At 44.1% G+C, this 57671-nt stretch carries 53 protein-coding genes and 2 pseudogenes (1 of these 55 running past the window's edge); 23 read left to right on the top strand and 32 right to left on the bottom strand.

Annotation, left to right across the window (positions count from 1 at the left end; all coding sequences use genetic code 11):
- Window positions 1-28 precede the first annotated feature (28 nt).
- The 4 genes from F0261_RS14115 (at window position 29) to fldA (ending at window position 2183) form a co-directional block, all read left to right on the top strand.
- On the top strand, window positions 29-427 hold the full coding sequence (locus F0261_RS14115) for an H-NS family nucleoid-associated regulatory protein (protein ID WP_014949737.1): 399 nt from the start codon (window positions 29-31) through the stop codon (window positions 425-427).
- Window positions 428-509: 82 nt separating this feature from the next.
- Window positions 510-1289 carry an alpha/beta fold hydrolase gene (locus F0261_RS14120; protein WP_171338278.1) on the top strand — a complete coding sequence of 260 codons (780 nt, stop codon included), beginning with the start codon at window positions 510-512 and terminating at the stop codon, window positions 1287-1289.
- Window positions 1290-1413: 124 nt separating this feature from the next.
- The gene (locus F0261_RS14125; protein WP_012519093.1) at window positions 1414-1632 is read left to right on the top strand and encodes a DUF2788 domain-containing protein; all 219 of its coding nucleotides are present in this window, start codon (window positions 1414-1416) and stop codon (window positions 1630-1632) included.
- Between the two features lie 26 nt (window positions 1633-1658).
- A complete protein-coding gene (gene fldA / locus F0261_RS14130) occupies window positions 1659-2183 on the top strand; it encodes a flavodoxin FldA (RefSeq protein WP_014998614.1) in 525 nt (174 codons plus the stop codon).
- An 84-nt stretch (window positions 2184-2267) separates the two neighbouring features.
- Here fldA and F0261_RS14135 read toward each other — a convergent pair whose 3' ends face one another.
- The 4 genes from F0261_RS14135 to F0261_RS14150 form a co-directional block, all read right to left on the bottom strand.
- Window positions 2268-2903 (bottom strand): hypothetical protein, encoded by a 636-nt coding sequence (locus F0261_RS14135; RefSeq protein ID WP_171338279.1) that lies wholly within the window; start codon window positions 2901-2903, stop codon window positions 2268-2270.
- A gap of 19 nt (window positions 2904-2922) precedes the next feature.
- Window positions 2923-4737 carry a hypothetical protein gene (locus F0261_RS14140; RefSeq protein ID WP_171338280.1) on the bottom strand — a complete coding sequence of 605 codons (1815 nt, stop codon included), beginning with the start codon at window positions 4735-4737 and terminating at the stop codon, window positions 2923-2925.
- A 27-nt stretch (window positions 4738-4764) separates the two neighbouring features.
- Complete coding sequence (locus tag F0261_RS14145; RefSeq protein WP_171338281.1) at window positions 4765-5103, bottom strand: hypothetical protein; 339 nt, start codon at window positions 5101-5103, stop codon at window positions 4765-4767.
- A gap of 197 nt (window positions 5104-5300) precedes the next feature.
- The gene (locus F0261_RS14150) at window positions 5301-6323 is read right to left on the bottom strand and encodes a PD40 domain-containing protein (protein WP_171338282.1); all 1023 of its coding nucleotides are present in this window, start codon (window positions 6321-6323) and stop codon (window positions 5301-5303) included.
- A 120-nt stretch (window positions 6324-6443) separates the two neighbouring features.
- On the opposite strand from F0261_RS14150, the gene F0261_RS14155 reads away from it, so the two are divergent.
- Window positions 6444-8540, top strand: coding sequence for a TonB-dependent receptor (locus F0261_RS14155; RefSeq protein WP_171338283.1), 2097 nt, complete (start codon window positions 6444-6446; stop codon window positions 8538-8540).
- On the opposite strand, the gene F0261_RS14160 is transcribed toward F0261_RS14155, so the two are convergent.
- Window positions 8537-10543 carry a methyl-accepting chemotaxis protein gene (locus F0261_RS14160; RefSeq protein WP_171338284.1) on the bottom strand — a complete coding sequence of 669 codons (2007 nt, stop codon included), beginning with the start codon at window positions 10541-10543 and terminating at the stop codon, window positions 8537-8539. The two genes, F0261_RS14155 and F0261_RS14160, sit on opposite strands and share 4 nt — an antisense overlap.
- A gap of 315 nt (window positions 10544-10858) precedes the next feature.
- Here F0261_RS14160 and fur point away from each other — a divergent pair, with 315 nt between their 5' ends.
- The gene (gene fur, locus F0261_RS14165; protein ID WP_014949741.1) at window positions 10859-11287 is read left to right on the top strand and encodes a ferric iron uptake transcriptional regulator; all 429 of its coding nucleotides are present in this window, start codon (window positions 10859-10861) and stop codon (window positions 11285-11287) included.
- Window positions 11288-11337: 50 nt separating this feature from the next.
- On the opposite strand, the gene F0261_RS14170 is transcribed toward fur, so the two are convergent.
- The 4 genes from F0261_RS14170 to F0261_RS14185 all read right to left on the bottom strand — a co-directional run bounded on the left by F0261_RS14170 (window position 11338) and on the right by F0261_RS14185 (window position 14758).
- Window positions 11338-12204 carry a D-amino acid aminotransferase gene (locus F0261_RS14170; RefSeq protein WP_014949742.1) on the bottom strand — a complete coding sequence of 289 codons (867 nt, stop codon included), beginning with the start codon at window positions 12202-12204 and terminating at the stop codon, window positions 11338-11340.
- Window positions 12201-13148, bottom strand: coding sequence for a biotin-dependent carboxyltransferase family protein (locus F0261_RS14175; protein ID WP_171338285.1), 948 nt, complete (start codon window positions 13146-13148; stop codon window positions 12201-12203). Before F0261_RS14175 ends, F0261_RS14170 begins: the two co-directional genes overlap by 4 nt.
- Window positions 13145-13885, bottom strand: coding sequence for an allophanate hydrolase subunit 1 (locus tag F0261_RS14180; protein ID WP_171338286.1), 741 nt, complete (start codon window positions 13883-13885; stop codon window positions 13145-13147). Before F0261_RS14180 ends, F0261_RS14175 begins: the two co-directional genes overlap by 4 nt.
- 135 nt (window positions 13886-14020) lie before the next feature.
- Entirely contained in the window at window positions 14021-14758 is a 738-nt protein-coding gene (locus F0261_RS14185; protein ID WP_171338287.1) for a 5-oxoprolinase subunit PxpA, read from the bottom strand.
- Window positions 14759-14823: 65 nt separating this feature from the next.
- On the opposite strand from F0261_RS14185, the gene F0261_RS14190 reads away from it, so the two are divergent.
- The 5 genes from F0261_RS14190 (at window position 14824) to F0261_RS14210 (ending at window position 24117) form a co-directional block, all read left to right on the top strand.
- Window positions 14824-15708 carry a S1 RNA-binding domain-containing protein gene (locus F0261_RS14190; protein WP_041449852.1) on the top strand — a complete coding sequence of 295 codons (885 nt, stop codon included), beginning with the start codon at window positions 14824-14826 and terminating at the stop codon, window positions 15706-15708.
- Window positions 15709-15792: 84 nt separating this feature from the next.
- On the top strand, window positions 15793-16185 hold the full coding sequence (locus F0261_RS14195) for an OsmC family protein (RefSeq protein ID WP_014949747.1): 393 nt from the start codon (window positions 15793-15795) through the stop codon (window positions 16183-16185).
- 213 nt (window positions 16186-16398) lie between these two features.
- Window positions 16399-17532 (top strand): efflux RND transporter periplasmic adaptor subunit, encoded by a 1134-nt coding sequence (locus F0261_RS14200; protein ID WP_014979512.1) that lies wholly within the window; start codon window positions 16399-16401, stop codon window positions 17530-17532.
- Window positions 17533-17557: 25 nt separating this feature from the next.
- On the top strand, window positions 17558-20941 hold the full coding sequence (locus tag F0261_RS14205; protein WP_014979513.1) for an efflux RND transporter permease subunit: 3384 nt from the start codon (window positions 17558-17560) through the stop codon (window positions 20939-20941).
- Entirely contained in the window at window positions 20938-24117 is a 3180-nt protein-coding gene (locus F0261_RS14210; RefSeq protein WP_171338288.1) for an efflux RND transporter permease subunit, read from the top strand. Before F0261_RS14205 ends, F0261_RS14210 begins: the two co-directional genes overlap by 4 nt.
- A gap of 126 nt (window positions 24118-24243) precedes the next feature.
- Here F0261_RS14210 and F0261_RS14215 read toward each other — a convergent pair whose 3' ends face one another.
- Together F0261_RS14215 and F0261_RS14220 are read right to left on the bottom strand one after the other, a co-directional pair.
- Window positions 24244-24588, bottom strand: coding sequence for a DUF3718 domain-containing protein (locus F0261_RS14215; RefSeq protein WP_171338289.1), 345 nt, complete (start codon window positions 24586-24588; stop codon window positions 24244-24246).
- A gap of 417 nt (window positions 24589-25005) precedes the next feature.
- Entirely contained in the window at window positions 25006-25800 is a 795-nt protein-coding gene (locus F0261_RS14220; protein WP_014949751.1) for a DUF2189 domain-containing protein, read from the bottom strand.
- 272 nt (window positions 25801-26072) lie between these two features.
- Here F0261_RS14220 and F0261_RS14225 point away from each other — a divergent pair, with 272 nt between their 5' ends.
- From F0261_RS14225 to F0261_RS14245, 5 genes are all read left to right on the top strand, one after another.
- Window positions 26073-27293: a pyridoxal phosphate-dependent aminotransferase gene (locus F0261_RS14225; RefSeq protein WP_014976750.1), complete on the top strand. Its 1221-nt coding sequence runs from the start codon at window positions 26073-26075 to the stop codon at window positions 27291-27293.
- 1 nt (window position 27294) lies between these two features.
- Complete coding sequence (gene yfbR / locus F0261_RS14230; protein WP_012519109.1) at window positions 27295-27894, top strand: 5'-deoxynucleotidase; 600 nt, start codon at window positions 27295-27297, stop codon at window positions 27892-27894.
- A gap of 76 nt (window positions 27895-27970) precedes the next feature.
- Window positions 27971-29314 (top strand): anti-phage deoxyguanosine triphosphatase, encoded by a 1344-nt coding sequence (locus tag F0261_RS14235; protein WP_039236035.1) that lies wholly within the window; start codon window positions 27971-27973, stop codon window positions 29312-29314.
- Window positions 29315-29466: 152 nt separating this feature from the next.
- Entirely contained in the window at window positions 29467-30474 is a 1008-nt protein-coding gene (gene msrP, locus F0261_RS14240; RefSeq protein WP_049587267.1) for a protein-methionine-sulfoxide reductase catalytic subunit MsrP, read from the top strand.
- Between the two features lie 97 nt (window positions 30475-30571).
- Window positions 30572-31231, top strand: a complete 660-nt coding sequence (locus tag F0261_RS14245; protein ID WP_049587266.1) for a sulfite oxidase heme-binding subunit YedZ — start codon at window positions 30572-30574, stop codon at window positions 31229-31231.
- A gap of 22 nt (window positions 31232-31253) precedes the next feature.
- Here F0261_RS14245 and F0261_RS14250 read toward each other — a convergent pair whose 3' ends face one another.
- Window positions 31254-31652 (bottom strand): YqaA family protein, encoded by a 399-nt coding sequence (locus tag F0261_RS14250; RefSeq protein WP_039225474.1) that lies wholly within the window; start codon window positions 31650-31652, stop codon window positions 31254-31256.
- Between the two features lie 328 nt (window positions 31653-31980).
- On the opposite strand from F0261_RS14250, the gene F0261_RS14255 reads away from it, so the two are divergent.
- The 3 genes and pseudogenes from F0261_RS14255 to F0261_RS20240 all read left to right on the top strand — a co-directional run.
- Window positions 31981-32391 carry a deoxyguanosinetriphosphate triphosphohydrolase gene (locus tag F0261_RS14255; protein WP_171338290.1) on the top strand — a complete coding sequence of 137 codons (411 nt, stop codon included), beginning with the start codon at window positions 31981-31983 and terminating at the stop codon, window positions 32389-32391.
- A 252-nt stretch (window positions 32392-32643) separates the two neighbouring features.
- Window positions 32644-33273 carry a YchJ family protein gene (locus tag F0261_RS14260; RefSeq protein ID WP_171338291.1) on the top strand — a complete coding sequence of 210 codons (630 nt, stop codon included), beginning with the start codon at window positions 32644-32646 and terminating at the stop codon, window positions 33271-33273.
- Between the two features lie 346 nt (window positions 33274-33619).
- Window positions 33620-33862 (top strand): annotated as a pseudogene (locus F0261_RS20240) (alpha/beta fold hydrolase); the annotation flags it as partial.
- A 21-nt stretch (window positions 33863-33883) separates the two neighbouring features.
- Here F0261_RS20240 and F0261_RS14265 read toward each other — a convergent pair.
- The 4 genes from F0261_RS14265 to F0261_RS14280 all read right to left on the bottom strand — a co-directional run bounded on the left by F0261_RS14265 (window position 33884) and on the right by F0261_RS14280 (window position 37974).
- Window positions 33884-34858 (bottom strand): NADPH:quinone oxidoreductase family protein, encoded by a 975-nt coding sequence (locus tag F0261_RS14265; RefSeq protein WP_061486004.1) that lies wholly within the window; start codon window positions 34856-34858, stop codon window positions 33884-33886.
- 74 nt (window positions 34859-34932) lie between these two features.
- Window positions 34933-35991: a phosphotransferase gene (locus F0261_RS14270; RefSeq protein ID WP_171338292.1), complete on the bottom strand. Its 1059-nt coding sequence runs from the start codon at window positions 35989-35991 to the stop codon at window positions 34933-34935.
- Between the two features lie 49 nt (window positions 35992-36040).
- Complete coding sequence (locus F0261_RS14275) at window positions 36041-37276, bottom strand: acyl-CoA dehydrogenase family protein (protein WP_014976758.1); 1236 nt, start codon at window positions 37274-37276, stop codon at window positions 36041-36043.
- Between the two features lie 11 nt (window positions 37277-37287).
- Complete coding sequence (locus tag F0261_RS14280; RefSeq protein ID WP_171338293.1) at window positions 37288-37974, bottom strand: histidine phosphatase family protein; 687 nt, start codon at window positions 37972-37974, stop codon at window positions 37288-37290.
- Between the two features lie 338 nt (window positions 37975-38312).
- Here F0261_RS14280 and F0261_RS14285 point away from each other — a divergent pair, with 338 nt between their 5' ends.
- Window positions 38313-40943 (top strand): TonB-dependent receptor, encoded by a 2631-nt coding sequence (locus F0261_RS14285; RefSeq protein ID WP_171338294.1) that lies wholly within the window; start codon window positions 38313-38315, stop codon window positions 40941-40943.
- Here F0261_RS14285 and F0261_RS14290 read toward each other — a convergent pair.
- The 3 genes from F0261_RS14290 to F0261_RS14300 all read right to left on the bottom strand — a co-directional run bounded on the left by F0261_RS14290 (window position 40940) and on the right by F0261_RS14300 (window position 43535).
- Window positions 40940-41932, bottom strand: coding sequence for an XdhC family protein (locus F0261_RS14290; RefSeq protein WP_171338295.1), 993 nt, complete (start codon window positions 41930-41932; stop codon window positions 40940-40942). The genes F0261_RS14285 and F0261_RS14290 overlap by 4 nt on opposite strands.
- A 27-nt stretch (window positions 41933-41959) precedes the next feature.
- Window positions 41960-42637 carry a DsbA family oxidoreductase gene (locus tag F0261_RS14295; RefSeq protein WP_171338296.1) on the bottom strand — a complete coding sequence of 226 codons (678 nt, stop codon included), beginning with the start codon at window positions 42635-42637 and terminating at the stop codon, window positions 41960-41962.
- 82 nt (window positions 42638-42719) lie between these two features.
- Window positions 42720-43535: an SGNH/GDSL hydrolase family protein gene (locus tag F0261_RS14300; RefSeq protein WP_156086514.1), complete on the bottom strand. Its 816-nt coding sequence runs from the start codon at window positions 43533-43535 to the stop codon at window positions 42720-42722.
- 83 nt (window positions 43536-43618) lie between these two features.
- Between F0261_RS14300 and hemN the strand changes: the two genes are divergently transcribed.
- Complete coding sequence (hemN, locus tag F0261_RS14305) at window positions 43619-44992, top strand: oxygen-independent coproporphyrinogen III oxidase (RefSeq protein ID WP_171338297.1); 1374 nt, start codon at window positions 43619-43621, stop codon at window positions 44990-44992.
- 2 nt (window positions 44993-44994) lie between these two features.
- Here hemN and F0261_RS14310 read toward each other — a convergent pair whose 3' ends face one another.
- The 7 genes from F0261_RS14310 to moaB all read right to left on the bottom strand — a co-directional run bounded on the left by F0261_RS14310 (window position 44995) and on the right by moaB (window position 50011).
- On the bottom strand, window positions 44995-46236 hold the full coding sequence (locus tag F0261_RS14310) for an ATP-binding cassette domain-containing protein (protein ID WP_171338298.1): 1242 nt from the start codon (window positions 46234-46236) through the stop codon (window positions 44995-44997).
- A 1-nt stretch (window position 46237) separates the two neighbouring features.
- Window positions 46238-46933, bottom strand: a complete 696-nt coding sequence (gene modB, locus F0261_RS14315) for a molybdate ABC transporter permease subunit (RefSeq protein ID WP_171338299.1) — start codon at window positions 46931-46933, stop codon at window positions 46238-46240.
- A 2-nt stretch (window positions 46934-46935) separates the two neighbouring features.
- Complete coding sequence (gene modA / locus F0261_RS14320; RefSeq protein ID WP_171338300.1) at window positions 46936-48168, bottom strand: molybdate ABC transporter substrate-binding protein; 1233 nt, start codon at window positions 48166-48168, stop codon at window positions 46936-46938.
- Window positions 48150-48623, bottom strand: coding sequence for a molybdenum cofactor biosynthesis protein MoaE (locus F0261_RS14325; protein ID WP_171338301.1), 474 nt, complete (start codon window positions 48621-48623; stop codon window positions 48150-48152). Before F0261_RS14325 ends, modA begins: the two co-directional genes overlap by 19 nt.
- Before the next feature lie 2 nt (window positions 48624-48625).
- Window positions 48626-48874 (bottom strand): MoaD/ThiS family protein, encoded by a 249-nt coding sequence (locus F0261_RS14330; protein ID WP_061095255.1) that lies wholly within the window; start codon window positions 48872-48874, stop codon window positions 48626-48628.
- A gap of 154 nt (window positions 48875-49028) precedes the next feature.
- Complete coding sequence (gene moaC / locus F0261_RS14335; protein WP_014949774.1) at window positions 49029-49508, bottom strand: cyclic pyranopterin monophosphate synthase MoaC; 480 nt, start codon at window positions 49506-49508, stop codon at window positions 49029-49031.
- Complete coding sequence (gene moaB / locus F0261_RS14340; RefSeq protein WP_171338302.1) at window positions 49505-50011, bottom strand: molybdenum cofactor biosynthesis protein B; 507 nt, start codon at window positions 50009-50011, stop codon at window positions 49505-49507. Before moaB ends, moaC begins: the two co-directional genes overlap by 4 nt.
- Window positions 50012-50135: 124 nt before the next feature.
- On the opposite strand from moaB, the gene F0261_RS14345 reads away from it, so the two are divergent.
- Window positions 50136-50906, top strand: coding sequence for a HesA/MoeB/ThiF family protein (locus tag F0261_RS14345; RefSeq protein WP_168463345.1), 771 nt, complete (start codon window positions 50136-50138; stop codon window positions 50904-50906).
- Window positions 50907-50996: 90 nt separating this feature from the next.
- Complete coding sequence (locus F0261_RS14350; RefSeq protein ID WP_171338303.1) at window positions 50997-52115, top strand: succinylglutamate desuccinylase/aspartoacylase family protein; 1119 nt, start codon at window positions 50997-50999, stop codon at window positions 52113-52115.
- Window positions 52116-52413: 298 nt separating this feature from the next.
- Here F0261_RS14350 and F0261_RS14355 read toward each other — a convergent pair whose 3' ends face one another.
- The 6 genes and pseudogenes from F0261_RS14355 to F0261_RS14380 form a co-directional block, all read right to left on the bottom strand.
- The gene (locus F0261_RS14355; RefSeq protein WP_171338304.1) at window positions 52414-53931 is read right to left on the bottom strand and encodes a hypothetical protein; all 1518 of its coding nucleotides are present in this window, start codon (window positions 53929-53931) and stop codon (window positions 52414-52416) included.
- Between the two features lie 5 nt (window positions 53932-53936).
- Complete coding sequence (locus tag F0261_RS14360) at window positions 53937-54449, bottom strand: YdcF family protein (RefSeq protein WP_171338305.1); 513 nt, start codon at window positions 54447-54449, stop codon at window positions 53937-53939.
- 1117 nt (window positions 54450-55566) lie between these two features.
- A pseudogene (locus F0261_RS20245) lies at window positions 55567-55704 on the bottom strand (NADPH:quinone reductase); the annotation flags it as partial.
- 48 nt (window positions 55705-55752) lie between these two features.
- Window positions 55753-56193, bottom strand: a complete 441-nt coding sequence (locus F0261_RS14370) for a PaaI family thioesterase (protein WP_171338306.1) — start codon at window positions 56191-56193, stop codon at window positions 55753-55755.
- A 283-nt stretch (window positions 56194-56476) separates the two neighbouring features.
- Entirely contained in the window at window positions 56477-57484 is a 1008-nt protein-coding gene (locus tag F0261_RS14375) for a zinc-dependent alcohol dehydrogenase family protein (protein ID WP_171338307.1), read from the bottom strand.
- A gap of 46 nt (window positions 57485-57530) precedes the next feature.
- Window positions 57531-57671, bottom strand: the 3' portion of a protein-coding gene (locus tag F0261_RS14380) for a zinc-dependent alcohol dehydrogenase family protein (protein WP_171338308.1). The gene runs 867 nt beyond the window's last position; the window shows 141 of its 1008 coding nt (coding positions 868-1008); its start codon lies off the right edge, out of view; the stop codon is at window positions 57531-57533.

A 57671-nucleotide genomic window follows, 5' to 3' on the forward strand; every position in this document is an offset into this window, starting at 1 on the left:
ATTAAGTACAACGTATTAAGGTTAATTAATGAGCGATTTTTTAGATATTTTAACCCATGGAAGACGTTTACAAGGTGCTGTTAAGGAATTAAGCATTGAAGAACTTGAACAAGTTCAAGAAAAACTTAGCGGTATAATTGAGAAAAGAAAAGAAAAATTAGTAGAACAAGAAAAGCTTGAGAAAGAAAAATTAGAGAAGCTCGCTGCTATTAAAAAGCAAATGGAAGAAGCGGGTTTAAATGTTGAAGATCTACAGGCATTAAATGTAGAAACAAACAAAAAGGTTGGCAAAAAACGTCCGGTTAAATACAAGCTTGTTGATAGCAAGGGTGAAGAACACCTTTGGACAGGTATAGGACGCATGCCTCGCGTTTATAAAGAAGCGCTAGATAGCGGTAAGTCACTCGACGATTACGCCATTAATTAATTGATATTGTGAATTAAACAAGGCCTGTTTTTACAGGCCTTATTTTGTTTGAACAGCATGTTCAGAAACGGATAAGTATATTGTGAAGTTGAACTACAAACTTTCGGAATGCGCTTCTACCTCTCCTTGGCTGATTCTCATTCATGGATTATTTGGAAATGCCGATAATTTAGCCGGCATTAAGCGCCACTTTGAGTCTAATTACAATGTGATCAGCATTGATCTGCCTGACCACGGTGAATCCCCGTGGACATCTTCATTTTCTGTCGACGATGCTGCAAATGCGGTGTTCGAGATTATACAATCGCTTAATATTAGAGAATGCGCGGTTTTAGGCCACTCATTAGGCGGCAAAGTAGCCATGAGATTAGCCTTAAACCACGGCGACTTTGTTTCTCACCTCATTGTCGCCGATATTGCACCAGTATCTTACGACCATAGCCACCAATCCGTATTTGATGGACTCAAGGCCGTTCCTTTAGATGCAATTCAAAGTAGAAAAGATGCTGAAAAAGAAATGGCTAAACATGTGAAAGAGCCAGGCGTTCGACAATTCCTATTGAAGAGCCTATATCAAGATGAAAATGGCGATTGGAAATGGCGTTTTAATGTCGATGGATTAATTGCCAGTTATTCACACATTATTGATTGGGAACAAACAAATCAAACATTTGATGGCGTAACATTATTCATCAAGGGCAGTGAGTCTGATTATATTACGCCAGCCTATCGCGATGAAATAACGCGTTATTTTCCTAAGGCTAAAGCACATGTAATAGAAGGTACTGGCCACTGGTTACATGCAGAAAAGCCAGCGGTCTTTAACGCCGTTGTAGAAAGAACGCTCAATAAATCGTCTTAAAGAAGGGTTTTCATCATCATTTAAGATGAGAATGACTATTATTACCTATTTTTGAACGTTTTAGGCTCTTACAGGCGTATATACTGTGATATAGTTGCGCCAGATTTTTTTAAGTAACAACACTATGCTTGCAGAAAATTACGAACTCATTGAGTCCATCATGCTGTATGGCGGCTTATCTATCCTTTTTGGGTTGATGGGTTTTGCTGTACACGATGTACTGCGTAAGAACGATGTGCCACTTATTGGACGAGTGGTAACGTACGGTGTGCTAGGTTTAGGCGCATTAGGGTTTCTTGCGAAGGGCATTATTGAATGGTTTTGGCTAAGCACAGGCGTTTAATTAGTAACGATTAATAGAGGTTAGATATGGCAAGCGTTGGCCTATTTTTCGGAAGTGACACGGGTAATACCGAACATGTTGCGAAAATGATCCAGAAGGAATTGGGTAAACAGCTAATTGATGTTAAAGACATTGCCAAGAGCAGTAAAGAAGACATCGCTGAATTTGATTTGCTTATCTTTGGTATCCCTACGTGGTACTACGGTGAAGCGCAATGCGATTGGGATGATTTCTTTCCTGAACTAGAGCAAATTGACTTCAACGACAAGTTAGTTGCTATTTTTGGCTGCGGTGACCAAGAAGACTACGCGGAATACTTCTTAGACGCTATGGGTATGGTACGCGATATCGTAGAAGCCAAAGGCGCTATCTTAGTGGGTCAGTGGTCGACTGAAGGTTATGATTTTGAAGCGTCTAAAGGTATGGCTGACGACAATCATTTTGTTGGTCTTGGTATCGATGAAGACCGTCAACCAGAACTAACAGAATCTCGCGTTAAAGCGTGGTGTAAGCAAATTCACGATGAACTTTGCTTGGCCGAACTTGCATAAGCTTAAAAAAAGACCGCGTTTCTATCGATCTGCGGTCTTTTTCATTACTTCTCTTTTATCCGGTGCATGCTGAAGCAATCCCTCCTAGCGTTTAATCTGTCTTACGAAAGGTGCTGTAGCAATCATCATCATTAAAAAGATGATGCCAGATGACGGTGCGGAAACCTGTGTAGTTACTCTTGCACTCCTCGCGTCAACATTGGTAAGGTCATTTCCTTGGCCATCGCCCAATAACAAAACCGTCAAGTCAAGATCGGTAAACTCCCCCATTTCTAAATCAATCACGTTAAAAGTTAGAGAAGCAAGTGTAGTTACGGTTGATTGCAAAAACTCAAGGTCACTTGAAAATAGAAAACTGAATAAATTCAAGTTTATTGAGTTTCCTGCTGCGTTAAGCCCGCTCATGGTGTCATCGGTGTAAGCATCAGCAGTTAAATCAAAGAAATCATTTGTAATTATACTTCCTAGCGCGTCGCTGTAGTCAAAACTAACAAAGCTAAGCACCGTATTATCAAATGAAACGTCAACATCAAATACGCCTATCGTAGTATCGATTGGGTCGCCAAGATCACCTGCTATGAGGTCAACAGTAACCACTTGCCCTGTACCCGAAACCTGAATAGAGGGTGACAGTGCAATAAATACAGCGTGCACAGGTAACGAAGCCGTCGCAAATAAAGCAGTAATCGAAAACAGCATTGCTTTAATGATTTTTTTCATAACACTTTCCTTATAGTCTTTATTGCGGAGCAGTCACTGCACAGCGCGCATTGGTACAAGAATCTACACACGCTCTTGCATCGAGCCTGTTTATTACTCCATTGTTATCAATATCTAACGGATCATTCGCAGCTGCAGGTCCAGACGCCGAAATAATCAGGTTTAAATCAAATCTATCAACGAAGCCATCTTCATTAACATCACACGCACCAACCTCTGCCAGCGTAGCTAGCGCTAAGTCTGAAAAATGGGGGCTATCACCATCATCATTGGGACGAAGCTCTACCCTCATTTGCATGAATCGGCCCACTGCTCCCAAACCAGGATTGCCATTCGACGCATCTTGATAACTGATAAGCTCTAACTGGTTTTCAACATCTGACGCTCTGTAACGTACTCGAATGCTTGAACCTGGAGGGATATCGCCATCGGGTTCATTGTTCCAAGAAACCATATCCCATTCAGTACCGGGGCTACCACTATCTCTTGTCACTATCCAAATACCGCTTCTATCGGTTACATTTCGTGCAGCAAAGCCTGTAGAGTCACTGTAGGTGTAAGGGTTTGCACCGACGGGTTTAATGAGTAACTGATTACCTGTTGCTCCATCAAATTTCGCCACATTATTACTATTTAAGCCCATAACCCAAACATTTTGGTTACTGTCCACAGCTACCCCTACTGATGTTGAAGTTGGGTTCGGCGTAGACCAGACTCTTGTGCCGTCGGGCCGTGTTTTAATTACAGTGGATAATCCACCTATTAAGTTACCATCTCCATCTGAAGATATTCCGTATTGAGTATTAAAATTTGGAGCTAGCGTAAACTCACCAGTTAGAGGGTTTCCATCATTGGCAGGAGCGGCTCCCTCAGGTGCGTTAGGATCATATTCATTAAAATCTCGACCTGAGCGCCCGAAGTACACCTTATCGTTAGCCAACGCTATTCCATATCCACTGGCGCGAATAGACTTTGTCCCCAAGAAAGGATCACTTGCAGTGTTCACTAAGTTTGTATCAACTACAGCCATAACTGAAGAAAGCGTTGCGCTCCACAAGATTCCATCGCCGTCAATCAAGCAACCATAAGGCCTATGGCCGGGGGTTCCAATAGGTCCGTTCAGTACCGTACCATCGTCAGAATCGACTCGATAATATTCAGAAGCGTTATACATTCCCAACCAGATATTTCCATCTGGGGCAATACATAGTGAACGGCCTAACCCACGGTCCCCACCTATCTGTTTGACCCAAGCAATTCGTTCATCAACTATTTCATCTGCGTCATATATACCATTACCATTACTATCAACAGGCATTGGCATTTCGTTCGGATCGTTTCTATCAATAGAGCAATCTCCATTTACATCTCTTGACGTGTCAATGACCCCGTTGCCATTTCTGTCAATACCGCCCTCAGCCAAAATTTTCATAACACTAGGTGGCTTGTTGTCGAAATGACGGTTAGCAACGTACACGTTGCCTTCTATATCGACTGCTGTTCTTGAAGGAGCAGGTCCTGAGTAGGCTCCATGAAAGTTAGTAAAAAACCAAGTACTGTACCGTGCTTCTTCGCAATCAGTATCTGTGTTTATTTTTGATACCGAGTCCTCACCTGCATTTGCTACCCAAAGTACTGGAAAAGTAGAGCCTGTTTCACTAAGTACCAGCGATTCTGTAAGTGCATCGTATTCCAGCGAATTAAGGCTACCCTGCACAAAGTCGCTATCTATGGTGTAAACCACTTCCTGAGAAGAAACTGCACTTGAGGCAATTGCTAACGTCAAACCTAAAGAAACAAAAAGTGATGGTTTTGCTTTTCTAATCATTTTCATAATTACATCCTCTGTTTTCTCTATGCCTTATTGACGTGCACTAATTGATGACACTTCTTTTCCATCAATAACAGCTGTTATCCTCACTGTACTCGCGTCACTCAATGCTCTGAACGTTAATTCAAATTGGCCAGAGCTATCTGTATACACTGTCTCTTCAGATAAGAGTGCACCGGAAGAATCATCTAAGGCTTTGATATCAATGTAAGTGCTAGAAGGTGCACCTCCTCCACTGACTTGAATGTCTTCGTTCATGGATAATACGGATGGGGAATTTAGCCAGGCTGCCTCTGCAGCATACGCGTACAACGTTATCGAGTGTGCTGCGAAAACTATCCCCGAAAGGGCCAGTAATTTTCGCTTCATTGGAAAGTCCTTTATGCAATATTTAAGTAAGTCTTAACGCACTACTAAGACATTAGACCTAATGCATATACCAAGCCATATCGATAAACAGCTCATTTTTTAACCACTTACAGTTTTTCGGTAAACCTTTAATTAAAAAAATGCAAAAAAAGCTGACAGCATTAGGGTTAGGAAAACTTTGCAGGTATCTACAGTAGCTACTCTCTAGGAATTGGCCTTACTTTTGGCAATAAATGGAATCCGCTATCTGTAGGCGAAACTGGGGTGTGAGTATCTGTATTAATCTCAAATAAAACGCTCGTGAACCTTCCTTCTACATACTGCGTGTAGGTTACGATCTTTCCATCACTTGACCATGATGGATTCATTATTTCTATACCGGAAGGTGAAAGTTGTTCGGATAATTTGCTTTCTAAGTCTAATAAATACAGCTGTCTAGTTGTACCATCAAGCCTTGAGCTCAAGAATAACAAATTATTCGGAGGGAAAAACCGACCTTCAATATCGATGAAGGGACTTTCAACGATTAAATCTAATTGATTGTTAGAAATATCTAGGTGGTAGATGTTTATGTTTTTTTCATACCTAGCCGTTACGTACAGCGAAGAATCAGACTCGCCCCAATCAAAGTCTAATATTCTGTACTGAGTAGGTACTATTTCTGACTTTATACCTTGCTTGGTTAATATCGTTATATTGTCATTTTCAATAACTGCTATTCGGTTTCCGTCCCGTGAAAATTTAGGTGATATAAGTTCGGATTTCTCTGAGGTGTAAACTGTTTGGATATTGGACATTAAATCCACTGTTTTCACTGATTGTTTTTCGTCATCAGTACCAATGAATACTAAAAGATTCTCATTGGGAGAAAACTCTATCCAAGTTGGACTATGCACCGTGTCTACTAGTGTTTTTCGCTTTCTGCTAGCAACGTTATAAAGCTCAATAAATGTTGAATTAAGCGTTCTACCCAGAAACGCCAAGTGGTTTCCATCGAAACTCCATGTAGGATTGAGGTCGTCAAGCTCATTGTTTGTGACTTGGTTAACTTCCTGAGATTTTATGTTTTTGATATAAATATCTAAATTACCATCTGCATTAGACAAGTAGGCCACGCTTTGCTCACTGTCAGCCACTTTTGCTGAGCGCTCATCTGTCGCGCCACAACCGATTAAACCGCAAAGCGAAAAAAAAAGTAGTGTCAATTTACGCGTTGTCATTTCTCTCTCCCTGTAGATAAAAGTAAACTTGCCAACATTTCCATTTTGTTGTACAAAAAAAATACAATTTAGTAAAGAGTCGTTGCTTTATTGATATCATTTACAACAAAGGAAGTTACGATGAATACGAAACTACGCACCTCTAAAGTTAAATTTTACACGTTAATTTTAACCAGTTATTTAGGTATTTCCTCAAGCTCTTACGCAAACGTTTTGCTAGAAGATGACGTCGAAGTTATTGAAATTACTGGAAGTAAGACCTTTGACACTATTTCAACACTCCCCTATACCGCCTACGTGTTAGATAGACAGCCAATAGAAAAGGCAAATTTCAGAAATATCATTGACAACTTCAAGTTAGTACCTGGCGTTCTTGTACAAAAAACCTCTCACGGCCAAGGCTCTCCGTTCATTCGTGGTTTCACTGGATACCGAAATTTGATGCTGATAGACGGGATCAGACTGAATAACTCTACATTTCGCTCTGGCCCCAACCAATATTGGAGTACCATTGACATAGGTTCTGTGCAGCAGATTGAAATAATTAAAGGCCCGCAAGGCGTCGAATACGGATCTGATGGAATTGGCGCTATCGTTAATGCTTCAACAATAACACCAACGTTTAATAAAAACTCACTGCGCTTTATGACGCGACTCGCCGAAGGCGAAAATTCGAATATATTCGGGTCTCGATTAAATCTTTCAAGTTCAGCAGATAGCGCACTCACCATGGGGGTTACGAAAAAAGACTTTGGCGACTTCCAAATGGCTAGCGGTACGCTACAAAACAGCGGCTACGACGAACTAGCTTACGACATCAAGTGGCAAAAGCAATTGGCTAACAGCACAGTCACAATTGCGCACTACGCGGTTAAACAAGATGATGTTCCAAGAACGCATAAAACAATATTTGGCCATTCTTTCGCTGGTACGACAATTGGCAGCGAATTACAAAGAGATCACGACCAAACTCGAAACCTTACCTATGCTAAATTTAGTCATCAGCCATTATCAAACCCTTTTTATACCGACCTAGACCTTACTTTATCCTATCATCAGCAAGATGAAGAGCGCACGCGATTGAGAACAGGTGACAGGTTTGATCAACAAGAAACGAATGTAGCAACGACAGGCATAAGCGCTACACTCTCTAAACACATCAACGATGCTCTTCGTTTCAATTACGGACTTGATGCCTACCATGATGATATAGAAAGCTACGCCAGTAATAATCCCATTCAAGGGCCTGTTGCTGGGGATGCCGATTACCTAAATAGCGGTCTTTTTGCCAAAGTTGTCGGTAACCCAATGGAACAACTCACGTTAGCGCTAGGGGCAAGATATACCTACATTTCTGCAGAATCAGATAAAATTCAAAGCCCTATTACTTCAGATGTCATTTCGCTTGATAGAACGTGGAATAACGTTGCACTAGCATTAGAAGGTATCTACGCCTTGAGCCATAACGCGAGTGCATATCTCACAGTAGCCGAAGGTTTCAGAGCGCCAAATTTTTCTGATTTAAGTCGCTTTGACTCTGCAAGAAGCAACGAATTTGAAGTGCCATCCACCAATCTCGAGCCTGAACAATACTTGAGTACAGAACTTGGACTTCGCCTGGCTTATCAAAGCTGGAAGCTCAACACAGGTTTTTATTACACTGATATAGAAGACCAAATTGTTAGATTTCCAACAGGGACCGTAAACTTTGATGGGGAATTTGAGATTAGTAAAGCTAACGCCACTAGCGGAGAAGTCTATGGTTGGGAGTTTGATTTTCTAGCTCAGTTAAACGAACAGTGGTCATTTAGAATTTTTGGCTCTCTTAACTATGGAGAGACGTTCCAATTTCCAGAGTCACTGAGCGAGCCTAAGAAAGAGTACATTGGCCGGCTAATGCCACATAACGTAGGAGGTATCGTTAACTATGAGTCTAGTGATAAACGTTGGTATGCCCAAGCTGAAATTTTAGCTCAGCAGAGAGCCGATAGGCTTTCAACTCGCGATATCAGAGATACAGACAGAATCCCCCCTGAAGGTACGCCAGGCCATGTGATTGTGTCTTTACGGGCAGGCTACACAGTTTCAGATACGCTGAACTTAGCTGCAAGCATTGAAAATGTTGCCGACAAAGATTATCGCATCCATGGTTCTGGCCAAAATGAAGTAGGCAGGAACATCAGTGTAGCGCTTAACTGGGATGTCGAATTTGATTAAAGCTGAAAGCGCTCAACCGCTTTTCTCAAGCTTTCTGTCTGCGCATCCAAGAGCATCGTTGATTCGTTGGACTGGCGCGTGCTTTGCGCACTGGAGTCGGCTAAAGCAACTATGCGGTTCAAACTTTTCGCAACATCACCAAGTAAAACATCTTGTTGTTCGGTATCAGCGACAATGTGTTCATTAATATCGCTTAACCGCTCAATGATTTCTCTAATACTCTCTACTTGTTGAGATACTTGCTGGGTAATTTCCACCCCTTCTTGCGCTTGTTCGCGCCCTGCATTAATTGCTTTTACTGCCTGCGCAGCATCTTTTTGTAAGTTCCCAATCATCTGCTCAATTTCTTCCGTAGAGTCATGGGTGCGGTTGGCTAGCGTTCGCACTTCATCCGCAACAACCGCAAAGCCTCTACCTTGTTCACCAGCTCTTGCGGCTTCAATGGCTGCATTCAATGCTAACAAGTTGGTTTGCTCTGCAATCGTTTTAATCACGTCTAAGATACTGCCAATATTACGAGAGTTGTCGTCCAAACGATTAATTATCTGCGCCGAAGACTCCGCCTGTTTGGCTTGATTACCCACCTGCTGACTGCTTTTTTGTACCAATTGACCAATGTCTGTACTTTGCTTTGTTATATCGCGTAGGGCGTCCATTGCTTCATTAATTTGGGCGAGGTTGCTGCGGCTTTTTTCCTGTACATGTTTTGTATTCGTAGACGTTACCGTTACTTGTTCACGTTGCTTGTCTACCTCAGATAAGCTCTTATTACCCAGCTCTACGCTTTCTTTTGTAATGTCTATAAGGCGTTTTTCTTGCTCTAATATATTGCCCACTAGCTCTCGTAAACTATCGGTTAGGCTGTTCACTTTTGCGGAAAGGGCAGAAAACTCGTCATTGCCCTCTTGAGGCAATTTGGTGCTTAAATCCCCTTTACTTAGCTGACTTAAGCCTTTATTGATACGGCCAAGGGGTTTGGAAATACTACGTGTTACAATAACCGCTAAAAATATTGCAGCAACCAAGCCCAGTGCCGCGACAATGATATTGCGCACAAGGTTGGCCTGAACAGATTCAAGAATGGCGTTCTGTCCATCAAGAGATTGCTTCTGGACAGCGTCAAACAAAGTATTAATGTCGGCAAGTGCGGTTTCTAACGCTTCTTTTGCTTCCTTCTGAGCTTTCGCAGCTTTGTCTACTTCAGAAAGTTTTTGTCGCTGCAAAGCAATTAATCCATTTGTGCCGTTTACCGCTTCCATCAGTAAATCATACTGTTCGTTAAAAGATGCTATCGTACCGCCATCATCAACACCCGTGGCTAAACGGTTTACATAGTCTTTATCTACTTGCAAATTGCTTAACTGATACTCCAAATCCTCAATGATATTGGCGCTTTGTGTGGCACTGTCGGTTTCTGCAAGTTCTATGAACGAATCGTTCATGGTTAGCAATTTGTTGTCTATTGCAGTACCCGCACCAATAAGCGTTTCAATGCTGGGGTTATCCCCTTCTAAATAAGAAAGGTCTAGCATTAGGGCACTGGCTTCATCAGCGGTCATCAAAACTTTTTCTAGCTGTGTAGCAAGGGCCTTTTCGATATTCATTCGTTCGTTGATGGCGGTATACATGTCGTTACTACTATTAACGTAGGCTAGACTAACGTCGACAGCGTTACTGGCTACCGCGTTATTTGGCATAAGTGAGTTTAAACGAGACAAGTCGTCAGAGAATGCGGAAGATAAAGTATCAAACGTCTCTTTGTTTGCGACCAGCTCTTCTCTATTTTCGACATGATATCCGTTGGCAGTAATCACTGATAAAGAGAGGATCTCAGTCTTTACTTTTACCATGCTGGTCTGAACTGGCATCTTTTGCTCTACAACGTCTTGTGCAGAATCTTTTATTCCGCTAAGACCAAAATAGGAAAGAATACTGGTAAGTAATAATAAGCAGCCGAATAAGCCAAAGCCTAACGTGATTTTATTTATAATTGTTAACTGCATGGGCACTTCCACCAAAAAAACATGCCAAAAAATAAAAAGGGTTGTATCGCCTTTTTAAGTTTAGTTTAACAGGATGTTAATTCAATGCATCAAAAGTTTTATTTATTTTGCACATTTGTTAGATAAATCTTGCACTTACAATCTGGTCAGGCCAGACACCATGCGGGCTGTATCGAAGTAACAATTTTTATCGCACCAGTGCAATGGATAAATTTTCAGCGAGAAAACAAAGTTTCCACGGTTTTGCTTTTAAATTGTTTCAACTTACCTATAATAACCACCAAATACTTATTCACTCGTTCTTAGTAGGTTGTAATGGATCAAAATAAAGAATTGAAAAAAGCAGGGCTAAAAGTCACTCTGCCTCGCCTTAAAATTTTACAAATTCTGCAAGAGCCAGAAAACCAACACATCAGCGCTGAAGACGTTTACAAAATCCTTATCGAACAGGGTGAAGAAATTGGTCTTGCTACCGTGTACCGCGTGTTAAACCAATTTGATGATGCAGGCATTCTCAATCGCCACCATTTCGAAGGTGGAAAATCTGTATTTGAGATCAGTCACAAAGATCACCACGACCACCTTGTGTGTCTGAAGTGTGGCAAGGTCATTGAGTTTGAAGATGACATTATCGAAGAACGCCAAGAGATGATCGCAAAGCAACACAAGATGAAGCTAACGCATCACAGCCTATACTTATACGGTGAGTGTACAGACGGTAACTGCGACAACTTACCTGAATAAGTAACAGTTTTATTCTAGCAAAAGGCCCGCTTTAAGCGGGCCTTTTTTCGTTACGCTTTAAACTTATATGCGTGGTAAGCCTTAATTGCTTTCTCCCACACGTCACCCACTTCCCCTGTGCCAATAGGTTTTCCGTCTACTTCAACTACCGGGGCAACTTCTTTGCTTGAAGAGGTTAACCATACTTCATCTGCCTCCAGCAACTCATCTTTGCTAAACCAAGTTTCTGTAACAACCAGGCCTGCCTGTTTAAATGCTTCAATTGCAATGGCGCGAGTAATACCGGGAAGAAGTTCATGGTTTAAGGGGGGCGTAGATATACATCCGTCTTTCACCATAAACACGTTGCATGAACTTGCCTCTGTTATCATACCTTCGCTGTTGTACAAAATAGTTTCGTTAACGCCTGCGTCAACACCTGCTTGATAGTGCATTACATTGCCTAACAAGGATGTGGATTTGATATGGCAGCGTTGCCACCTTTTATCCTGTTGAAGCGCAACTTTGAAAGGCCTTGCTTCAGATTTTGCTGTGGGCTGTGGTGGCGCTATTTCAAAAGCAAACCCGAATACCGTAGGTGCTATATTCTTAGGGTATGCATGAAAACGTTTTGTATCGGTGCCACGGCTTACGTGAAAATAAACACCAATGTTTCCGCTTTCTATAAATGCTTTGTTTTTTTCGACCAAGCTGGTCAAAATGTCTTGCCATTCTTCTGCTGAATAAGGGTTAGCGATTTCAATAGCTTTAAGGCCTTGCGCCATACGCGATGTGTGCCCCTTGAAGCCTACTGCGCTACCAGAATACGTTGGAATGACTTCATAAATACCATCACCAAAAAGGAAGCCTCTGTCCATCGGAGAAATTTTAGCCTCAGAAAGAGGCATATACTCACCGTTTAAAAACGCAATCGTCACAATATTTCTCCTTGTAGTCGGCGACGCCTACTTGTCATCAGTAGCCAGTCTGCCCTTGCTTCTTCTTCATGTTGAAAAACAAAATTCACTTTTTCGCCTGGCACGGCTTGGGCCAAGCGACTTATATCACAGGGGCTTACACAGCCAAGTTTTGGATAACCCCCTAATGTTTGTCTGTCGCGCATCATTACAATAGGCTGCCCGTCGCCGGGAACTTGAATTGCACCTAAATGAATTGCCTCTGAGCGCATGTTTTCTATATCGGCTGTAACTAATTCACCGGTCAACCTAAAGCCCATGCGATCGATAGCCGATGAAACCGTATAGCTGCTTGTTTCAAACGTGCGTAAAGCAACAGCGCTAAAACTCGAAAACTGATACCCGGGAATAACCCGAATAGACTCTAAAAAACCATAGTTGTCTATGTGCTGCCGCGAGAGAGTGCGCATTCTAGCGGTGCTTTTAATTCTGCTGTTAGCTGAAATGTCGATGCAATCGCCATCTTTTAACGCGCATCCCTTACCATCCAACCCACCAAGTTGTTCGCGTACTACCGTACATGCACTCCCTACCGCTTTTGGCACATGCCAATTTCCACCTATTGCCAAATAGGCTTTGCTACCAAGTAGAGCGCTGCCAAACGTAATAGTTGCGCCTGCCGGTACATGTTGGCTCTGGTATGTTGCTTTAACGTTACCATCTACGTCGAGTGACGGTTCCCTGCCAGTCACAGCAATAATACAATCTTCATCAACCCGTAATCGCATTTCACCAATCGCTTCGAAGCATGGCGTACCGTCTAAATTGAAGGCTAGAAAATTGGCCCAATCATAGGCGTTACTATCCATAGGGCCTGATTCACAAAATCCATCCCGTTGCCGCCCTACTCGTCCGTTATCAATAATAAGGCTATACAGTCCCTTATTGAGTACTTCAATTTTCATCGTTCAACCTGCAATCCTGCTATATATTCCTGTTCAGTAACCGAAACGAACTTAACGACATCACCTGCTTTTAACCGCGCTTCACTTTGCTCTTCGCTGTGAATGAGCATGTCAAATGCCGTAAGTCCCAATAGGTTCCAGCCTCCTGGTGATTCACTGGGATAAACGGCAGTTTGCCTATCAGCGATTGCAACCGCACCTTTGGGTACCCGTTTGCGCGGTGTGCCTAGTCGCGCACATTTGAGCGCTTCCGGAGTATCGCCCATATAGGCAAATCCCGGAGAAAACCCCACTGCGTATACTTTATAAGTAGTGCCCGTGTGCAATTCGATAATTTCTTCAATGGACAGCGACGTTTTCTTACTCACTACGCTTAAATCACTTGCATTAGGCGCACCGTACCAAACAGGAATTTCAATCACGGCGCTACTTTCATTCTCTTTTGCTTGCAAAGAGAATGATTGCAGGCTCATGTCTTCAGCGCTTAGATTACTGATGGCACGGTATACACCGTGGCTATCAATTAATGCCATATCAAAAATAATCAACAGGCTGTCATAGGAAGGCACACACTCACGCAGCCAAGCCCACGAATCGCTTCCCTTTTTGCTATCTATCGCTGTCAGCATGTGATGACAGGCATTATTCGCGTCGTCCAGGTTTGCGCCATCAAAATACAAAATAATGGCGTCTGCACTTGCTGTAACTATTCGCTTAATGCGACCGAAAGCTTGCATCTACTGTCCTTGTTATTTAAACGGCTGTCATTGCTTGGTTCTGAGTACTTGGTTTTAGATATACCACTCTCAGCACAACAATGGATAACAGCCTCTTGTATTGTTCTTGTAAAATGTGTTTTTTATGAGGCAGGTTTATAGAAATGTTCTGATTTTCTTTGCAATATTCACCGCCCCTTTAGTATCACCATGAACACACAGAGAATCCGCTTCTATTGCAAGTGTTGCTCCCGAGGCTGTCGTTACTGTTCCCGATGATATAAGTTGTTTAGCTTGAAGCAATGCGTCGCTCTCGCTTAACACGGCACCTTCGATCAAGCGAGATTGCAGTAAACCTTCATCGGTATAACGCCTGTCTGAAAACGCTTCAAAATACAACGGCAGCCCCCACTCTTGCGCAGCTTCTTTAAGCGCCGTATTTTGCGACGTAGCCTGTACCATTAGCGCAAGGGGCGAATCTAACGACTGCATATTTATTTCAGCTATGCTTTGCATTACTGTGCGCATGACAGCTGTATCTTTCATCATGTCATTGTAAAGCGCACCATGAGGTTTCACATAGCTTACGTTGGCCCCGCAAGCCTTTGCCATTCCACTCAATGCACTCACTTGATATTGGATCATAGCGCTGAGTTCATCAGCAGCAATCGCCATACTTCTGCGACCAAATCCCTGTAAGTCTGGATAGGCTGGATGGGCACCTATGACCACGTCATGTTGTTTAGCTGACAGAACAGCCTGCTTCATGACTAACGGATCACCCGCATGAAAACCACATGCAATGTTGGCCTGATCAATTTCTGCCATAATGGCCGCTTCCACCGGCATAGACCATGCGCCAAAACTCTCACCTAAATCGCAATTTAACTTCATAATGGTTTAGCTCTTACGTTCATTCCAGTATCATGTTACCTGTTCTTTTTAAAAAGTCAGTGCTGATGATAAATATTGGAAAAATTAATACATTACGCGTGGTAGCCCAATACCCTTTTGGCTACGCTTTAGCGCCACTTGTCGAAAACAACGACGAAAACGACAGCGTAATAGAAATAGATGATGCTGAAGAGCTGCAAACTGTTACGCTTGCGATTGACGAAGTAGAAACTTCCCTCGCAGAAGGACAACAGATAGACGTATTTGTAGCCACAGATCAGCGCGGCGATCTCTATGCCACCATGAAGAAACCTTTGATTCAAGTTGGTGAAACTAAGGTACTTAAAGCGGTATCTGCCACTAACTTTGGTGCATTTTTCGACTGGGGTTTAGACAACGACCTTTTAATGCCCAACGACTACCAAGCCCAACCTGTTAATCCAGGTATGTACTATGTTGTTCACACCTTTTTTGATGATAAAACCCAGCGTATTTTAGGTGCTACCAAGCTCCACTATTTTCTAAAGGAAAGTAGTGCTTATCTCAACGAGGGCGACACAGTGCAATGCTTGGTTTATGCCAAAACTGATTTAGGTTTTAAGGTAGTTATCAATGAAAAAAGCTTAGGTCTTATTTTCCATAGCGATGCCTTTAAGCCACTTAAAGTCGGGCAAGCTACTGAAGGGGTAATTAAAACAATTCGTGAAGACGGCAAAGTAGACGTAGCCCTTCAGCGCGTAGACAAAGGTGGCCGTGATGCACTTCAACAAGCCATTTTGGATGACTTAGAAGCCCACGGTGGGATTTCTACGCTAACAGATAAGAGTGCGCCAGAAGCCATTTACTCTCATTTTAACGTGAGTAAAGCCGCGTATAAAAAAGCGTTAGGGGCGTTGTATAAGCAAAAGAAAATCACGCTTAGCCCAGATGCAGTTCGCCTTAACAAATAAACGCACATGTCACAGCTGCATTGAAGCGCTAAACAGGCCTGTCTTGCAGCTTCCTTTTTTATTTTTATGACATTAGGACAAACAATGAAAGCACGTGTTTCTTGGGATCAAGATTTAACTTTTACAGGAACTACAGACAGCGGTTACAAAACGGTGATGGACGGCAGCGGTAAGGCCGTATCTCCAATGGAGTCAGTGCTGTTGGCAGTTGGTGCATGTTCAAGTATTGACGTGGTAGATATTCTTAAAAAAGGGCGCTTTAACATTGAAGCCTGTAACTGTGAATTAGAAGCTGAACGCGCTGAAGAGCCGCCTCGTGTATTTACTAAAATTCATGCGCATTACACGGTGTCAGGTGAAGGCATTAGTGAAAAGGCCCTTGCTCGCGCTGTGCAGCTTTCTGCAGAAAAATACTGTTCCGTCATGCTAATGCTAACGGGTAATGTTGAGATCACTACAAGCTATACTTTGGTTTAATAAACAATAGTAGAACCAGCCTCTTTTTAGCGATTCTCGCTAAGCATTAGTAGAAAAGGCCAACCACTTGGGTTGGCTTTTTCATTGAAACTGTTTGTTACACTCGTAAATTATTGAAATTATTAGCAATTAACATTAGTTAACATCTTTGGCATATTAGCTGCTGTATATGGTCATTATTATATAACGACAATTACGTTAGGGTTATTGACCATGGAAACTACAACGCACAGCAACACCTCTTTGTCACCATCACATTCTTTATTACCGTTTTCGCCAACATCACTCAAATTACTTGTTGGAAGCGGTATTATTGCCCTCACTCTCTCGATGACAGCATGTTCTGATGCTGATGCCATTAACGACCAAGCCAACGCCACCGAAGTTGAAGAAACCGTTTTTGCTATTCCCGTTGAAACCCAAACCATTGTTACTGGCGACATTACGTCCACTTACGATACAACCGCTATTTTAGAAGCTCGTGAAGAAGCATTTGTGGTTGCGCGAGCGTCTGGAATTATCGAAGAAATCTTCGTAGAAGAAGGCGATTATGTTGAAAAAGGCCAGGTACTGGCACAGCTTGATAAACGCCGCTACGAGCTGAACTTATCAAAAGCTTTGGCTGATTTAGCTGGCATTGAAAGCGAACTAGAAAAGGTCAACAAAGTCTATTCCAAAAAGCTTATCAGCGATGACACTTACGACAAGCTCACTTCGCAATTTGAATCAGCAAAAGCATCTGTACGCTTGGCTGAACTTGATTTGAAAGAAGCCACTATCACAGCCCCAATTGATGGATACATTGCAGAAAGGAATGCCAAAGTAGGCAACCTGACTGAATCGTTCCAACGGGAGAGAATGTTCCATATCGTTCAGCAACGTAATCTTCAAGGCATTGTGTATCTGCCTGAAAATGAGCTACCTAACGTAGTGATTGGACAAGGTGCAATGCTTACCGTGGCGGCTTTAGGCGACAGGAGTATCACCGCGAGTGTTGAGCGTATAAGCCCGGTCATCGATGCGACCACCGGCACGTTCAAAGTAACCTTAAAAGTACCGAACGAAGACAACAAACTTAAAGCCGGCATGTTTACCGATGTGTCACTTGAGTACGCAACACATGCTAACGCCACGTTGTTGCCTCGTAGAGCGCTAGTTACCATCGATAATAATCATAGTGTATTCGTTGTCGATAACGGCAAAGTTAAAAAAGTTGATATTTCTACAGGTTTTGAAAACAACGAAGTCGTTGAAGTTATTAATGGTTTAAACGGTAATGAAGAAGTGGTTACTGCAGGCCACCAAAACTTGAAAGACAGCGCCCCTGTTGAAGTAGTTAACAGCTAATTCGGCCTAACAAGGAACTCACACAATGCGTATTGTAGATATTGCTGTAAAGCGCCCTGTTGCCGTTAGTATGTTCACTTTTGCGGTATTGCTATTTGGTATGGTGTCGTTAGGCAGACTGTCGGTTAACCTACTGCCTGACTTATCTTACCCTACTCTCACCATTCGTACTGACTACGACGGTGCAGCGCCAGGCGAAGTCGAACAACTGGTTTCAAAGCCCATTGAAGAAGCCATCGGCGTAGTAAAAGGCGTACGTAAAGTCACGTCCACATCGCGTGCAGGCCAGTCTGACGTAGTGCTTTCATTTGCATGGGGTACTGACATGGATTTCGCGAGCTTAGAAGTGCGCGAGAAACTTGATGTATTACAACTTCCACTTGATATAGAAAAACCAAGACTCCTTCGTTTTAACCCAAGTTTAGACCCGGTAATTAAACTGGGGCTGACGGCACAAAGCGATACGTCAAGTTTAAGCGTAGCGCAAATGAAGCGATTACGTTTATATGCCGAACAGCAGGTAAAACGAGCTTTAGAGTCGGTAGAAGGTGTGGCAGCCGTGCGCGTTGGCGGTGGTTTAGAAAACGAGATACACATTCTTATCGACCAGCAGAAAGCCAGTCAGCTGTCTATTCCCATTACCCGAATTATTGACCGGGTCAGTGCCGAAAACATTAACGCGGCCGGCGGTCGAATTGATAACGCAGCCCAGGCGTTTTTGGTCAGAACCCTGAATCAGTTTGAAACACTTAGCGATATCGAAAACCTTTTCATTGGGCGTTTTGAAGGCAGAAACATTCAACTTAAAGACGTGGCAACGGTTGAGAGTGCTTATAAAGATCGTGATGTGGTAACGCGCTTTAACGGCAATGAAGGCATTGAAATTGCCATATATAAAGAAGGCGATGCTAATGCGGTTAACGTTGCGCAAAAAGTGGCTAGCCGGTTAAATGAGGTCAACAACAACCTGCCTTCTAACTACACGCTTAGCGAAATATATGATCAAAGTGTGTTCATTAAGCAAGCTATAGACAACGTGAAGTCAGCGGCAGTGATGGGCGGTATTTTAGCCATGTTAGTGCTGTACCTTTTTCTTAAAGACTTCTGGGCTACCGTTATTATCTCGGTTTCTATCCCGGTATCAGTAATTGCTACCTTTAATTTAATGTATGCCAACGACATAAGCTTAAACATGATGAGCTTAGGTGGTATCGCGCTTGCTGTTGGATTATTGGTAGATAACAGTATTGTTGTGCTTGAAAATATCGATCGCCATAAGAAATTAAAAATGGCTGGAAGTGATAACGCTACAGCTAATGAAAAAACGACGGCAGAAGCCACAGACACTGAGGCATCTGCCGCTAGTGAAGGAACAAAAGAAGTCTCTGGCGCAATTGTGGCTTCGACACTGACCACTATGGCCGTGTTTGTGCCGCTAATATTTGTAGAAGGTATTGCAGGTCAGCTGTTTAAAGATCAAGCGTTAACCGTGTCGTTCGCTTTAGCTGCATCGCTTGTTGTTGCGCTCACACTTATCCCTGCGATGGCACATAAGAAGAAAAAGCAACAGCTAGATCACGAAGAGGTGTTCACTACACCAGCGCCTACCCCTCCTACGTCAACGTTTGGCAAAGTTATGTATTACGTTACCCTGCCAATTCGTTGGGTATTCAGACTTATCTTTGTTTTTTTACCTGCAGCCTTAGTAACTTTGGTGATTGGCGCATGGCATATCGTTAGCAAGTTATTAAGCGTTGCGTTTAAACCACTTATCTGGGTATTTAACAAAGGGTTTGACCTTCTTGCTTATGCTTATGAAAAGCTGCTGCGCGTAAGCCTTGAAGCCAAAGCGCTGGTGTTAGCTACTGCCTTTATTCTTGCTGCTGGCGCGATAATGCTGGTACCAAGACTAGGTATGGAACTTATCCCTACCCTGTCACAAGGAGAATTTTCGGTAGAAGTGACCCTTCCTGCGGGTTCGCCACTAGCGCGTACCGACGCTATTATCAGCGAGCTTGCTGCGGTTGCAGTAAATAACAATGATGGCGGCGAAACCAAGGTGCTTCGCACCTATGCCATGTCTGGTACTGGTAGCCTGATAAGCGCCGCGCCTAATCAGGGTGGCGATCATTGGGGACGCTTAAACATTGTCATGCAGCCTTCGGCGACAGCTGGCGATATGGACGCAGTAAAGCGTGCCCTTCGCGATCATTTAGCGTTTAAACCTCAGGTTCAGGCAACGTTTTCAGAGCCAGAGCTATTTAGCTTTGCCTCGCCTATTCAAATTGAAATTGCAGGTTATGACCTTAATCAACTACAACAGTATGGCGACGCTATTGCGACCAAACTAGCCAGTTTTAATAATTTTGCAGACGTAACGACCAGCATTCGTGATGGAAACCCAGAGCTTAAAATAGCTTTCCATCACGCAAAACTTGCTCGCCTTGAGCTTGATGCATCGACCGTCTCTCAGCTTATCGCAGCCAAAGTAGGTGGCCGTGTCGCTACACAGTACAGTGTTGAAGACAGAAAGGTAGATGTGCTAGTAAGAACGCAAGAAAACCAGCGAGATGACATCGCCAGCGTGCGCGCCATTGTTGTTAATCCAGGCTCTGCGCAACCTATTCCATTAAGTGCCGTGGCAGACGTGTACATGAGTGTAGGGCCTAGCGAAATCACCCGCGTTGGACAGCAACGTGTAGCGCTGGTATCGGCAAATTTAGCCAAGGGTAAGCTTGATGAAGCAGTTGCCGTTGCTAATAAAGTCATTGATGAAACCCAGCTTCCACTATCTTTAAGTGCAACAGTAACTGGACAAAGTGAAGACATGCAAAGCAGCTTCCGTTCACTACAGTTTGCCCTGGCACTTGCTGTGTTCATGGTGTATTTGGTTATGGCGTCTCAGTTTGAGTCGTTACTGCACCCACTGCTTATTTTATTCGCAGTGCCGCTTGCTGGCGCGGGTTCTGTGTATGGATTGTGGCTTACCAATACGCCGCTAAACGTGGTGGTGTTTATCGGTTTAATTATGCTATGCGGTATTGTAGTGAATAACGCTATTGTTTTAGTTGACCGTATAAACCAGTTACGCCGCCAAGGAGTAGATAAAGACACCGCTATTCTAGATGCTGCTAAAACCCGCCTGCGCCCTATTGTGATGACTACACTTACTACGGTGTTGGGTCTATTGCCTATGGCGTTTGGTTTTGGTGAAGGTGCTGAAATTCGCACGCCAATGGCCATCACCGTTATTTACGGCCTTCTGTTTGCAAGCTTGCTCACCCTCATTTTACTGCCAGTGCTTTACAGCCTGTTCGACGTGAAGAAAAACGTTGCGCAGAAAACGTCTGTTAATACTAATGCGGGCTTTGGTGACGAAGGAGCAATGTCGAAAGGAGGTGTACTATGAGTACACCTTCTCACAACGCTAATAACAGTTCTGAAACCCACACTGACAAGCGCCAAACACGTGACCCGAATCAACGCGAGACCGACATAGCTTCAAAGCCGCACCTTTCAAAAATTGCAGGAATAGGCGCCTCGCTTGCACGCTTTGCGTTAAATAAGCCTGTTACCATCGGAATGCTGTTTCTGTCTATGTTGCTGTTCGGCATTGTATCTGGCCGCTTATTACCCTTGGAAAAGTTCCCTGGGATTGATATTCCAGAAATGGTAGTGCAGATCCCCTATCCTGATGCAACGCCAGTTGAGATTGAAACCATGATCACCCGCCCGGTTGAAGAGGCCGTTGCTACCATGTCGGGGATAAAGCGCTTAAGGGCGCGGTCGTACGACAATATGGCTGAGGTCATTGTAGAGTTCGACTGGGATGAAAACCTTAAAGCCAAAAGTATTGAAGCGCGGGAAAAGATTGACGCTATTCGCCACGAGCTTCCTGACGATATAGAGCGGATCATGGTGTATAAATTTAACACCAACGATATGCCTATATTCCAGCTGCGCGTATCGAGCGACCGCGACTTATCGAATGCTTACGACTTGCTTGAGCGTAACCTTAAGCGTCCTCTAGAGCGCGTTCCGGGTGTATCGAAAGTTGAGCTATACGGCACCATGAAGCGTCAAATTACTATTCGCTTAGATCCTAAGAAAATGGCGGCCTACCAAATAGACGGTACACGCTTAGAGCAGCAGCTTCAAAACGCAAACTTCTCGCTAACCGCGGGCTACATGTACAATAACGGTGAAAAAATTCTGGTTAACCCAACTGGCGAATTTACCGATGTAAACGACTTTAAAAACATGTGGGTTACCCGCAGCGTTCGCTTGTCTGATATTGCCAGCGTGACTTACGAGCTTCCTCAACGCAATGAAGGACGTCATTTAGATCGCACCTTCGCGGTAGGCTTTAACGTATTTCGCGAATCGGGCAGCAATCTTGTAGAAGTTTCCGACGCGGTAATGAAGGTTATCGAAAAAGCCAAGGAAGACCCTGAGTTTACAGGCATTAGTTTATTTGTAATGGACGACACCGCGAAAAGCGTGACTTCGTCGCTAAGCGATTTGCTAAACGCAGGCCTTTTAGGAGCGTTACTTTCAGTTATTGTGCTGTACTTATTTTTGCGCCAGCTTACCACTACGTTAATCGTGGTGCTTTCAGTGCCGTTCTCAATTTGTATTACCTTAGGTGTGATGTATCTATTGGGCTATACCCTTAACATCTTATCGTTAATGGGCCTCATGCTAGCGGTAGGTATGCTAGTAGACAACGCCGTGGTGATCACTGAAAGCGTATTTCAAGAACGCCAACAAGAGGGAGACATTAAGCGAGCCACCCAGATTGGTGTAAACAAAGTCAGTCTTGCGGTCATTGCCGGAACTGCAACCACGGCAATAGTGTTTTTACCTAATATTATTGGGGTAAAAATAGACGTGACTATTTTCTTAGAGCACGTTGCTGTGGCTATCTGTATATCTCTGTTCGCGTCGCTTTTCATTGCTAAAACACTTATTCCCTTGCTGACAACTAAGGTAAAGATCCCTGTTGTAAAAACGCCTAAAACACCGTCCTACATAAAAGGCTATGGCCGTGCGCTTAACTGGATGTTGAAACACCAAGGAACAACTTGCCTCATTGCGTTACTCATTCTGGCGTCGACTTTTGTGCCTATGCAGGCAGTGACATCAGACGATGAAGGTAATAACAACCAAGAGCGTATTTGGCTTAATTATCACGTAACGCAAAACTTTACCCTAGAAGAGGTAGAAAAGACCGTAAATAAAATGGAAGCTTATCTTTATGAAAACCAAGAACGCTTTCACATTAAACAGGTATATACCTATTTTACTGCTGGCCATGCGGTAAGTGGTATCACGCTTAATGACGAATTACCCGTCAGTGTAGGTAAGATTAAAGAGGATATTCGTGAAACCATGCCTTCGTTTGTGCGTGCTCGCCCCTCTTTCCAATGGGATAGCGGCAATGGCGGTGGCGTAAGAGTAACCTTGTTGGGCGAGTCTTCAGAAACCTTGCTAAATATTTCAGAGCAAATCATTCCTATTCTTTCCACCATAAATGGGTTGGAAGATGTAAAAGCCGACACGGGATCTACCCGCGATGAGGTTCAAATACGCATAGACAGAGAGAAAGCAAATCGCTTCGGCATACAAGTAAACGATGTGGCTAAACTTATCTCTACGGCACTACGCGGAAGTAATTTACGTACATTCCGCTATGGTGACGCCGGAGAAGTGGCGGTGCAGCTTAAGTTTGGCAGCGATATTCAAGCCTCGCTAAGCGAACTTAAGAACATCAATATTGGGTTTACGCAGGGTCAATCGGTAACGCTGAACATGATTGCAGATTTCTCTGTGGTGCCACAGCTTTCGCAAATTAACCGCAACTATCGTCAAACAGCGTTAGCTATTGGTGCAAATCTAGAGGGTGAAACCACCACCGAACAAGCTCGTGAACGCATAGAAAAAGCATTAGCTAATATCGAATTGCCGACAGGCTACAAGTGGACGCTAGACGGCAGCTTCTCTCGCCAGGATGAAACCAATGCCGTAATGCAAATGAATATGCTATTAGCGCTTTGTATGATATACGTTGTGATGGCCGCGCTGTTTGAATCGCTAATTCTTCCAACATCTGTAATTACGTCACTACTGTTTTCCTTCACAGGTGCTTTTTGGGCATTCATGGTTACAGGCACATCTATGTCTATTATGGGGATGATTGGCATGCTGATTCTGATGGGTATTGTGGTTAACAATGGCATCGTATTGGTAGACAGAATTAATCAGCTAATTAATGAAGGTCTGTCGCTGTATGACGCAGTAATTGAAGGGTGTATGACACGTATCAGGCCTATTCTGATGACAGTAGCCACTACAGTTCTAGGGCTTATTCCACTTGCGATGGGGAGTACTCGAATTGGCGGCGACGGCCCTCCCTACTCGCCAATGGCGATTGCAATCATTGGTGGGCTGGTGTTCTCAACACTAACCAGCTTGTTCTTAGTACCACTTGCTTACGTGTTGTTACTAAAGCTTAGGTTTAAAACGCAACGTTTGTTTAAAACCAGTAAAGCGCGTGTAGCCACGTATATTAAGATCGCTAATTAAGGCGCATTTTAGAGCAAAAAGTAAGACAAAAAGCGGGTCTAGTTTTCACCATTTACGTCAACGTGATTGACGATGAGTGCAAGCTAGCCCGCTTTTTCTGAGTTTATCGTTACAACAACCAAAGCCTTAGCTACGCGACGTTAAGTATTCATGTACCGCATCTGCGTGACGCTCTTCAGAAAACTTAATAAGGCTACTTCCATTACATGTTAGGCCTTCTTCAGACGTTACCATGCGCAATACTTCACGCTGACTAGCACCAATTCGACCTACGTTACGTGAAAGACTAGAGCGAAGTACTCTAACATCATCATTTATCACAGCTTTACAAAACCCTGCAAATTGGGTTTCGCCTACAAAGCGTATGTCTTTTTGCGGTGCTGCGGCAGTTGCGTTTACGCTAAATGCTACGGTTGCAGTTACAGCTAGCACTTTTACCGCGTTGGCTAATTTCGATTTAACTGGTTTCATGTTTAATTCCTCAATGTGTAGATAAAGGCTTTAATCAAGTTTGTGGCAAACTCTTAGTTTTTGGTTGAACAAAGCTGAACAATCAACAATTCGCTCAACGCCCTTTATTTATGCATCAAGAATTAAAACTTTTCTGTTGAATGATTGTGTAATGGGGGTAAATGTGTGGTAAATCAATTTGTTACACCATTGTTACTAGGCTAAACCACTGTTTTATCGAGATTAATTTAGATTACATATTACTAATATATCTAGCGATGGAACTTGTAGGAAGAAAGAAATATAAGACTTAAGTATAAAAAGGCCCCTTTTGGGGCCTTAAAACTGTAATTTTAACAAAATATATAATGATAAAGCGCATCTAATGTACAGAAAACCTCACCATTTCCGTAATTAAATTACAGAAAGCGTGGGCGATTACTCATATTTGCGTTCGCGCTTAGTTTCAATGGCATCAATATAAGCATGCCATGACGCGTAGCCGATTATAGGCATTAACACGATAAAACCAATAAACCCGGTTACGTAACCAATCGCAACGGTGGTAAAGATGATCGCCCCCCAAATAAGCATGGGCACCTTATTAAGCCATACTGCGTTAACGCTGGTTAATACGGCGGTAGCAAGGTCAACTTTACGTTCCATCAAAATAGGTTGGGTAAACGCCGTAATGAAAAGCATAGCCAATGTAAAACCCGCACCAACAATTGTGCCTAGCGCTAAAAACGGTAACAAGCTTTCTAAGTCGTTTTCTATATAAGGCGGATAAAGCGCGTGGATTAGCGATGCGACACGTAACCAAAATATCATCATCACCATAAGCAGTATGGCAAAGCCCCACTCGTTAAATGCATTTCGGCGCATTGCACGCAAAGAATGGCGTAACGTGGGCTTATGGCCTTTCTCCATTTCCCAGCTCACATCATAAAGACCAGCAGCCAGGAAAGGCCCTACCAACATGAAACACACAATGGCCGGTAGAATGACCAAGTGCCAACCTGTCATTTCAACCAAGTACATAATGAACCACGGAATAACCGCGAAAAGAACGCCATAAAACAATGTGAGACCTGGTGCGCGCATAGCGTCTCGTAATGCCAATGACAACCATTTTATAGGGTCGCCAACGTCTAATTCTTTACAGGGAATAACGCGTGCTATACCACTTTGCGTGATTGCATTCTCTGGTGTTTCTTTGAAATGGTGCGACATATTCTTATCACCTCTGCTTGTTAGCCTGTTTGTTACTAACGCGTTTTTTATACACGCCTTACTACTACGATAGGCGCTGAATGAAAAGTTCACAAGCTATTAACATAAATTTTATACTTAAGTGACAAGCGGATCATTCATCTCGTTATGTGGTTAATAAATAGCCACTTGGTGAAAAAAGTAGTGCTTAAAGCAGAAATACTGCAAAAAGGCCATCGCATATGGCTTTGTATTGCGATAATCTCAGGGTATGTAAATCAACCAGATAGACCATGAAAACTGTATCTCGCTCACATAAATTAGATAACGTTTGTTACGACATTAGAGGCCCAATCGCTGCGCAAGCACGCAAAATGGAAGACGAAGGACACCGCATATTAAAGCTGAATATCGGTAACCCTGCCCCATTTGGATTTGAAGCCCCTGACGATATCGTAAAAGACGTTATTCATAACCTGCCTACGTCTCAAGGATATTCAGACTCGACAGGAATTTATGCTGCCCGTGTGGCCGTGATGCAGTACTACCAGCAGCGCAACATTAAAGACATCCGTGTAGACGACGTTTATATTGGTAACGGCGTATCTGAGTTAATTATGATGGCAATGCAGGCGCTACTTAATCATGGCGATGAAGTGCTTATTCCAAGCCCTGACTACCCGCTTTGGACAGCAGCAGTTAGCCTCTCGTCAGGTTCACCCGTTCATTATCGCTGCGACGAGCAAGCAGGCTGGTTCCCAGATATTGACGACATAAAAAGTAAAATCACCAGTAAAACTCGCGCGATCGTACTGATCAACCCTAACAACCCAACCGGCGCAGTTTACGACAAAGCCCTTTTACAAGATGTGGTTGAAGTCGCCCGCGAACACGGACTTGTTGTATTTAGCGACGAGATTTACGACAAAATTCTATACGATGAAGCAAAACACACCAGTATTGCTTCACTGGCTGACGATGTTTTTTTTGTTACCTTTGGCGGTTTAAGCAAAAACTACCGCGTGGCGGGCTTTCGATCAGGTTGGCTTGTAGTCAGCGGCAATAAGCGCCTGGCGTCGGACTATATTGAAGGGCTTAATATTCTGTCTTCCATGCGAATGTGCGCTAACGTACCGTGTCAAAGTGCTATTCAAACTGCGTTAGGCGGCTATCAAAGCATTGACGACTTGGTGAAAGAAAACGGGCGTCTTCGCATTCAGCGCGACGTGACTACAGATATGCTAAACGGCATTGACGGTATTTCGTGCGTTAAACCTAAAGGTGCCATGTATTGTTTCGCTAAAGTGGATGAGAAGAAATTCAACATTCAAAACGACGAACAAATGGTGCTGGACTTATTAAGCTCTGAAAAAATTCTGCTGGTACATGGTCGCGCGTTTAACCTTACTGAAGGCACGTATTTCAGATTAGTATTTTTACCGCACAGCGATGTATTAGTGCCTGCTCTGCATCGTATTGGCAACTTCTTTAGAACGTATAAGCAAGGGGCGTAATGTGTCTGATAAAAGTCACTTTTTTGCGCACCTGGCGCGCTTAAAGCTTATTAATCGCTGGCCGCTAATGCACAACGTGCGCACAGAAAATGTGCAGGAGCACAGTTTGCAGGTGGCCATGGTTGCCCACGCACTTGCTTTAATAAAAAATAAGTTTTTTGGCGGCACACTAAACCCTGATCGTATTGCTACCATGGCAATATTTCACGACGTGTCGGAGGTACTCACCGGAGACCTCCCTACCCCAGTGAAATACTTTAACCCTGCGATTAAAGAAGAATATAAAAAGATCGAAAAAATTGCAGAGAACAAGCTAATTGAAATGGCACCAGAGGCATTTCGAGAAGACTATGCGGCGCTTATTGATCATCACTACCATAGTGAAGAAGAAGCTTTTATTGTGAAAGCAGCAGACGTACTTTGCGCTTACCTAAAAACGCTTGAAGAATTAGCTGCTGGTAACCAAGAGTTTAAGCTGGCTAAGAAAAGATTAGATAAAACCCTTAAAGAATATCATTCTGAAGAGGTGGACTACTTCTTAACGCGTTACGTACCAAGCTTTTCTTTAAGTCTTGATGAAATTACGCAAGACGATATGTGAGCGAGGCGGCTAACAGCCCATAAATCACTATACTGACGAATAGAAGTAGCATACACAGCAAGGCAGCGAGGTTTTTTTGGCAACAAGCGATTGGGAATTAGCATTACACGAGCGTCGTTTACCCCGTAGCGAAACAAGAGACGGCGATCATCGCAATCCGTATCAACGTGATAAAGCGCGCGTTCTTCACAGCGCTGCCTTTCGCAGATTGCAGGCAAAAACCCAAGTGCTCGGTGTGGGGCTGAGCGACTTCTATCGCACTCGACTAACCCACTCTCTAGAAGCCGCCCAAATTGGCACCGGTATTACTGCCCAACTTTGGGTGAAATTTCCAGATATTGCCACGACGTTAGCGCTTGATCCTACGTTAATCGAAACCCTCTGCTTGGCTCACGATATTGGTCATCCCCCATTCGGCCATGGTGGTGAAATTGCCCTTAATTACATGATGCACCAACACGGCGGGTTTGAAGGAAACGGACAAACTTTTAGGATCATCACTCAGCTAGAGCCTTATACCGCCGATCACGGCATGAATTTATGTAGAAGAAGCGTGTTAGGCTTGGTTAAATATCCGAATTTTATCGATGCCCTTCATAGTAAAGGACCTACGCCCGAGCGCCCTGCTTCACTTCGTCAGGTTAAAGCCCACGACTGGCATCCGCCAAAAGGTCTGTTTCGCTGCGATGAGCCCCTGTTCGACTGGCTACTTGCGCCATTTAGCAATGAAGATAAAGATGCGTTTATGCAGTTTACTGCAAAACTGAATGCACACAGTAAAACGCAATTTAAATCGTTCGACTGCTCAATTATGGAACTGTCTGACGATATCGCCTATGGCATTCACGACTTAGAAGATGCCATTGTAATGGATATGGTCGACAAGCATCACTTTGTCGAGGATGTAACCACGCCGCTAAAAGCGCTAGATGTACCGTGGCTGTCAGACAATATAGAAGTGCTAACCAATAAGCTATTTAGCGCTGCACATCACGAAAGAAAAAATGCCATAGGCGCGCTGGTAAATAGCTTTATTACAGCTATTGAAATAAAAGGCGTTGAGGGTTTCGCTCACCCGTTACTGGCGTTCAACGCCGTAATGCCTGAACATTTTGCACAAGCCTTGGAGCTTTTCAAACGCTTTGTGTTTAACAAAGTAATACGCCGCCCCGATGTGCAGCTTCTTGAATACAAAGGACAGCTGGTGGTTATGGAGCTTTTTGAAGCCTTTGCATCAGATCCCGACCGCTTACTTCCCGAAAACACTCAAGTTCGCTGGCGTAAGGCCTGTGAGAGCGGCAATGGTATGCGCGTTCTCGCCGACTATATATCGGGTATGACGGATGAATTCGCATCTCGCCTATACAGTAATATCTTTTCACCTAAACAAGGCGGTATTCAAGATAGTCTGCATATGTAGATTGTTTTGTTTTTCCAAATTAATTGAAATGAAAAGACCGTACTCTCGGTCTTTTTTATTATGTTGAACTTACTCGTTACATTAACGTAGCTAAATGTATTGGGCGAAGTGACGACCATTTCTCATAGTCTTATCATAATTTAGGTGACGTAATGCCAAAACCATTTAAACCCTCAGTAAAATTGACTGATAACGACGTAACTAATGAAGACGTTTACAAGAGTCGCCGTTCATTGCTCAAATCTATGGGCTTTGTGGGAGCGTCTACGCTGTTGGCGAAGTCGGCAGGCGCTGCCGGTTGGTTTTGGGAAGATGAAGAAGAGAAGGCAGCGTTTAAGGGAAAGGCGCTGGAGTTTAGTCAGCCCCCTAAGTTTCAAATAACGGAAACCCGAACGCCTGAAGATAAAGTGACCAGCTACAACAACTTCTATGAGTTTGGCACATCTAAAGATGCACCAGCCAAAAATGCGACTGAATTTCAAACTAATCCATGGACGTTAAAAGTTGACGGGATGGTTAAAAACCCCATTGAGCTTGATCACGATGCCTTGACAAAGCGTTTTCCCCTTGAAGAACGCATTTACCGCTTGCGCTGTGTGGAAGCATGGTCGATGGTGGTGCCTTGGATTGGGTTTGAGTTGGGGGCGTTGTTAAAACAAGCCGATCCATTAATGTCAGCCAAATATGTGGCATTTGAAACCCTATACGACCCTGAGCAAATGCCCGGTCAACGAAGCCGCTTTACCGGTGGTGGTATTGATTACCCTTACGTAGAGGGTTTGCGTCTTGATGAAGCTATGCACCCGTTAACGCTCATGTCGGTTGGTCTTTACGGGAAGACCTTGCCACCTCAAAACGGCGCGCCTATCAGGCTTGTTGTACCGTGGAAGTATGGTTTTAAAAGCATTAAGTCTATTGTGAGAATTCACCTGACCGACAAGAAGCCTCCTACCACATGGAATCGACTGGCCGCCAACGAGTATGGCTTTTACGCCAACGTGAATCCAAACGTGTCGCACCCAAGGTGGAGCCAGGCCAGCGAGCGTAGAATAACCACAGGTGGGCTACTCGCCAGAAATCGCATCGACACCCAAATGTTCAACGGTTACAGCGAAGTCGCGCCGCTATACAAAGATATGGACTTATCCCGTTATTACTAGCTGGTACGTTTTATAGGGCTACGAGCAAATAGCTAGCCCTTCTAACCAATATCTCATGACCGAAGCTATTAAACACTATTATTAAGTTGTTCATTTAATGCCGTTAAGAAAAAAACCATTTCGACTCTCTGTTTGGCAACGCCGCAGCCTAAAAGGTCTTATTCACCTTTTCGCATTGGGCTATATCGCCTGGTTGTTTTTTGCAGGGGTAACCGATCAGCTTGGTCCAGACCCTGTAAACACGCTCATCAATGAGACTGGAACCTGGGCAATTCACTTTCTTTTACTAACGCTTACTCTTAGCCCACTTGCTAAATGGCTACCAAGCCCAGAACCGATGCAATTCAGACGTATGATTGGCGTATACACCTTTGTGTACGCCTTTGCACACCTGCTCACATACATTGTGTTTGAAATCCAGCTTGATATGGCACTAGTGGCTAGCGAGATAGTAAGCAGGCCATACATCATTGTTGGCCTGGCAGCGTTACTTCTTCTTTTTGCTCTCACCGCTACGTCGTTCAAGCGTATCCAGCGCAACATGGGAAAAAAGTGGCAGAAGCTTCACAACAGCATTTACCTGATCCTGCCCCTTGCACTACTTCATTTCAGCTGGTCGCAGAAGACGTTTTGGCAAGAGCCCGTTTGGTATTGGATGATTGGACTGATATTAATGAGCCCAAGAATGAAGCAGTGGTATGTGAGGTATCAGAAGAAAAGTCAAAAGAAGTCGAGAGACAAAAACGCAGTGGTGTGAGAAAACTAGAGTCGAAAACCTTTTAAACAAGCACGTACAGCAACGCAGCATAACGCGCTGTTTTGCTAAGCGTTACCGCGAGAATAAAAAACCAAAACGGGCTTCTAAGTACACCTGCTACTAAAGTAATAGGGTCGCCAATAATAGGTACCCAGCATAAAAACAAGCTCCACTTCCCCCACTTTGTAAAGGTGTAACTTGCACGGTTAAACGCCGCTTCGCTCACTTTTAACTTATCGGTCGCAATTTCTTTTCCGAACTTGAAGCCCAATGCATAATTAACCACCGAGCCGAGTACATTTCCTAACGAAGCAACAACAAGCAACAACACCCAGTTCAAGCCACTACTGTATAAAGCACTAAGTACAATTTCAGAACTAAAAGGCAATATAGTGGCAGCCAAAAATGCCGATAAGAACATCCCCAAATAGCCTAAATGTATTAATGCGCTCAACGCTCCTCCATCTATATACAGTAGTTTTCTATGTAAAATTCGCGCGGATCTTACCTTAATCGGAGTATGAATACTTCCTTCAGAATTCGATAGCACAAAAAAACCATTATCTTTTATGTAGTTACTTAGAAAACACCAATTTGTGTGAAAAAAGTACAACTAAATACTTGCCAAAGCCCTCCTTTGATAATACTGTATACACATACACACTGTATAAGTAACCAGTATCAATTAATAACAATATTCCCGAAGTTCAAACTATGAACTTCAGGGCAAATGCATAAAGGGTTTTACTATGAACACATCTTCAGTTTCACGATTTAATGCTTTGCGCGCTTCGGTTTCAAATGTTGTTCAACTACCTTTGCCGATAGAAGGGTTTCCAGGCGAAAAACAAGGTAATGGAAAAGGAAGTAACGACAAAGGTTGGAATTATCTGCTTTCAAATACGGTGTCGTTTTCTAAATCTGTAGATCACGCTATTCGTATTCAAAAACCTGAAAAAGAAAAAATGCCTGAATGGATCAGTAAGCTGATTACAGGTGGCCAGTGTAAAACACTGTATGTGGAAAACATTGATTTAGACCTTCAACCAACAGACAGTGAAATGATCAGAAAGCTGTGTGAGCTTTACTCTGTCAGCCTGGTGAATGTAAGTGTTAACAGCATTAATGACGAACAAAACGTAGCTTTAGGCCCTTGGTAATACAAAGCCTGTCATGCTTACATCTTGCGTTTGCCCCATTTTACGTTTGCCTAAGTATCGATGCGTAAACAAAACCTAAATATTTATTTTCATACAGCTCTTTGGCGTGGAATCTCTGACATGTACCCTTTGGCATGGACCGCCAAGGAATCTTTGAATATCGGCAACATTTACGTTTAAAAAAGTTGGGTCTCACGCAACTTATACTTATACTGTAGCGCTTTGTTTTACTCTTAAACTGCGAGTTGTCTTATGCGCTGTTACTGTTGCTCATCAAAATCCTTCGACGAATGCTGCGAGCCTTTTATTAAGGGTGATAAACACCCTAGTTCTGCAGAGCAACTTATGCGCTCCCGGTTTTCAGCCTACGCCACAGCGCATTATCAATATATTCTTGAAACCTACACCAAAGAAAAGCAGCAGGGTCTCTCTGTAGAGGATTTGGCGCAAAGCGCACAAGGTGCGACATGGTTCGCACTTAAAGTACACCCCACTCTAGCGGCTAGCTCCGTAGATAGCTTGGTAGGTAACTTGGTCAGTAGTACTGAAGATAGTTCGATAGACAGTACTGTACATGCCGACGCTAAAGTCGAAGCAGTAACCAACGCCGAGCCAATCTCTAAGCCTAGTTTAAAGTCCATCTCCAAACCCATCACCAAACCCAATAATGCCATTGTTGAATTCACTGCTTACTATTTTGAAAATAAAAGTATGTATCAGCTTCACGAAACGTCGAATTTTAGTGTTGAAGACGGTAAGTGGCGTTATCACGACGGCGTATTACACGACGACTGCGGCAAAATTAAATACGGGAGAAACCTACCTTGTGTTTGCGGTAGCGGTAAAAAGTTTAAACAATGTTGCGCGTTAAAGCAGCGTTGAGCCCAAACAATATCCGTAATTCCCTTATATCGTTCGCAAGAGTAATATTTTACAGTGGCCATTGGTTCTGTTAAGAAGTAATTAGTATGTTGAAAACTAGTGTGAGCTTGATTTTAGTAATAGCTGTTGCGTTACTTATTTTTGTAAAAACTCACTCGGCACAAGACGTATTCGTGGAGAAACTTAAACCGCGCTGGGCGTCTTCAGCATCATCATTCGTAAATATTGCTGGTACACATACGTGATGAAGGCACAAAAAAACGACAGAACACCTGTAGTTTTAGTCCACGGCACGGGCGCTTCTCTTCACACTTAGGATGGCTGGGTATCAGGCCTAAAAAGCAAGCGCCGCGTTATTCGTTTTGACCTACCCGGTTCTGGTCTAACCGGGCCGGAACCTCAAAACAATTACACAATAGAAAAGTACACTGATCACCTTGTGAAACTGCTCAATCATCTCGGGATCGCTCACGCTATAGTGGCGGGTAACTCACTTCTCTTGATGGTCTTACGTGGCAATAATGTACTTAAAACAAAAGAGCGCGATAGACATTGTGTTTGTCTATTGCGCTCGACAATTATTTCCTAAAAAGCGGCCACTCTCAGATTGTTAGGGCACAAGCACCATCTTACCTTTCACTTCCCGGTTCATTACCTTGGCCATGGCTTTCGTTGCTTGTTCTAAGGGTAATGCTTCATCTACGACCACCTTCACCTTACCTTGCACATACCAAGTTAAAAGCTCTTGCATATTTTCCGCAAAGCCTTTTGGATCGTGCTGAGTAAACGAGCCCCAAAATACGCCCATAACCGAATAGCCTTTTACCAGCGCTAAATTAACCGGGAATTTCGGGATCTCACCGCCAGCAAAGCCAACCACAAGTAAACGACCTTCCCATGCCATACTGCGGCTGCAAGCGTGGAATGTGTCACCGCCAACGCATTCATAAACTACATCGACACCTTTGCCGCCTGTGACTTCTTTCAGCGTTTCTTTGAGATCTTTTTCTTTGTAGTTAATTAAAACGTCTGCGCCATACTCTTTAGCAAGCGCCAGCTTTTCTTCTGTTGAGCAAACTGCAATCACTTTAGCGCCCATAATCTTGCCTATTTGCACTGCTGCTAAGCCAGTACCACCCGCTGCGCCGGTTACAACCAGTGTTTCGCCTGGCTGCAGTTTTGCGCGCTGCTTTAACGCGTGATGTGCTGTCGCATGCGCAGTTACAAGAGCAGCCCCCTCATTAACATGGATGGGATCAGGTAACGGCATAACATGGGTGGCAGGGATCAGCGCTTTTTCTGCGTAACCACCTAAGTTAGACAACGCAATAACTCGTTGTCCTTCTTTTAAATGGCTTACGCCCTCACCTACTTCAGATATAGTGCCTGCCACTTCATTGCCGGGAATAAACGGGAAGTCTGGCTGCATTTGATACAGACCTTGCACCAATAGTCCGTCTGGAAAGTTCACCCCTGCGGCTTCAACATTTACGACTACATGCCCTTTTTTTACTTGCGGGTCTGCAACGTCTTTAAATTGAAGTTCTTCAAGTGGTCCAAAAGATTCGCATACAATTGCTTTCATACTGTCTCCAGTTGCTTTGTTCGACGAGCACGCTATTGATAGCATGACATGTCATTAAATACGTTATATGGCGTTTATTCGCTTTGGTGAATGGTTTGGTTCGCAATTTGCGCCAGAGGTCGCACCATTGCGCCTAATTGCATAGCCTTCTCGCTTGACGCATTGCCATCGTGTGCGCGTTTTACCACGCCTTGTAAAATAGCGGCTAAACGGAAAAAACTAAATGCGAGGTAAAACGTCCAGTTGCTAATGCTATCAATACCTCTTCGCTCGCAATACGCATTGATATATTCTTGTTCACTTGGAATGCCTAACTGCTCTCTGTCTAAACCACCTAACCCAGCTGCGTGCGCAATGTCAGAGGGAAGGCGCAACTGCATACATTGGTAAGCCAAATCGGCATACGGATGCCCCAACGTTGATAATTCCCAATCAAGCACCGCGACTACTTTTGGTTTTTTAGGGTCAGACATATCAAACATCATATTGTCTAAACGAAAATCACCATGGACCAACGAGACTTGACCATCATCTTTTGGCAGGTTGGCCTCAAGATACTGAATAAGACTTTCAATTTCTTCAACATGCTCAAGTTCAGATGCACGATACTGCTTGGTCCACCTGCTTAGCTGACGTTCAAAGTAGCTGCCAGGCCTTCCATAATCGCGTAAGCCTGCGCTTTCAATATCTACACTGTGAAGCGCTGCAAGCACTCGGTTCATTTCATCATACATGGCACCACGAGTAGCAGAAGATGCTATTTCAGGCAGTGCGCTATTCCAGAAAATGTCACCTTCAACAAAGGCCATAATGTAAAACATGCTACCGATTATGCTGGTATCTTCACATAAATGGTACGCTTTGGGCACAGGCACTTCTGAGCCCTGCAACGCATTGATAACGCGAAATTCTCGGTCAACTGCATGGGCCGATTTCAGTAACTTACCCGGAGGTTGACGGCGTAACACGTAGACGCCGTTATCCGTAGTAAGCTTAAACGTCGGGTTCGATTGCCCACCTGAAAATTTCTCGGCACTTTTTACCTTCCCAACACTGGGGCACGCAGAAGATAAATACGAATTCAGCACTGCTAAATCTATGACATGTGGGGCTTTCGCATTGTCTTTAGACACGTTCACTCCTTACCCGTAATTTTTTGTATTGTTTATTTACAACACTGACTTATTCAGCGACTGCTTTTTCAGCAATAAGATTACGACCTAACTGCATCATGTGAACCTGATCAGGGCCATCTGCCAGCTTGATAGTACGCGCATAAGCGTACATGGCAGACAATACGAAATCTTGGCTTGTACCTGCAGCGCCGTGCATCTGAATGGCTTGGTCGATAACGTTACAGGCCATAGTAGGTGCAACTATCTTGATAGCAGCGATAAGGTCGCGCGATACTTTGTTGCCATAGCGATCCATCTTATCAGCCGCTTTCAACGTAAGCAGACGCGCCTGTTCAATATCACAGTGCATCTGCGCAATGCTTTCTCTAACCGATTGCTGTTTTGACAACGGTTTGCCAAACGCCACTCGGCTTTCAACTCGTTCACAGGCCATATCGAGCGCGCGCTGTGCACAGCCAATAAGGCGCATACAATGGTGAATACGGCCCGGGCCTAAGCGCCCTTGTGCGATTTCAAAACCACGCCCTTCACCAAGCAGTAAGTTTTCTGCCGGTACACGTACGTTTTCAAACAAGACTTCAGCATGACCAATAGGCTCGTCGTAATAGCCCATTGCTGCCATTGGGCGAACAATAGTTACACCCTTGGTGTCCATAGGAACTAAGATTTGAGACTGCTGCTGGTGACGAGGCGCATCGAAATCAGTTTTGCCCATTACAACCATAATCTTACAGTTTTCATTCATAGCACCGCTGGTGTACCACTTACGGCCGTTGATAACGTATTCATCACCATCGCGCTTAATGGAAGTTTCGATGTTAGTCGCGTCACTTGATGCCACTGCAGGCTCTGTCATAGCAAAGGCTGAGCGTATTTCCCCGTTTAAGAGAGGCTCTAACCACTGCTTTTTCTGACTCTCGTTACCGTATTTCGCCAGCACTTCCATATTGCCGGTATCTGGCGCACTACAGTTGAAGATTTCAGAGCTAAACAAAACTCTGCCCATTTCTTCACAAAGTGGTGCATACTCTGCGTTAGTCAAGCCCGCGCCATATGGCTTATATTCTTCAGGTAAAAATAGATTCCAAAGACCCGCTTCTTTTGCACGCTTTTTCAATGTATGCATCATTTCAGGCGTTTTCCAACGACCTTCGCCATTGTTGGCAGAGCCATTTTCTACGGCGTGAATGTATTCCTTTTCAATTGGATACACTTCTTCTTTCATAAACGCTTTTAGTTTTTCTAAAAGTGCTTGGGTCTTTTCATTATATTCAAAGTTCATAACTGCCCCATTTAGCTGTAGGTAATGGCGTGTAACCTGTCAATCACATCCAGGTGAGGTACGCTGTTGAAGTTATTAAGGTGAACGCCTCGCGCATTGGCAAAGCATTGAGAAAAACTGGCATTTCGGATCTGCAAATTCATATTCACAACGGTGGCCGCATCGTAGCCAAGAATGTGTTTGAGCATCATGGCAATTGCACCGCCAGAACTCACAACGAGAACACGCTTCGCATCTATACTTTGAAGGTGCGTGAGCATACTGTGAACTCTGTCTTCGAACTGACCCCATGTTTCATCAAGGAGTTCATGCGCCAATTCGTCTTGCGACCAGGCAAGCATTGCTTTCTTTAGCAATCGGTAATATTCAGAAGGCGAAGCACCTTCAGGTACTTTTGCTTCTGGGTAGCGTGTTAAATAGGAGGTAGCCACTGCCTGAAAATTGAATTCATTCAGTGCGCTATTCACTGTAACTTCAGGTAGCGTATAGTCTTCAGTAGCAATACCCGAGGCAATACCTTCTTTGGTTTCGTGATGCCTAACCATGTCGCCAGAGAAAACTGCATCAAATTCAACATTGCGATGCTTGAAATAGTCACCAAGCCAAATGGCCTGTTGCCCACCCAGTTCACTAAGTTTGTCATAGTTCGCTTTGCCAAAAGACGCTTGACCATGTCGCACTAAATAGATGTCTGTCATACCGCTGCCTGATGTTATTAATATGTTAACTTTCAACCAACATACTAAGGAAAACAGCGATATAAGTTTAATTGATATTTTGAATGAGTATGCATCATGTGAAACTATTCACTGCCAAACATCTGTTCGCTTTTTGCACGTTGCGAACAAAATTTGACATGATAGCTTCAAATGCGTGCAATATATGTTCATTAGATTGTATAGTGAAAAAGCACGACACGACGTCATAGGGAAGTTGGCGTATTTAAGATGTAAAGGACTGTACGCATTTGGACGCGACCTTGTCGTGATTAATTTTGTTTAAAGCCCACCGCTTTTGAAAAATAAAAAGAACCAAAATGAAGTCACTTACACACGCTTTGTCTTGTAATAGCTCAAGCATATCTACACCCCAAAACGCCATTACGCGTTGCCTGTGTAGTTCGCCGTTTATTGCCTCTATTGTCTCGTCGACACTTGCTTTGGCTCCCCACGCTCACGCCGATGAGAATGCTCTATCTACTCCGCATAACAAAAAGGCGCTGGAACACATTGTTGTACAGGCGCAAAAGACCAGTCAAAACTTGCAAGATGTGCCCGTTGCGGTCACTGCGCTTTCAGGTCAAGACCTAGTTGAAACAGTTAGCCGAGATGTGTTTGACCTGCAAAACTACGTACCTGCTTTTGGCGCGTTTCAAAATCAAAGCGTAACAAATTCAGGGTTTTCAATACGCGGCATTGGCACGTCTTCACAAAACTTCGGCTTCGAGTCTTCGGTGGGTTTATACGTAGATGGTGTGTACCGTGCACGACAAAACGCGTTAATTAACGACTTAGTCGATATTGAATCTATTGAAGTGTTGCGTGGGCCACAGGGCACACTATTCGGAAAGAATACCGCCGCTGGCGCAATGACGTTAACTACGGTCGCACCTTCACACGACGAGCGCGACGGCTTTGCCGAAGCCATCATCGGCAATGATAACTTGGTTCGTTTGAGTGCTGGCTCATCGTTTTCGCTTATCGACGATGTACTTGCCATGCGAGTATCTGGCTTTAGTTCTCACAGTGACGGTTTCATTAACGATGAGCGCAGCGGACAAACCCTAAATAACCGTAACCGTTCTGCGATAAAAGCACAGTTGCTTTACACTCCAACAGATGAAATTAGCGTGCGACTTATTGCTGATTACGGCGAGCTAGACGAACGATGCTGCGGCGCACTTACTTTTCAAAACAACATTCAGGCTAATGACATAGCGGGTAAATTCGGCACTGATGCGCTGCTGCTACAACCGCCGTTTAATGCAACTATTTACGGGCGCGATAACTTTTATGACTATAAAACCTCGCTGTCGCAAACTCCCCTTTCAAAAATGAAAGACAAAGGACTATCAGTTCAAGTAGATGTGGCATTAAACAAAGCATGGGATTTAGTGAGCATAAGCGCGTACCGCGCGTTTGACAGCTTAGATACGGTAGATACCGACTTTTCTGATGCGGACCTTCTTACTGCCACTAACGACGCCAAGCAGCAATCGTTTTCTCAAGAAATTAGATTACATTACACCAGTGAAGATGTGCGCGGTTTAATAGGTGTTTACTATTACAGCCAAAACTTAGATCTAACCTTTGATACTACCACGCAAGATGATTTTAGCGTGTTCTTTAATGCCGCCGCGCCCGATCTGCTGCCTTTGGCTAACGCCATCAACGAGCTATCTGCAGTTACATCAGGCTTTATTGCGCCTGCTGCAGCCCCCGCGCCGTCCGGTACTACTTTCGCGCACAGCGCCAATCAAGAGCAAGACAGTATTGCTTTATTCTCTCAGCTGGATTGGCTGTTAAACAGTGATTTCACCTTAACAACGGGCTTGCGCTATACCCGCGAAGAAAAGTCGATTGTCGGAGCCTACGATGAGCAAGGGCCTGGTATTGACGGACTAACTCAAGACCCAGCGCAATGGCCTAATGTAGGTCGTGCTGTAGTTGGGTTACAAAACATCGCTGCTGCGTTAGCGGCGGGACAAGCTCCTACAGCACAGTCCCTTAACGCAATAGCACCATTTCAACAAGCGGGCTGGGGATATTTTTTCTTGGGATCTGCAGCGGTTATGCCGCGCCCTGACTTAAACGAAGAGCTTGATGATTCACAGTCAACCGGCACGGTAAAACTGGCTTATCACCCTAATGACAACACGCTAACCTACGCTAGTTTTGCGACTGGTTACAAAGCTGGCGGTACGAATACCGACAGAATCTTACCTTCGCTTAGCCCGCTTTTTGATGCTGAAAAATCGCGAAGTGCTGAAATAGGTATAAAACACGATTTTGAAGAATACGGCGTGCGCGTAAATGCTGCGGCGCACTATACACAAATTAGCGACTTTCAGGCGACGACCTTTACCGGAACGGGGTTCAACCTGCAAAATGCGGGCGATATCATAGTAAAAGGCATAGAGCTTGAAGCCACATGGCTAATGACAGAAAGCACCGAATTACATGCAGTTGCGTCGCGCACATTGGCGAATTTTGATGAGTTTAAACGCGGTACCTGTTGGGTAGCGTACACGTGGCACACCGGCATTGACGACCCGGGCCGTGTGGAGCCAACCGACCCGTTCTGTTCAAGAGACGGTGACCGCGTAGGCTTCGAGCCTCAGAACTCACTGTCTCTTATGCTGAATCACTATTTCGAAGTTGGGAATTATCCTGCCTCCGCCAGTATTGACTACCAATACACGGGCGACGTATTTCTTGATGATGCGAACGACCCGTACAAATACGCTGACGACTTTTCATTATTTAACGTTCGCGTAAGTTTCACTATCCCACAATGGGATAGCGAAATTATTGCGTGGTCGCGCAACGTTTTCGACGAAGAGTACGTTGCGCGAAGTGGCTTTGATGTACCCGTACAAACCGGAAAGATCATGGCCTACCCAGGCGCGCCTAGAAGCTTTGGCGTTACCTTCAGAAAGTCTTTCTAACGCTTTAAATGTGTAGGTTTGGTATGAAACACCGCATGGCACTGAGCAATAACAGACAGCGCTATATGCTCTGGTAGCTCACCACCAATGTCGAAACCAGCGGGGCTTGCGAAATACTGAGTAAAGTTGGTATCGCCAAGCCCGGCTAAATCCATAATTTCCTGCTTACGGTGCAGTGGCCCGAGCATTGCCGTATAGGTTAACGATTGCTTGCTTAGCACCTGCAGCGCCTTTGCATCAATTTCTCGATGATGGGACATAAGCACCGCCGCTTGAATGTTATGTTCGCCCATGTGAAGACGTAAGCCTTCAGTAGACGGGTCTTCAATCAAGTAATTTACCTCGGGAAAATGTTCAAGTCTTGCTTGTGCAGGCCTTGGATCCCAAAGGCTGACTAAATAGCCCTGCAAACTAGCAAGCTTAGTCATAAAGGTAGCGTCGTACCCACCTCCAACAACAAGTAGGTGGATAGGCGGCAGCATCAAAACCGACAACATGCGCTTGCCATCAACGGTGTCTAGCAAAGCTTTTCTAGGTTTAACAGAATGGTCTTCCAATTCCGTGCAATCACCCAAAGTACCGTCTACAGCGCAGCGCCACTCACACGCTTTTCCGTTTGATAAGCTTTTGCTCACCACATCTAATGATAGATACTGGTTACTCTCGTTAACTGGAACGAGTGCTAAGTGCACCACACCGCCGCATCCAACACCTAGTTTAAACGCGATGTCTTCTTCATCTTCATCATCGTAAACTGCAGTTCGACTAACGCCGTCCGTCATTACTCGCTGGGCTTTTTTAACGATATCACTTTCTAAGCAGCCGCCGCTTAATATACCTAGCTGATGCCCTGCATCACTAAACAACATCATAGCGCCGGCTTTTCGATAGCATGAGCCTTCTGTTTTAAAAATGAAACCTAGCACCCATTTGTGCTTGTTTTTAAGTGGAAGCCACTGGGCCAACAAATGGTTAACGTGATTACTCATAACTACCTCTAAACCCTTTTAACCTGCTTATTGCTGTGATGCCGCTTGGGAAATAAATGCAGCCAATGTTGCTGGCTCTTGTGCCCCGGCTACGCCCTGATTACCAATGACAAAAGTAGGTACACTCTGAATACCACGCTGCATCCAAATAGTTTCCTCCTCACGCACTGCTTGCGCGTATTTTTCACTTTTAAGCGCTTGTTCAGCTTCAGACTTATCAAGGCCAATAGTTTGTGCCAACGTTACTAGAACACCTAGATCATTAATGTTTTTACCGTCTGTGAAGTAGGCTTTAAATAAGGCCAGCTTCATTTCTTCTTCAAGACCGTTTTCTGCAGCAAAGTGAATAAGTTGGTGAGCCTTAAACGTGTTCTGCATGCGAGAGTCGTCAGTAAAGTTAAACGAAAAGCCTAATTGCTCGCCCGCTTCTACTAACCGTGCTCGGTTCTGCGCGCTTTGCTGCTCACTAATGCCGTATTTTTCCATTATGTGCTCGCGAAGGTTTTGCCCTTCTTCTGGCATATTGGGGTTTAGCTCGAAGGGGTGAAACTTAATATCCACTTCAATGTTATCAAGGGTTTTAATGGCTTCTTGCAAACGCTGGTACCCAACAATACACCATGGACATACTACGTCAGAAACCATATTAACTGTTACACTCTGCATACCGCTCGCACTTTGTACACCTTGCTCATTTGCTGCCATGATAGGCCTCGCTTTATTGATTTCATGAAGATATAAGGGCTTAGATAAGGTTACAAAAAGAAACTTCAACCCCACACTGCGATTATTTCGTCGCAGTTACATCAGTTTCTGCTGTGACTTTTGTTGTCGTGCCCATTGTGGTGCTGTAAAGCGTGGAGAGTTTTTCAAGGGCTGAGTGTGCCCATATTTCATAGCCTTTCGTGGAGGGATGAAAGCCATCTTCTGCCATCAAACCACTTTGCTGAATATCCGTCATAGTTCCGCTCACATTAAGTGCACTAACATATAATATGTCTGCGTTAGCCCGGGCTGTTACGCTATCAGCCAAAGCTTGGTTTAGTATCCACGCGCGGTAACCTAATAGTGCACGCAAAGGTTGCGGAAGCGCTGGAAAGCAATGAATTGGCGGTAGCGCAGTAAATAATATTGTTTCGCACCCAAATTTATCTGACAGTAGCGTACTAATAGCATCGATGTTTTGTCGCCACCGTTTCAACGGTACAAATTTGGTCACATCGTTAACACCAATAGAGACGAGCACCGATGAAAAGTGCTCGGCAGGCATTTCATGAAGAAGCTTGAGCACATCTTCACTTTTAAAACCTGTTTTAGCATTCAACGTCACTCGCGTTGGCCCATGCTTAACAAGGTTTGAGTACAGCAGACCTGTGAGTGCCCCCATTTGCGTCGTTGCACCAACACCAGCGGCGGCAGAATCGCCTATAACCAAAACGTTATTAGTTAGCAGCAATTTACTATCGGCAGAGGTTAATACCCGCTCGCCGTCGGGCTCTGGTAGTACAGCGGTCTTCTTCCTCACCCACAATGCTTGAAGCAAAATGACTGGAAGAAGTAAAACAATTATCAGGTTTAATACCAAAACCTTGAAGTAGATCAAATCAGCCTCCTAAGCAATCCATTAAGCTTTAACCATCGAATTGAATTCGCGCCTAGATATCTACATATGAGTGCAGAGCCAATATGACAATAATTGCCGTACAACAACGTCCTGTATCAATCATTACCAAATATGCGTTGAATGCTCCTCGCTATACCTCTTACCCTACTGCACTTAAATTTGAACCGCTACAAGATGACATACTTCCACAAGCACTTGCAGTGTCAAAAGCGCCGGCAGTAAGTCTCTACGTGCACATTCCATTTTGCAAAACGCTATGCTACTACTGTGGCTGCAATAAAATGGTGACGCGTCACAATGAAAAAGCGGACGAATATTTAGATTACATAGAAAAAGAAATTCTGTCTAAGCGTTATTTAACTGACGGCAGGCGTGCAGTTTCTCTGCACTTGGGTGGCGGTTCACCCAGTTTTTTGAGCGAGACTCAGCATACTTATTTAATGTACCTGCTTAAGAAACACTTTACCTTTGAAGCAGGTGCTGAACTGTCAATTGAGTTAGATCCCAGAAATATCGATAAACGCTATCTTCAAAACTTAAAATGTCTCGGCTACACACGCATTAGCTTTGGTTTACAAGATACTGATTATAATGTTCAGAAAACCATAAATCGCATACAAAGCACGTCTCACATTGCCGATTTAGTATTCGAGGCTCGGTCGCTGGGTTTCGACTCAGTCAACTTAGATCTAATTTATGGTTTACCGAATCAGTCAATTGAAACGTTTTCATCAACCATCGCCGCAACAAAAGCCATGATGCCAGATCGTATTTCGCTTTTTAGCTATGCACACCTTCCCGAGAGGTTCGCAGCGCAGCGTAAATTTGCTGAAGAAACACTGCCAAGTAGTGAAGAAAAAGCGGCGCTTTACAAGCTTGCCGTTAACAGCTTTACAAACATAGGTTATGAAATGATTGGTCTTGATCATTTTGCCTTAAGCAAAGACTCACTGGCTATTGCGAAAAATAAAGGCGAGCTTCATCGCAACTTTCAAGGCTATACTTTACGCGGAGACACCGACCTTATAGGGTTCGGCGTATCAGCCATTAGCACGGTAGGTAATGCCTTTGCGCAAAATGCTAAGGAGCTAAAAGAATATTACCGTCGCTTAGACAGCCACCTGCCCAATGCGAAAGTTGGTCTGTCATTAAGTGTCGACGACCTTATTCGCAGAGACGTGATTTCTAGCTTAATGTGCAATTTAGCGGTAGATAAGCAAGCAATTGCCGACAAGCACCACATCATTTTTGATGAATACTTTGCTTCAGCCTTAAACAACCTTGAAGAACTTAAAGAAGACGGTCTTATCGAAACGACATCTCGGTATATTCGAGTGCCAGAGTTTGCTCGCATCTACATTCGGGCTATTTGTGCGCGTTTCGACGCTTACTTGAACGCAAGTGAAATACTCAGTAGCTACTCCAAAGCCATTTAAACCTAGGGCAATTTAAACCGCGCAATCACTTGCATTCCTACATCAAGCTTAAGACGCGATAGAGAGATACAGCTAATGCCGGCATAAAGGGTTTGGTTACTGTTTAGTACATCAAGTTTTAACAACACTTTCGCGCTGTTTACGGTCGCTAGCTTTTTAGGGATTAGCTTTGTATCTGTGAGTTTTGTGTCTGCGTTATTTTCTTGCACGTTCAAAGGGCTGAGTGGATTCGCCACGGGCTCGATACTGGATATAACACATGGCAGCGCATTTAAAATACTGATTGTTCTGGTGTTGCCAAAGTCAGCAGTATTGGTATCGATACTTACATCACAAGCTTTAACTGCAAAACGAACAGGTACTTGGTCACCGCTTTGCTGAGGCAAATAGGAGACCGATTCTGCAGTGACGAATATCTCTTGCCCCGCTACCTTAACGCGCTCAATACCGTTTTCCGACTGGCACTGCTCATTGCCTTGTAAGGGCAAAACACGTTGACTTTGTTGCGTTTCGCTACCGTGTTTATAGCTGACAACGGCGTTTTGTGACTGGTTGCTGTCGTGTGCTTCGCTTTGCGCAGTAACTTTAAATCCCTCAAGTACACTAGACGGTGTCGCAAACCCTTCTTTTTCGAATACTTGAGTTAATACATCGCGCGTTTTTCCACAAAGCTCGGTGCGGCCTTGGTCAATAAAAACCAACTCATCGCTGAACAAGGCAAGGTCATCTAAATCGTGAGAGATTACAAGGCAGGTGAGCTTCCCCGACACACACAAATTGTTCAAAAACTGGTAAATTTTGCGACGGGTAAAGATATCAATTGCGCTTAACGATTCATCTAGCAATAACACATCTGGTCCATTGACCAACGCACGCGCAATCGCGACCCGCTGCGCTTCTCCACCAGAAAGCGCCTGAACAGGCTTATCGATTAAATGTTCGCAATAACAGCCGCGCAAGCAGGCGTCGATAGACATTGCATTAGGACTTGCGTGACGCTGCGCCAAGGCTAAATTACCGCGCACATCGGTATGGGGAAATAACATAGGTTGCTGAAAAACGATACCGACCTTTTGAGAGGTCCACGGCGTTTGCACACTTGCGCTTTTTTCTACGCCAGCTAGGGCGCGAAACAGGCTGCTTTTTCCCGCACCTGATGGACCGGTAACCCCAATGAATCGGCTTTGCGGCTGCAATGAGATTTGTGCGTTAATGCGATTAGAAAGTCGCGCAGATATTTGCATGTTAACGCGCCTCATCACTTCGTGTGATACCGTTAAAGCGATAGAGCGCCGCAAGCATCACGAATGAAAAAATAAGAAGGGCCAAAGCAAGGTTGTGTGCACTGTTATATTCCAACGCTTCTACCTGTTCATATAGCGCGATAGACAGCACCTGAGTTTCTCCAGGAATATTGCCACCTATCATTAATACTACGCCAAACTCGCCTATGGTATGTGCAAAGCTTAAGCCTAATGCCACCACGATGGGCGCTTTGCTTAAAGGCAGCACTATTTTTATAAAAGCTTCAAAGGCCGAAAACCCAAGCGTTTTTGCTACATCTAAATAACGGTTATCCAATTGCGAAAAGCCGCTGTACAAAGGCTGAAGAGCAAATGGAAGCGAGTAGATAACAGACCCCAATACCAAGCCTTCAAAGCTAAATGCTAAATTGCTCCCGGTGAGGCTTTGCCATCCCTGCCCCAACGCACTTTGCGGTGAAAAAGCAATAAGTAGATAAAACCCCAGCACAGTTGGCGGTAAAACCAAAGGCAACGCGAGTATCGACATAACCAAAGGCTTAGCTTTGCTCTGCCATTTCGCTAAAAACCACGCTAGCGGCAATGCGATTAACAACAACAAACCACTGGTTATAAAGGCCAGTTTCAAGGTGAGTAATATGGCTTCAAGTGTCGATGCTCCGAAGAATTCTGTAAGCATACTTAGTTACCGACGCCCGATGCAATGGTAGGTTCATAGCCCCATTCAATTAAGCTGTGCTGCACCCCTTGCGACATTAAATACTGTACGAACAGGCTGGGTGATGACACTCCATTAGCGTCACTCAAACGAAACGCTCTGGTTGGCTCAACGTCGTCGTTGTGAACATGCTCATCAACTGGCGCTGTCGCATTTTTGATTGGAAGTGGTTCGAACAGATTCGGAGATAATGTAGCTACCGTTTTACTGTTAATCACCAACGACTGAATGATGGGTTTATATAAGGTTTCAGGTACTGGGACGATAACCGTAACAGCATCGGCGCTTTTGGTATTCACAACACTGTTAAAATTAGAAGGCAAATTAGAGGATAAGTCTGCGGGCAAATCTAAGGCCAATGAGTACGCAACGAACGCCCCTTTCACGCTGCCGGTGGTATAAAACTGCAAGGTTTGTAGCACGTTTTTACCCATCACTCTGTGAGGTAAAAACTGTTGCCATAAGGATAAGTTTTGCAACGTCTGTTGCGCAGCATCACCATAGGGGGCCAGTTTAGGATTTGCGATAGCTACCTTGTTTTGTGGATTTTCCATTAATTGAACAAGCTGCTTCGACAAGCAATCGGTAAGCTGAACGTTTATTTGTGCAGTTGTGTCTCCAGTAGATGAGCGCGCGATCTGCTCGCAATTCCTTTCACCGGATGTCTTACTAGATATTTCACTGAATGCCTCACTTGATAAGCCGCCAGCATAGACAAACGCCAGCTTGCCTTTAGCGTAGTCCACCAGATTGCCGTGGTGAACTACGTTGTTATCAACCAATGCTTGCGGCCGAGCGCGATCAGCAGATAAAAAAACGTCAAAGCTAGCACCATGTTGAATTTGCGCATACAAAGTACCGCTAGAAGATACCGTTACCGCGACTTCTATGCCGGTTAGCTTAGTAAACTGCTCGGCAATACTCTTTAGCGGTTTTGCAAAGTTTGCCGCAACGGCTACGTTAATTTTTTCGTCGCGCTTGAAATTTACTGACTGGTTTTGTTTTTCGGCACTAATAACGCTCCCTTCATTTACATTATTATTTGCCGCTTCAAAACTGCTTGCATGTGCCACAGAACTTGAAAAAGCCGTAACGCCTAGGGCTACACTTGCACTTACCAAAATAAGCATGGCCAAGTTAACAAAGCTTGAAAGTCGCATTGCTAAAGAACAAACCATTACTTTTTGCGCATCCACTTAAGTGCCGCTTTATCGTCAGATGCTTTCGCCGCAACCCATTCAGATTTATCGCCCTTAAATTCTTTTTTCCATAGCGGTACCGACTGTTTAAGCATGTCCATTAAGTAGCAGGCAGCGTCAAACGCCGCCTGGCGGTGGGGAGCGGCGGCACCTACCCATACAATTTGTTCGTTATTATATATGCGCCCTACTCTGTGCAGTGCGCCAGCACTGTTAAGTGAAAAACGTTCGCTCGCTTGTTCAACCAGAAGCATTAACGCTTTTTCAGTCATGCCCGGGTAATGCTCTAATTCGATGCCGTCTATGTCGCCAGCGTTATTAAAATCTCGCACTAGCCCAGTAAAAGTAACAATCGCGCCGGTGTTGCCGCAGGCCTTCTCATCTGCCGACTGTTTTAGCCTAGCGTAAAGCTCTCCTTGGTCGAAATCTTCAACTTGAACTAGCGCGAACATAGCTAGCCCCCTGTCACAGGTGGAAATAGCGCCAGCTCATCACCGTCGCTGAGTACTGTTTGCAGGTCGCAAAGCTCTTGATTACAGGCAGTAAGCACACTACCCTCTAGTGCTAATGCCCACTTGTCACTACGCGTTTTAAGCTGCGATATCACGGTCTCAATAGTGCTGCTCTCGCTTATATGGAGCGCGATATTGTCCTCTCCCGTAATCTCTCTGGTTTGTGCGAATGTTTTTACCGTTACCTGCATGCTTTGCCTGTTATCTACGTTGTTAAGGTTGCTTTGTGCGCGCTAATTAATCTTTCCAAGCCTCGGAAATACGTTGAGCCTAAAGTGCGTTGCGTCTTGAATGCTTGTTCGCTTTATACACGTTACTTTTTTAGCTCACTGGCCTTTAATTGAACTAGGTGTCGGACTGCCAATGGCCTGTCTTACCGCCTTTTTTCTCCAGTACCCGTACCCCTTCCATGTGCATGCCAGGGTCGATGGCTTTGCACATATCAAACAAGGTTAACAGCGCCACATTTACACCCGTGAGCGCTTCCATTTCAACGCCGGTTTTACCGCTTAGCTTGCAATAGCAGGTGGCTTGAATTCGATTTTGGTCGGCCTGAATGTCGAAGTTTATATCCACCTTTGACAGTGCCAATGGGTGACAAAGAGGAATAAGATCGGCGCAGCGTTTCGCCCCTTGAATACCCGCTACACGGGCAACTGCAAATACATCGCCTTTTGCAATTTTTGATTCAGAGATTTGGCGAATAACGTCTTCGCTTACGTATAAAAAACCTTCTGCTGTGGCTTCTCGCTTGGTAACGTCTTTGTCGCTAACGTCGACCATATTGGCTTCACCGCCAGCGTTTAAATGGCTAAAGGTGCTCATGCTTCCACCAAATGCTTCACAAAGTTACACGGTCTAAAGTCGGCATCAAGTTGGCTAGAAATAATCTTTTCCCACGCTGTGCGACACGCCCCTGTTGAACCTGGCAGGCAGAAAATCACAGTATTATTGGCAAAGCCCGCTATCGCACGAGATTGAATGGTTGATGTGCCAATCTCTTCATAGCTAATTTGACGGAATAGCTCGCCAAAGCCGTCGACTTCTTTGTCGAACAATACACTGATGGCCTCTGGCGTTGAGTCACGGTGGGTAAAACCTGTACCACCGGTAATTAATACAGCGTGAATGTTTTTATCGGCAATCCATTTCGACACCACGGCGCGCTGCTGATAAATATCGTCTTTCACCAAATCGCGATCGTAAAGGTTATGGCCAACCGAGGTAAGCGCCTCTTTCAAGTAGTCTCCCGACTTGTCGTTTTCGAGGGTGCGCGTATCTGAAATAGTGAGTACGGCAATATTAAGGGGTTGGCTGACAACTGACATATGAAATCCTAATTTGATATGCGACATTTTGGCGGTTTTTGATAAAGTACCAGCCAAAATACTATTTGGTAATCACTTTATAAGGGTGCATGCCATGAATTCAACAACTAAGTTGGCATAAACTATGTCTAAAAGCCTAACTCATCAGCAGGCTATGCGTTATAACCGCCATATCGTGCTTCCAAAAGTGGATCTAGACGGTCAAGAAGCGCTGCTAAACGCCAATATTTGTATCATTGGTATTGGCGGGCTTGGCACCGCGGCCGCCACTAACCTTTGCGCCAGTGGCGTGGGCTCTCTTACACTTATCGACCACGACACTGTTGAGGCCACCAACCTGCCAAGGCAAACCTTGTTTAGCGAACAAGATGTAGGAATAAGTAAAATAGAGGCGGCTAAAGCGCGGCTTAGTGCAATAAACAGCGACTGCGACATTACCGTAATAGCAGAACCGTTTTCGGCGCCCAGCTCTACTCAGCTTTCACCAGTATTAAAACAAGCCATAGAGCGTGCTGACGTTGTGCTAGATTGCACCGACAATACAAACTCGCGAGATTTAATAAACCTACTGTGTTTTAAACTAAATACCCCGCTAGTATCGGGCGCGGCCATTCGCTTTGAAGGCCAGCTTTTCGTCGCTATACCCGGTGAGAGCCGTTGCTATGCATGCTTACGGACGCTATTTGAATCGCCCGATTTAAGCTGTGTAGAGGCAGGTATATTCTCGCCAGTGGTGAATATTGTTGGTACTTACCAAGCGATGCTAGCTATGCAAGTATTGATGGATTTCGATAATATTCCTAAAAACACGTTAATGACGTTTGATGCTCTGTCGCACGAGTGGCGAAACTGGAAGTTACCTAAAGGCGTAGATTGCGAGCTATGTGCTTGTTAAGTTTATGTGCATTTGCGGTATAAATTCTAAAAACGTGATTAAAAACAACAGACTAAAACAAAGAACAAGACAGAAAATAGGTTGATTTAAATGACAACCCAAGTAGTGAAAAAACACATGGTAGTGGCGCAAAACGCGTCTGGACGTAACATGAACGTGCCAATTTATCGTATGAAGGGCGCGCGCCCTGGCCCCACTGTGTATATTCAAAGTTCTATTCACGGCGCAGAAGTACAAGGTAACGTGGTTATTTACCATCTTATTCAGCGCTTAAAAGACATGGATATTTGCGGCGAAATTATCCTAGTGCCCAACTGTAATCCCATTGGTACTAACATTAAAGCCGGTGAGTACACATTAGGCCGGTTCGATCCTGTGAACGGCACAAACTGGAACCGCGGCTACTTCTTCGATAAAGGTGCAGTTGAACATTTCGCCAAAACAGTCACCCGCGAAGAGTCAATTGAAGGCATAAAACAACGTTTTCGTGCTCACTTGTCTAACGCTATCGACAACAAATTGGCTGAACCATGGGGTTTAGGCTTGGCACAGCAGTTAAACCTAAAGCTACAGCAAATGGCGGTCAACGCCGATTTCGTGTTAGATCTCCACAACGGCCCGGTGTCTACCCGCCACGTTTATATTCCCGAATACGCCAAAGACAGTGCTAATCTGTTTAACATTCCTCACTGTATTTTTATTCCAAACGTATTTGCGGGGGCGTTGGACGAAGCGACGTTCTGCCCATGGTGGACACTGCAAGAAAGCATAAAAACTAATTTAGCGCGTGAGGTAAGCTTTAACGTTGAAGCGTTTACGCTTGAAATGGGTAGCCAAGAAGTTATCGACTTTAACGAAGGTAATATAGACGCCACCAGTATTCTTAGCTACTTAAACGCCAAAGGCGTATTGCACGAATGCGATATTAAACCGACAGAAATGAAGCGTTTAGGCGTGTATTTAAAAGACTATAAAACCCTGTTTACTAACTGGGGCGGCATGGTGGAGTACATGGCGAAACCAGGCCAAACGGTGAAGAAAGGCGAACCACTGGCGCAAATTTTAAATATTGACGATCTGGATACCGACAACGGCAGCAGGACCTTAGAAGCGCCTTGCGATTTGATCCCTATTCTGCACTTCCCGTCGGCTTCGGTATTGAGTGGGACGCAGCTTTACAAGGTGTTTACTAATTATAAGGAGTTGTAGGTTTTTGTACGCAAGTTGATGGAGTAAAACTTTATTCAACATGACCTAACCAAAGTATTTAGTGCGTTCACAAATTTATCATATTCATACAAACAAAGTGCTTAACGAACCAAAAAGAACTCCAACCCTAGCTCGTTTTTGGCCATTAAAAAGCTAGAGCGACCGTCCGCTTAACGTACTCGTCACCTCCACAGCGTCAGAGGCACCTTGAGACAAAGAGCAGACTATAGTGTCATCAGCCAAAGTCTCAAAACTGAAACACGTTAAAAAATACTAACGTGTGCCAATGATTACTCATTCAATGTTTTTTCCCAAGCTCATAGACATTGAGTTCATTGATTAGTGGGTGATCATAACCAGTTTCAGGTCGAACTTTAGTTCTTCTCCCTGTCAAGTTGGCAGAGCCCCATTGTTCTATTTCGCTAGCTTTATTCTCAGAAAATGTGAAATCTACCCTTCCGTAATTGTCAACAATCCCTAGAACCAAACCAAAGTTTTCGTTTTCATTTAACGGCGGTCGAATGACTGCGACTAAGCGGTTACCATTTAACTCGATGTTTTCCTCATCAAAAAACCTCTTGCGCCGATTGACCAATTCGTCCGAATCAGTGGATGACCAGAAGAAAATCTCAAATCTATCGTTGACGCCAAAATATTGTTTCCCACCCCAATTATAATGTGTTGCACCAACATTTATTCCAACATTGTCGACTTCTCTTAGTGCTATAAAACTGCGTTCGACCACGTCAGTTCGCAATTCTTCACCTCGAGCAAAATATGTAATTTCAAGTTTTAGCCATTCATTACCAAAGTCTGCACCGGCAAAATCTAAATTCTGTAAACCGAACTTAAGTTCAAAGCCTCCTTCTTTATCGAGGAAACGAGTTGTTTCATCCTTCATCCAACCATTTATGTAAATAGGAATACTGTTGACTGAAACTTGATATTGGAAACTGTCTGCATTTTCAGGAAGGTTTAGATTTTCAGAGCTAATTGAAAATGCCACATACGTCTGCTGAGATTCTTTAAACTGTCGTTCCAGTGTGTCAATAGAAGGAGTTACCCATCCTTTTTTGACACTATCCGCTGCATGTGCTTTAGAGAAAAACCATGGCGTATCGATTTTGGCGTTTAGTTGATCACATATCTCAATACTACGAGAGTCCTCCGTGAGGTTACAGGAGCCGTCACTACATTGTAGTTTAGCTACAATGGGGTCAACATTGATTCTCTTAAAGCACATTTTGAACCTAGGAACCTCGCTGGGATTGCCTTGAAAGCTATTGCTAATTTCTCTAACAAAAGTTCCCATATACTTGTCTCCAGCTCCAGACAATTGCCTCTCTTTCACCTCGTACTCTACCCAAAGCGCCCCTAAAAATTTTGTTGGGGAAAGCGGATAATCTGAATAAGTTGAGAGCGGGTTTGCTTGAGTGAATCTCAATGTATCTAAGCTTATATGTTGGTCACCTCCCCCAGTGTAGAGTGGTGCTGAAAAAGCAATGTCAAAAAGTGCTGGTTTGGGTGGAGGTGAAATTAGATCTGTTTTCAGTAACATGAAAATCAAATAAAAGCCGCCCGCGGCACCTGATGCACTGATACTTTTTCCAAGTATGGGGCTGTTTTTTAGTTTTACATTTACCGCTGATTCCAGAATACCAAACAATATGATGGCAATCCCTGTCGACACCAGGCCAAAGGAAACTGTCTGCGGCATGATATTAAAATATTCGTTAGAGCCTCCAAGCACAATAAATAAAATTGCTAGACCTGCAAAAAAATAAAGGTTTTTATTTGCACCATTTTCGTTAGCCATAATTTTTATCTCTCTCTAAAGAGCTTTCTTCCTAAAATTAGCGTAACGTCGTAAAAAGTCGCAATTAAGTCTCGAAACCACATGTAGAGCCAATTAATAGTCCCAGTTTTTTGTCTTCCGGAAGTTATCCACATAGGTATGGCTTCAATACCTAAGAGACGCATTAATAAGCTGATTCTTATAACATGATAGTTATCGCTACAGACACATACTTTACTCTCGCTTGGCAACAGTTTTCTTGCTGCGTATACTGACTCAAGGGTATCTGTAGAGTCCTCATCACTGACAATACAATCTTGGTTGATACCTGCATCTATCAATGCTTTTTTAATTACAGATGCCTCGGTGGGTATTCCCTCTTGTGTGCTTCCTCCAGTAACGAAAAACAATCCGTATCCAAAGGTTTCATTGATATCCAGAGCTCCTGAAATTCTTCGAGCAAGGCTTCCACTAGGAGTCCCGTCTTCGAGAACTCGAGAGCCAAAAATAGCAATGTACACTTGAGGTTCAAGTTTCATGGACGAACTTCTAAATGGCCAAGTTTAGTAATGGCTACGCTCGAATAACTCGCAAGGAGTTTACCCGAGTCAATGCTTGTGTATTTTGTTAAAAAAATGGAGAGAGCAATGTTAAACATCCATTGATTGAAGCGAGTATCCCTTTTAATGGTTTTTAGACAAGTTTCAAATTGGTCAATACAGCAATAGGTACGATTCGGGTGAAACAAATTCAAAAACGTAGGGATTGTACTTGTAACACAGGTGATTGGCCAAATGCACTTTAAGTGCGTGAGCAGAAGTTTGGAAAGAAAAATAGTTAACACAATATGACGCTCCCTATCCGGTTAACGAATATGTTGGAACCTCAAGAAATCGATTTACCTATTAATGCACCAAAACCAAATTTTAATTTCATCGCAACTTTCTTTCCAAGTGATCTTACGCTACATCATCGAAGACTCCAATGCAACAATGATGACAAGTTTTCCCTTACCGTGATTTTGGTGGAACAATTAGTACGTTGTTTCATGCAATGACTATCGAGCATTAGCTCATTACAATCTCAGCTTGCAGTGGGTTTTGGCCTTAGTCTACTAACGTTTGAGGTGAAAAATTAATTACCCCAAGGTCTGCTTTACGTACACTTCTGCAGTTTAATTACAAATATTTAAACGGCAGCTTTTGGCACAATTCCGAAGTTTTGCTCATTTTATTATTATGCCATTCAACTTGACTGCCATACTTGTGGTTCCTACTAAGTAGGAGACAACCTGCGGCAATTCGAATCCATACACCTTGGAGCAAAGATCGCATAATCGGGCAGAAGTAACCTCTTCAGATATCACATATATGGGGCATCCGAACTCGATTAAAACTTGAAGGTTGGACGCGTGACCTTGCACTGTTCAATCTTGGTCTTGATAGCAAGCTACGGGGTTGTGACCTCGTTAAACTAAAAGTTTCAGACGTCGTTTGCGGACCTTCTGCGCTGATGCGTACGAATGTTGTTCAGCAAAAAACAGGTAGTCTTGTCCAATTTGAAATAACACCAAACACTGGCGAATCGATTTTGGCTTGGGTGAAGAAAGCAGAATTAAAAGCGTCTGACTACCTTTTTAAATCTCTTATACACGGTGCTGAGCCCAACAACTTTGACCGCAATACGTACATCAGTGGCCTGCAAACTTGGACTCGCGAGCGAGTCAATAGTTAATACCTCGGGACCACCTAATTCATGGAAACGAACAGTTCGAATTAGTTTTCTTGGGCTCATGTGCATCCTCAACAATAACCTTTTAAACGGAGTCAAGCTTTCAGAGAGTTAATTATTTTTAATATTCTCACTTCGTTCCGATGTATAGGGCGGTATAGAGTATGTACCCACAGCATGTGCTACTAAATCACTCACCCCCTCAGAGTACAGAGAAACCTCCCCAACCACGAGAGTACGGCCGACTTTTATCAGAGAACATTCCGCAATGATTCGCTCATTTGCCGATGGCTTACGTAAGAAGTTGATGTTAAGGCTAGTTGTTACTGCCAATGGCACGATGCCAATTTTACCAAGTATCGCCACATAAAGTGCCACATCAGCCACACTCATTAAAACAGGCCCCGAAACCGTTCCGCCAGGACGTAATTCATCCTGACCTACGTGATGAGATACAGTCGCTCCACCATTGCTCACTGCTTCCACAACGCATTTGCTTTGTGGAAACTCCGATTTCATGAAAGCGATAACTTCTTCTTTTGTAGCTGTCATTGAGACTCCTTAAATATTTATTCACGTTTATAGGCACTTGGTGAAGCGTTGCTCCAAGACTTCTATACCCCATTGTAAGCCTAGTTTCTCTTCCACCAATGCAGAGCCCTGACTTTCGTACAGAAGCTAGAATTTTACCGTCCCGTTTGATCGTCCAAATCTCATTGCTTGGGTTATCTAGCCTTCCAATAAATTCCGCCATGCTACTCGCCACTGAACACGCAAATTCCCAACCAATATCAGCCACTGACTGAGTTAAGAGACTAGCGGAAGCTACGAACTGTTAATCAAGTTCGACCACTATTTTACCAATCTGCTGATTGGACTCCAGATAGTGATGCGCTGCTACTATCTCTTCAAATTTAAAGCTTCGATCAATGACAGGCTTGAGTGTTCCCTCGGATAAACCCGAGTGGATAAATTGCTTTGCTCTACGAAAACGCTCGATGTCTTTTATAACTTCAGTAAACACATACCCCCTAACTGTCAGACTTTTACGAAGTGCTATTTTTAAGGGAAAAGGAGTGACTTCGGGACTTAATGCTCCGTGTGCTATTATTGTTCCTTCAGGGCTCATTGCTTCAGCAATTTCAGCTATCTGCGGCCCACCGACAGCATCAAATGCGACTTTTAAATTGTTTGCTCCCAAGATGCTTATCAAGCTATCCAGCAGCGGTTCTTCTTGGGTTGCAATCACATGGGCCGCGCCAGCCTTGAGCACAGCAGCCTTTTTAGCTCCTGTTAAAGTTGTAGCGATAGGGATACCCCCCAGAGCATTCACAATTTGAATCGCAGCCAATCCAACACTGCTCGATGCGGCGGTTATCAGTACTGCATCGCCTTTTTGCACGTTAGCAATTTCGACCAAAGCGCCATAAACTGTCAGGTACTGCATCCAAGCTGCTGCGCCTTCGGCAAAGGTTAGCCCTGCTGGTTTGAGTGCCACATATTCACTTGGAACGACAATCTCTTCTGCGTAGCAGCCATTCTGAGAAAGCCCCATCTGAGGGACAATACAAACCTCGTCCCCAAGGCGTAAGTGATTTACCTCTTCCCCGACTTCAATGACTATTCCGGATGCTTCATAGCCGATTCGCGAAGGGAAGTCAGCCTTTTCTATATAGCTGCCTCGCCTAAACATGGCATCAGCACGATTGAGCCCAACAACTTTGACCGCAATACGTACATCAGTGGCCTGCAAACTTGGACTCGCGAGCGAGTCAATAGTTAATACCTCGGGGCCACCTAATTCATGGAAACGAACAGTTCGAATTAGTTTTCTTGGGCTCATATGCATCCTCAACAGTGACTTTTTAAGTAATTACAACAATGACTTTTTAAGCAATTACATCAATAACGACTTTACCCATGGATCCCAACTCTACGGCATTATGTGCATCCATTGCCGTGTCTAGGGAAAAGCGTAACGGATCGAGTAGTGGCTTAATTTGTCCAGCTTCAACAAGAGCCGTAATTTG

This window comes from Alteromonas sp. 07-89-2 (assembly GCF_013113925.1).
Taxonomy (GTDB): Bacteria; Pseudomonadota; Gammaproteobacteria; order Enterobacterales; family Alteromonadaceae; genus Alteromonas; species Alteromonas macleodii.

Coding starts and splice junctions, on each gene's coding strand:
- F0261_RS14125 (WP_012519093.1), top strand. CDS start 1,414: ATGCTTGCAGAAAATTACGAACTCATTGAGTCCATCATGCTGTATGGC.
- moaB (WP_171338302.1), bottom strand. CDS start 50,011: ATGTCAGTTGTCAGCCAACCCCTTAATATTGCCGTACTCACTATTTCA.
- F0261_RS14135 (WP_171338279.1), bottom strand. CDS start 2,903: ATGAAAAAAATCATTAAAGCAATGCTGTTTTCGATTACTGCTTTATTT.
- F0261_RS14210 (WP_171338288.1), top strand. CDS start 20,938: ATGAGTACACCTTCTCACAACGCTAATAACAGTTCTGAAACCCACACT.
- F0261_RS14290 (WP_171338295.1), bottom strand. CDS start 41,932: ATGAGTAATCACGTTAACCATTTGTTGGCCCAGTGGCTTCCACTTAAA.
- F0261_RS14375 (WP_171338307.1), bottom strand. CDS start 57,484: ATGAGCCCAAGAAAACTAATTCGAACTGTTCGTTTCCATGAATTAGGT.
- F0261_RS14360 (WP_171338305.1), bottom strand. CDS start 54,449: ATGAAACTTGAACCTCAAGTGTACATTGCTATTTTTGGCTCTCGAGTT.
- F0261_RS14150 (WP_171338282.1), bottom strand. CDS start 6,323: ATGACAACGCGTAAATTGACACTACTTTTTTTTTCGCTTTGCGGTTTA.
- F0261_RS14190 (WP_041449852.1), top strand. CDS start 14,824: ATGATAAATATTGGAAAAATTAATACATTACGCGTGGTAGCCCAATAC.
- msrP (WP_049587267.1), top strand. CDS start 29,467: ATGCCAAAACCATTTAAACCCTCAGTAAAATTGACTGATAACGACGTA.
- F0261_RS14200 (WP_014979512.1), top strand. CDS start 16,399: ATGGAAACTACAACGCACAGCAACACCTCTTTGTCACCATCACATTCT.
- F0261_RS14280 (WP_171338293.1), bottom strand. CDS start 37,974: ATGACAGACATCTATTTAGTGCGACATGGTCAAGCGTCTTTTGGCAAA.
- F0261_RS14155 (WP_171338283.1), top strand. CDS start 6,444: ATGAATACGAAACTACGCACCTCTAAAGTTAAATTTTACACGTTAATT.
- F0261_RS14140 (WP_171338280.1), bottom strand. CDS start 4,737: ATGAAAATGATTAGAAAAGCAAAACCATCACTTTTTGTTTCTTTAGGT.
- fur (WP_014949741.1), top strand. CDS start 10,859: ATGGATCAAAATAAAGAATTGAAAAAAGCAGGGCTAAAAGTCACTCTG.
- F0261_RS14185 (WP_171338287.1), bottom strand. CDS start 14,758: ATGAAGTTAAATTGCGATTTAGGTGAGAGTTTTGGCGCATGGTCTATG.
- F0261_RS14345 (WP_168463345.1), top strand. CDS start 50,136: ATGTCTAAAAGCCTAACTCATCAGCAGGCTATGCGTTATAACCGCCAT.
- F0261_RS14350 (WP_171338303.1), top strand. CDS start 50,997: ATGACAACCCAAGTAGTGAAAAAACACATGGTAGTGGCGCAAAACGCG.
- fldA (WP_014998614.1), top strand. CDS start 1,659: ATGGCAAGCGTTGGCCTATTTTTCGGAAGTGACACGGGTAATACCGAA.
- F0261_RS14145 (WP_171338281.1), bottom strand. CDS start 5,103: ATGAAGCGAAAATTACTGGCCCTTTCGGGGATAGTTTTCGCAGCACAC.
- F0261_RS14225 (WP_014976750.1), top strand. CDS start 26,073: ATGAAAACTGTATCTCGCTCACATAAATTAGATAACGTTTGTTACGAC.
- F0261_RS14255 (WP_171338290.1), top strand. CDS start 31,981: ATGAACACATCTTCAGTTTCACGATTTAATGCTTTGCGCGCTTCGGTT.
- F0261_RS14220 (WP_014949751.1), bottom strand. CDS start 25,800: ATGTCGCACCATTTCAAAGAAACACCAGAGAATGCAATCACGCAAAGT.
- F0261_RS14355 (WP_171338304.1), bottom strand. CDS start 53,931: ATGGCTAACGAAAATGGTGCAAATAAAAACCTTTATTTTTTTGCAGGT.
- F0261_RS14195 (WP_014949747.1), top strand. CDS start 15,793: ATGAAAGCACGTGTTTCTTGGGATCAAGATTTAACTTTTACAGGAACT.
- F0261_RS14115 (WP_014949737.1), top strand. CDS start 29: ATGAGCGATTTTTTAGATATTTTAACCCATGGAAGACGTTTACAAGGT.
- F0261_RS14285 (WP_171338294.1), top strand. CDS start 38,313: ATGAAGTCACTTACACACGCTTTGTCTTGTAATAGCTCAAGCATATCT.
- F0261_RS14245 (WP_049587266.1), top strand. CDS start 30,572: ATGCCGTTAAGAAAAAAACCATTTCGACTCTCTGTTTGGCAACGCCGC.
- F0261_RS14265 (WP_061486004.1), bottom strand. CDS start 34,858: ATGAAAGCAATTGTATGCGAATCTTTTGGACCACTTGAAGAACTTCAA.
- modB (WP_171338299.1), bottom strand. CDS start 46,933: ATGCTTACAGAATTCTTCGGAGCATCGACACTTGAAGCCATATTACTC.
- F0261_RS14325 (WP_171338301.1), bottom strand. CDS start 48,623: ATGTTCGCGCTAGTTCAAGTTGAAGATTTCGACCAAGGAGAGCTTTAC.
- F0261_RS14330 (WP_061095255.1), bottom strand. CDS start 48,874: ATGCAGGTAACGGTAAAAACATTCGCACAAACCAGAGAGATTACGGGA.
- F0261_RS14260 (WP_171338291.1), top strand. CDS start 32,644: ATGCGCTGTTACTGTTGCTCATCAAAATCCTTCGACGAATGCTGCGAG.
- F0261_RS14205 (WP_014979513.1), top strand. CDS start 17,558: ATGCGTATTGTAGATATTGCTGTAAAGCGCCCTGTTGCCGTTAGTATG.
- F0261_RS14180 (WP_171338286.1), bottom strand. CDS start 13,885: ATGCAAGCTTTCGGTCGCATTAAGCGAATAGTTACAGCAAGTGCAGAC.
- F0261_RS14250 (WP_039225474.1), bottom strand. CDS start 31,652: ATGTTCTTATCGGCATTTTTGGCTGCCACTATATTGCCTTTTAGTTCT.
- F0261_RS14310 (WP_171338298.1), bottom strand. CDS start 46,236: ATGCAAATATCTGCGCGACTTTCTAATCGCATTAACGCACAAATCTCA.
- moaC (WP_014949774.1), bottom strand. CDS start 49,508: ATGAGCACCTTTAGCCATTTAAACGCTGGCGGTGAAGCCAATATGGTC.
- F0261_RS14275 (WP_014976758.1), bottom strand. CDS start 37,276: ATGAACTTTGAATATAATGAAAAGACCCAAGCACTTTTAGAAAAACTA.
- hemN (WP_171338297.1), top strand. CDS start 43,619: ATGACAATAATTGCCGTACAACAACGTCCTGTATCAATCATTACCAAA.
- F0261_RS14160 (WP_171338284.1), bottom strand. CDS start 10,543: ATGCAGTTAACAATTATAAATAAAATCACGTTAGGCTTTGGCTTATTC.
- F0261_RS14295 (WP_171338296.1), bottom strand. CDS start 42,637: ATGGCAGCAAATGAGCAAGGTGTACAAAGTGCGAGCGGTATGCAGAGT.
- F0261_RS14215 (WP_171338289.1), bottom strand. CDS start 24,588: ATGAAACCAGTTAAATCGAAATTAGCCAACGCGGTAAAAGTGCTAGCT.
- F0261_RS14175 (WP_171338285.1), bottom strand. CDS start 13,148: ATGAAAATTGAAGTACTCAATAAGGGACTGTATAGCCTTATTATTGAT.
- F0261_RS14370 (WP_171338306.1), bottom strand. CDS start 56,193: ATGACAGCTACAAAAGAAGAAGTTATCGCTTTCATGAAATCGGAGTTT.